General features: G+C 61.8%; 48 protein-coding genes and 1 tRNA gene. 23 read left to right on the forward strand and 26 right to left on the reverse strand.

The features are described from left to right. Window positions 1-62: 62 nt before the first annotated feature. On the forward strand, window positions 63-665 hold the full coding sequence (locus tag AB5Y59_RS17420) for a DUF924 family protein (RefSeq protein ID WP_368212438.1): 603 nt from the start codon (window positions 63-65) through the stop codon (window positions 663-665). A 54-nt stretch (window positions 666-719) separates the two neighbouring features. Here AB5Y59_RS17420 and AB5Y59_RS17425 read toward each other — a convergent pair whose 3' ends face one another. The 10 genes from AB5Y59_RS17425 to hinT form a co-directional block, all read right to left on the reverse strand. Further along, a complete protein-coding gene (locus AB5Y59_RS17425) occupies window positions 720-2,339 on the reverse strand; it encodes a methyl-accepting chemotaxis protein (RefSeq protein ID WP_263308551.1) in 1,620 nt (539 codons plus the stop codon). 250 nt (window positions 2,340-2,589) lie between these two features. Further along, window positions 2,590-3,504: a protein translocase subunit SecF gene (gene secF / locus AB5Y59_RS17430; protein WP_180344870.1), complete on the reverse strand. Its 915-nt coding sequence runs from the start codon at window positions 3,502-3,504 to the stop codon at window positions 2,590-2,592. Window positions 3,505-3,613: 109 nt separating this feature from the next. Beyond that, window positions 3,614-5,416: a protein translocase subunit SecD gene (gene secD / locus AB5Y59_RS17435; RefSeq protein WP_042863668.1), complete on the reverse strand. Its 1,803-nt coding sequence runs from the start codon at window positions 5,414-5,416 to the stop codon at window positions 3,614-3,616. Window positions 5,417-5,564: 148 nt separating this feature from the next. Then, complete coding sequence (locus AB5Y59_RS17440) at window positions 5,565-6,032, reverse strand: hypothetical protein (RefSeq protein WP_042883117.1); 468 nt, start codon at window positions 6,030-6,032, stop codon at window positions 5,565-5,567. Between the two features lie 106 nt (window positions 6,033-6,138). Next, window positions 6,139-6,999: a DUF6279 family lipoprotein gene (locus tag AB5Y59_RS17445; RefSeq protein ID WP_041215412.1), complete on the reverse strand. Its 861-nt coding sequence runs from the start codon at window positions 6,997-6,999 to the stop codon at window positions 6,139-6,141. 51 nt (window positions 7,000-7,050) lie between these two features. Further along, window positions 7,051-7,914, reverse strand: coding sequence for a phosphotransferase (locus AB5Y59_RS17450; protein WP_139739578.1), 864 nt, complete (start codon window positions 7,912-7,914; stop codon window positions 7,051-7,053). Then, on the reverse strand, window positions 7,904-8,500 hold the full coding sequence (gene lpoB, locus AB5Y59_RS17455; protein WP_010674346.1) for a penicillin-binding protein activator LpoB: 597 nt from the start codon (window positions 8,498-8,500) through the stop codon (window positions 7,904-7,906). The genes AB5Y59_RS17450 and lpoB overlap by 11 nt, the downstream gene beginning before the upstream one ends. After that, on the reverse strand, window positions 8,500-8,898 hold the full coding sequence (locus AB5Y59_RS17460; RefSeq protein ID WP_010674345.1) for a YcfL family protein: 399 nt from the start codon (window positions 8,896-8,898) through the stop codon (window positions 8,500-8,502). Before AB5Y59_RS17460 ends, lpoB begins: the two co-directional genes overlap by 1 nt. Window positions 8,899-8,966: 68 nt before the next feature. Continuing rightward, window positions 8,967-10,388 carry a COG3014 family protein gene (locus AB5Y59_RS17465; RefSeq protein WP_180344869.1) on the reverse strand — a complete coding sequence of 474 codons (1,422 nt, stop codon included), beginning with the start codon at window positions 10,386-10,388 and terminating at the stop codon, window positions 8,967-8,969. Further along, the gene (hinT, locus tag AB5Y59_RS17470; protein ID WP_010674343.1) at window positions 10,388-10,738 is read right to left on the reverse strand and encodes a purine nucleoside phosphoramidase; all 351 of its coding nucleotides are present in this window, start codon (window positions 10,736-10,738) and stop codon (window positions 10,388-10,390) included. Before hinT ends, AB5Y59_RS17465 begins: the two co-directional genes overlap by 1 nt. Window positions 10,739-10,994: 256 nt before the next feature. Between hinT and AB5Y59_RS17475 the strand changes: the two genes are divergently transcribed. After that, window positions 10,995-13,007 carry a methyl-accepting chemotaxis protein gene (locus AB5Y59_RS17475; RefSeq protein ID WP_041215416.1) on the forward strand — a complete coding sequence of 671 codons (2,013 nt, stop codon included), beginning with the start codon at window positions 10,995-10,997 and terminating at the stop codon, window positions 13,005-13,007. A 67-nt stretch (window positions 13,008-13,074) separates the two neighbouring features. Here the strand turns inward: AB5Y59_RS17475 and AB5Y59_RS17480 are convergent, their stop codons facing one another. Beyond that, the gene (locus AB5Y59_RS17480) at window positions 13,075-13,959 is read right to left on the reverse strand and encodes a 6-carboxytetrahydropterin synthase (protein ID WP_368212439.1); all 885 of its coding nucleotides are present in this window, start codon (window positions 13,957-13,959) and stop codon (window positions 13,075-13,077) included. Window positions 13,960-14,038: 79 nt separating this feature from the next. On the opposite strand from AB5Y59_RS17480, the gene AB5Y59_RS17485 reads away from it, so the two are divergent. Further along, entirely contained in the window at window positions 14,039-15,382 is a 1,344-nt protein-coding gene (locus AB5Y59_RS17485; protein ID WP_039038976.1) for a dihydroorotase, read from the forward strand. Here AB5Y59_RS17485 and AB5Y59_RS17490 read toward each other — a convergent pair. Then, complete coding sequence (locus AB5Y59_RS17490; RefSeq protein WP_041212845.1) at window positions 15,372-15,686, reverse strand: hypothetical protein; 315 nt, start codon at window positions 15,684-15,686, stop codon at window positions 15,372-15,374. The two genes, AB5Y59_RS17485 and AB5Y59_RS17490, sit on opposite strands and share 11 nt — an antisense overlap. Window positions 15,687-15,719: 33 nt before the next feature. Here AB5Y59_RS17490 and AB5Y59_RS17495 point away from each other — a divergent pair. The 3 genes from AB5Y59_RS17495 (at window position 15,720) to AB5Y59_RS17505 (ending at window position 17,858) form a co-directional block, all read left to right on the forward strand. Next, window positions 15,720-15,796: transfer RNA gene (locus AB5Y59_RS17495), tRNA-Pro, on the forward strand. Between the two features lie 120 nt (window positions 15,797-15,916). Then, on the forward strand, window positions 15,917-16,393 hold the full coding sequence (locus tag AB5Y59_RS17500) for a hypothetical protein (protein WP_041212844.1): 477 nt from the start codon (window positions 15,917-15,919) through the stop codon (window positions 16,391-16,393). A gap of 205 nt (window positions 16,394-16,598) precedes the next feature. Next, window positions 16,599-17,858, forward strand: coding sequence for a dicarboxylate/amino acid:cation symporter (locus AB5Y59_RS17505; protein WP_104455728.1), 1,260 nt, complete (start codon window positions 16,599-16,601; stop codon window positions 17,856-17,858). A 71-nt stretch (window positions 17,859-17,929) separates the two neighbouring features. On the opposite strand, the gene AB5Y59_RS17510 is transcribed toward AB5Y59_RS17505, so the two are convergent. Then, window positions 17,930-18,340, reverse strand: a complete 411-nt coding sequence (locus AB5Y59_RS17510; protein WP_319908995.1) for an isoprenylcysteine carboxylmethyltransferase family protein — start codon at window positions 18,338-18,340, stop codon at window positions 17,930-17,932. Window positions 18,341-18,519: 179 nt separating this feature from the next. On the opposite strand from AB5Y59_RS17510, the gene alr reads away from it, so the two are divergent. Beyond that, a complete protein-coding gene (alr, locus tag AB5Y59_RS17515; RefSeq protein ID WP_319908994.1) occupies window positions 18,520-19,746 on the forward strand; it encodes an alanine racemase in 1,227 nt (408 codons plus the stop codon). A gap of 54 nt (window positions 19,747-19,800) precedes the next feature. Here alr and AB5Y59_RS17520 read toward each other — a convergent pair whose 3' ends face one another. The 7 genes from AB5Y59_RS17520 to AB5Y59_RS17550 all read right to left on the reverse strand — a co-directional run bounded on the left by AB5Y59_RS17520 (window position 19,801) and on the right by AB5Y59_RS17550 (window position 27,760). Further along, entirely contained in the window at window positions 19,801-20,745 is a 945-nt protein-coding gene (locus AB5Y59_RS17520) for a TerC family protein (RefSeq protein WP_029314355.1), read from the reverse strand. 450 nt (window positions 20,746-21,195) lie between these two features. Beyond that, a complete protein-coding gene (gene oppF, locus AB5Y59_RS17525; protein ID WP_103259900.1) occupies window positions 21,196-22,191 on the reverse strand; it encodes a murein tripeptide/oligopeptide ABC transporter ATP binding protein OppF in 996 nt (331 codons plus the stop codon). Beyond that, the gene (locus tag AB5Y59_RS17530; RefSeq protein ID WP_048207411.1) at window positions 22,192-23,172 is read right to left on the reverse strand and encodes an ABC transporter ATP-binding protein; all 981 of its coding nucleotides are present in this window, start codon (window positions 23,170-23,172) and stop codon (window positions 22,192-22,194) included. 108 nt (window positions 23,173-23,280) lie between these two features. Further along, entirely contained in the window at window positions 23,281-24,192 is a 912-nt protein-coding gene (oppC, locus tag AB5Y59_RS17535; protein WP_010674331.1) for an oligopeptide ABC transporter permease OppC, read from the reverse strand. A gap of 14 nt (window positions 24,193-24,206) precedes the next feature. Beyond that, complete coding sequence (gene oppB / locus AB5Y59_RS17540; RefSeq protein ID WP_010674330.1) at window positions 24,207-25,127, reverse strand: oligopeptide ABC transporter permease OppB; 921 nt, start codon at window positions 25,125-25,127, stop codon at window positions 24,207-24,209. 97 nt (window positions 25,128-25,224) lie between these two features. After that, window positions 25,225-26,844 carry an ABC transporter substrate-binding protein gene (locus tag AB5Y59_RS17545; protein WP_041212840.1) on the reverse strand — a complete coding sequence of 540 codons (1,620 nt, stop codon included), beginning with the start codon at window positions 26,842-26,844 and terminating at the stop codon, window positions 25,225-25,227. 280 nt (window positions 26,845-27,124) lie between these two features. Then, window positions 27,125-27,760: a YchE family NAAT transporter gene (locus AB5Y59_RS17550; protein WP_010674328.1), complete on the reverse strand. Its 636-nt coding sequence runs from the start codon at window positions 27,758-27,760 to the stop codon at window positions 27,125-27,127. Window positions 27,761-28,592: 832 nt separating this feature from the next. On the opposite strand from AB5Y59_RS17550, the gene adhE reads away from it, so the two are divergent. The 5 genes from adhE (at window position 28,593) to AB5Y59_RS17575 (ending at window position 36,925) form a co-directional block, all read left to right on the forward strand. After that, a complete protein-coding gene (adhE, locus tag AB5Y59_RS17555; RefSeq protein ID WP_039038985.1) occupies window positions 28,593-31,268 on the forward strand; it encodes a bifunctional acetaldehyde-CoA/alcohol dehydrogenase in 2,676 nt (891 codons plus the stop codon). A gap of 110 nt (window positions 31,269-31,378) precedes the next feature. Continuing rightward, entirely contained in the window at window positions 31,379-32,614 is a 1,236-nt protein-coding gene (locus AB5Y59_RS17560) for an HD-GYP domain-containing protein (protein WP_139736549.1), read from the forward strand. Between the two features lie 352 nt (window positions 32,615-32,966). Beyond that, the gene (locus AB5Y59_RS17565) at window positions 32,967-34,658 is read left to right on the forward strand and encodes a sensor histidine kinase (protein ID WP_201968829.1); all 1,692 of its coding nucleotides are present in this window, start codon (window positions 32,967-32,969) and stop codon (window positions 34,656-34,658) included. Then, window positions 34,655-35,359 (forward strand): two-component system response regulator BtsR, encoded by a 705-nt coding sequence (btsR, locus tag AB5Y59_RS17570; RefSeq protein WP_010674324.1) that lies wholly within the window; start codon window positions 34,655-34,657, stop codon window positions 35,357-35,359. The genes AB5Y59_RS17565 and btsR overlap by 4 nt, the downstream gene beginning before the upstream one ends. A 144-nt stretch (window positions 35,360-35,503) precedes the next feature. Further along, on the forward strand, window positions 35,504-36,925 hold the full coding sequence (locus AB5Y59_RS17575; RefSeq protein ID WP_139736552.1) for a carbon starvation protein A: 1,422 nt from the start codon (window positions 35,504-35,506) through the stop codon (window positions 36,923-36,925). A 62-nt stretch (window positions 36,926-36,987) separates the two neighbouring features. On the opposite strand, the gene AB5Y59_RS17580 is transcribed toward AB5Y59_RS17575, so the two are convergent. Continuing rightward, complete coding sequence (locus tag AB5Y59_RS17580; RefSeq protein WP_368212440.1) at window positions 36,988-38,631, reverse strand: mechanosensitive ion channel family protein; 1,644 nt, start codon at window positions 38,629-38,631, stop codon at window positions 36,988-36,990. A gap of 216 nt (window positions 38,632-38,847) precedes the next feature. Between AB5Y59_RS17580 and AB5Y59_RS17585 the strand changes: the two genes are divergently transcribed. The 5 genes from AB5Y59_RS17585 (at window position 38,848) to AB5Y59_RS17605 (ending at window position 44,099) form a co-directional block, all read left to right on the forward strand. After that, window positions 38,848-39,180 (forward strand): DUF3302 domain-containing protein, encoded by a 333-nt coding sequence (locus AB5Y59_RS17585; RefSeq protein ID WP_039038991.1) that lies wholly within the window; start codon window positions 38,848-38,850, stop codon window positions 39,178-39,180. 10 nt (window positions 39,181-39,190) lie between these two features. Beyond that, window positions 39,191-40,228, forward strand: a complete 1,038-nt coding sequence (locus tag AB5Y59_RS17590) for an HlyD family secretion protein (protein WP_039038992.1) — start codon at window positions 39,191-39,193, stop codon at window positions 40,226-40,228. Window positions 40,229-40,348: 120 nt separating this feature from the next. After that, window positions 40,349-42,109, forward strand: a complete 1,761-nt coding sequence (locus tag AB5Y59_RS17595; RefSeq protein WP_368212441.1) for a DEAD/DEAH box helicase — start codon at window positions 40,349-40,351, stop codon at window positions 42,107-42,109. 87 nt (window positions 42,110-42,196) lie between these two features. Beyond that, window positions 42,197-43,630, forward strand: coding sequence for a D-alanyl-D-alanine carboxypeptidase/D-alanyl-D-alanine-endopeptidase (gene dacB, locus AB5Y59_RS17600; protein WP_201972217.1), 1,434 nt, complete (start codon window positions 42,197-42,199; stop codon window positions 43,628-43,630). Window positions 43,631-43,841: 211 nt separating this feature from the next. Further along, a complete protein-coding gene (locus AB5Y59_RS17605; protein WP_010674029.1) occupies window positions 43,842-44,099 on the forward strand; it encodes a GrxA family glutaredoxin in 258 nt (85 codons plus the stop codon). A gap of 59 nt (window positions 44,100-44,158) precedes the next feature. Here the strand turns inward: AB5Y59_RS17605 and AB5Y59_RS17610 are convergent, their stop codons facing one another. Next, on the reverse strand, window positions 44,159-44,368 hold the full coding sequence (locus AB5Y59_RS17610) for a DUF1653 domain-containing protein (protein WP_010674028.1): 210 nt from the start codon (window positions 44,366-44,368) through the stop codon (window positions 44,159-44,161). Between the two features lie 355 nt (window positions 44,369-44,723). Here AB5Y59_RS17610 and AB5Y59_RS17615 point away from each other — a divergent pair, with 355 nt between their 5' ends. Further along, window positions 44,724-45,938 (forward strand): pyridoxal phosphate-dependent aminotransferase, encoded by a 1,215-nt coding sequence (locus AB5Y59_RS17615; protein WP_005302243.1) that lies wholly within the window; start codon window positions 44,724-44,726, stop codon window positions 45,936-45,938. A 65-nt stretch (window positions 45,939-46,003) separates the two neighbouring features. Here the strand turns inward: AB5Y59_RS17615 and AB5Y59_RS17620 are convergent, their stop codons facing one another. Beyond that, entirely contained in the window at window positions 46,004-47,479 is a 1,476-nt protein-coding gene (locus AB5Y59_RS17620) for a YfcC family protein (RefSeq protein ID WP_010674027.1), read from the reverse strand. Window positions 47,480-47,641: 162 nt separating this feature from the next. Next, window positions 47,642-48,835, reverse strand: a complete 1,194-nt coding sequence (gene fabV / locus AB5Y59_RS17625; RefSeq protein WP_368212442.1) for an enoyl-ACP reductase FabV — start codon at window positions 48,833-48,835, stop codon at window positions 47,642-47,644. Between the two features lie 270 nt (window positions 48,836-49,105). Here fabV and AB5Y59_RS17630 point away from each other — a divergent pair, with 270 nt between their 5' ends. Together AB5Y59_RS17630 and AB5Y59_RS17635 are read left to right on the forward strand one after the other, a co-directional pair. Further along, entirely contained in the window at window positions 49,106-49,531 is a 426-nt protein-coding gene (locus tag AB5Y59_RS17630) for a DUF4124 domain-containing protein (RefSeq protein ID WP_201894808.1), read from the forward strand. Between the two features lie 468 nt (window positions 49,532-49,999). Continuing rightward, window positions 50,000-51,298: a methyl-accepting chemotaxis protein gene (locus AB5Y59_RS17635; protein WP_368212443.1), complete on the forward strand. Its 1,299-nt coding sequence runs from the start codon at window positions 50,000-50,002 to the stop codon at window positions 51,296-51,298. A 72-nt stretch (window positions 51,299-51,370) separates the two neighbouring features. Here the strand turns inward: AB5Y59_RS17635 and AB5Y59_RS17640 are convergent, their stop codons facing one another. Both AB5Y59_RS17640 and AB5Y59_RS17645 read right to left on the reverse strand, forming a co-directional pair. Further along, window positions 51,371-51,568 (reverse strand): hypothetical protein, encoded by a 198-nt coding sequence (locus tag AB5Y59_RS17640; RefSeq protein WP_039038678.1) that lies wholly within the window; start codon window positions 51,566-51,568, stop codon window positions 51,371-51,373. Between the two features lie 61 nt (window positions 51,569-51,629). Beyond that, window positions 51,630-52,526, reverse strand: a complete 897-nt coding sequence (locus AB5Y59_RS17645; protein ID WP_042017198.1) for a DMT family transporter — start codon at window positions 52,524-52,526, stop codon at window positions 51,630-51,632. A gap of 111 nt (window positions 52,527-52,637) precedes the next feature. On the opposite strand from AB5Y59_RS17645, the gene rsxA reads away from it, so the two are divergent. The 3 genes from rsxA to rsxC all read left to right on the forward strand — a co-directional run. Next, entirely contained in the window at window positions 52,638-53,219 is a 582-nt protein-coding gene (rsxA, locus tag AB5Y59_RS17650) for an electron transport complex subunit RsxA (RefSeq protein ID WP_039038677.1), read from the forward strand. Window positions 53,220-53,223: 4 nt separating this feature from the next. Beyond that, the gene (gene rsxB / locus AB5Y59_RS17655; protein ID WP_042017194.1) at window positions 53,224-53,790 is read left to right on the forward strand and encodes an electron transport complex subunit RsxB; all 567 of its coding nucleotides are present in this window, start codon (window positions 53,224-53,226) and stop codon (window positions 53,788-53,790) included. Between the two features lie 14 nt (window positions 53,791-53,804). Further along, window positions 53,805-55,693 (forward strand): electron transport complex subunit RsxC (rsxC, locus tag AB5Y59_RS17660; protein WP_368212444.1); only part of this gene is annotated, 1,889 nt, incomplete at its 3' end.

The raw sequence follows: 55,693 nt of genomic DNA on the forward strand, positions 1-55,693 counted from the left end.
GCCCCCCATGGCAGATCCCCTGCTCCGTTTTCACTTCACGGCCACCGGCCCAAGGAGTTCCCATGCAACCCTGGCAACCTCTGCTCGATTTCTGGTTTGGCGATGACGCAGACGACGCCCCCCGTGCCGCCCGTCAGGCCCCCCTCTGGTGGGGCAAGAGCAGCGAGACCGATGCCCTGCTGGCCTCACGCTTCGGCGAACTGGCGGCCCGTGCCGCAGCGGGCGAGCTCGCCCGTTGGGAGGACGATCCCGCAGGGCGCCTGGCCCTCATCCTGCTGCTGGACCAGCTGCCGCGAAACCTTCACCGCCACACCCCCGCCGCCTTCGCCCAGGACTACAAGGCCAGGGCGCTGTGCCTCAAGGGGCTCACCCTCGGGGCCGACAAGGGGCTCTCGCCGCTGGCCCGGGTCTTCTTCTATCTGCCCCTCGAGCACGCGGAGTCCAGAGAGCAGCAGGCCAGAAGCGTCGCCCTGTTCGAGGCCCTGGCCGACGAGCAGGCCACAGGCCCGGCCCGGGACACCTTCGAAGGCTTTGCCGACTTTGCTCGCCGCCACCAGGTGATCGTCGAGCGCTTTGGCCGCTTCCCCCACCGCAACGCCATCCTGGGCAGGGCGAGCACGGAGGAAGAGGCCGCCTTCCTGCAACAGCCCGGTTCGGGGTTCTGACATAAAAAAATCCCCGCCATGGGCATGGCGGGGAGAGAACAACCGATCCGCACCTCACTGGATGCGATAGCGGGAGATCTGCTGGTGGATATTCTCCGTGGTCACGTTCAGCTCCTCTGCGGCGGCGGACGTCTCCTCCGCCGTGCTGCTGGTCTGCTGCACCACCTGGGCTATCTGCTCGACCTGGAGGGCGATGGATTCCGCCGCCGAGGTCTGCTCGCGGATGGCCAGGGTGATCTCGCCGACCTGATCCATGACGCGATGGGAGGCCTGGCGGATCTGGGTGATGATGGCCCCGCTTTCCGTCGCCATGGCCACCCCTTGCGCCACCTTCTCCTCCACCAGGACCATTCTGGCCACCGTGGCCTCGGACCCTTGCTGGATAGCCTCCACCGTCCTTGAGATCTCCTGGGTCGACTGGGCCGTCCGCTCCGCCAGCTTGCGCACCTCGTCGGCGACCACCGCAAAGCCGCGTCCCTGCTCACCGGCCCGCGCCGCCTCGATGGCGGCGTTGAGCGCCAGCAGGTTGGTCTGCCCCGCCACATCGTTGATGACGTTCACCACCCCACCGATGCGGGAGATCCCCTCCCCCAGCGCCGTCACATCGCGGGAGGCCTGACGAATGGCGTCGGCGATGTCGTTGATGGCGAGCACAGTGCGCTCTATGGTGGCCCCGCCGTCACTGGCGAGCTTGCCGGATTCATTGGTGATGCGACTGGTCTCCTGGGTGCGCTGGGAGATGTCCGTGATGCTCACGCTCATCTCCTCCACCCCGGCGGCGATAAGGCTGGTGGCGTCATTGGCCTGACTCGCCGACTCCGCCATGTGCTGGGCCGCCTGGGAGAGGGACTCTGCCGTGCTCTTGATCTGCAGGCTGCCCACCGAAAACTCGGTGAAGGTCTGCTGCAAGGTGTCCAGCAGGCGGTTGACCGCCGTCAGCGTCTGGCCGATCTCGTCCTGCTGGCTCACATTGGCCCGCAGGGTGAAGTTCAGGTCGCGCTGGATCTCGGACAGGGTCGCCATGGCCAGACGGAGGGGATTGGCGACCTGCCTGAACAGCCAGAGAAAGAGCACCAACGTGAGGGCACCCGTGCCCACCGAGATGAACAACAGGGCCTGCATGCTGCTATCGGCATTCTGCTCGCCTCGCAGCTTGACGGCGTCACCTTGCTGGATGTTGAAGTGGACGTGCTTGTCGATGGCCTGGGAAAGCTGCTCAAACAAGGGGGCAAGCTCCTTGTCGATCGCCTCTCTGGCCTCCACATTCTTGTTCTCGCGGGACAGGCGCAGGACGTCTTCGGAGGCTTTGTCGTACTGGGCAACCAGGCGCCGATCATCGGCGACGAGCTGCCTGTCCTCCTCATTGGAGATCATCCCGCTTTCATACTGGCTCAGCAGGGCGTCCATCTTGGTGTGAAGGGATGCAATGCTCTGCTCTATCTGACTCATCTTGCCGTCGTCGGTGTTGAGCACGTGCGCCTGGATAAATGAATGCAGGGCGTAGAAGTCTGTCTGTATCTCCTTGATCGTGGAAATGCTGGGGACTGTGTTGTCTGTTACATAGCTGAGATCCGCATTGGCGGAGGAGAGTCTGCTGATGCTGAACCAGCTGAGACACCCCAGGGCCAGCATGACCAGCAGGGCAATGAGTTGAAGCCGACGAGCGATATTCATGAGTGCTTACTCCATCCATAGACTCCCTGCCAGTGTAGCCGAAGCGGGCCCCGAAAATAGCGCCTAAAACATGCATTTCATTACACTTTTCAACTTCTGCTCGGCCGCATCACACCCGCCGCCCCAGCCCGGCCTTCGGGACCGCCGCGCCCCCTCTGGCAGAATGGAAAAAGGAAGGCATTCGCCTTCCTTTTTTGCCCGGGGCGGCCGCACTGGCCGCCCATGTGCCCCGTGACGGGGCGTTCGGCGGTCACGCCGCCTCGGCCAGCTCCTCCTCTTTTTTCTGGTAGGCCTGGGGGGAGAGCCCCAGCAGCTCCTGCACGGTGGAGGCCACCGTGATGGAGGAGAGCGTCCCCACCAGGATGCCGGCGAACAGGGTGAAGGAGAAGCCGTAGAGGGCGTCGCCGCCGAACAGGAGCAGGGCCCCCACGGTAAAGAGGGTGGTGCCCGAGGTGATCATGGTGCGGCTGAAGGTGGCCTTGATGGCCACGTCCGAGCACTCGTGGATCCCCATGCGGGTACGCGACCCCAGCAAGTCCCGCAACCGGTCCGAAATGACGATGCTGTCGTTGAGGGAGTAGCCTATCACCGCCATCAGGCCCGCGATGACGTTGAGGTCGAACTCGATGTCAAAGAGCGCGAGCAGCCCGATGGCAACCAGACCGTCGTGCAGCACCGACACCAGGATGCCGATGGCCTGGCGCCACTCGAAGCGCACCGCCAGGTAGGCGGAGATGGCGAGCGAGGCCACCAGCACCGCCAGCATCCCCTGCTGGAACAGCTCCGCGCCCACCTGGGGCCCGACGATGGTGGTGCGCAAGAGCTCCACCGGCAGGGCGAGTTGCTGCCCCAGCATGGTCGCCAGATCCTCCGCCGCCCAGGGCAGCTCGTGGGGGGGCAGCTTGATGAGCCACTCGCCGGGCACACCGGCGCCGTGCAGCTCCACCACCCCCGCCAGGGGCGCCGTCAGCAGGGCGTTGAGCTCATGGGCCTCCTTCAGGGTCTGGATGCGAAACTCCAGCAGGATCCCGCCGGTGAAATCGAGCCCGAGGGCGAGCCCTTTTGTCGCAAGGACGGCCACGCAGGCCAGGGTCAGCAGCACGGAGGCCCACAGCCCGATATAGCGCCAGCGGGTCAGCCCCATGGCCAGGATCATTCTCAGCATTGTTCTTCCCTCGACGTCAGGTGGTTCAGGCTTCCCGGCAGGAAGTGGTCGGTGCGCAGGTCATGCAGACTCACGGGCGCGGCGTCATGGTGATGAAGTCGGTTCATGGTCAAACCCTCAGCAGCTTGGCGCGGCTGTTGCCCCACAGGGGGTTGATGATGGCGCGGGTGCCCCAGATGCCAGTCACCATGCTGGAGATGAGCCCCAGGATCAGGGTGATGGAGAAGCCTTGCAGCGGCCCGGAGCCGATGGCATAGAGCACCACGGCGCAGATGAGGGTGGTGATGTTGGCATCGAAGATGGTGCGAAACGCCGAGCGGTAACCAAAGTCGATGGCGTTGGCAAGGCTCCCCCCCTCCCGCAGCCGATCCTTGATCCGCTCAAAAATCAGCACATGGGTGTCCACCGCCATGCCGACGGTGAGCACCAGACCGGCGATCCCCGGCAGGGTCAGCACGGCCCCCGGCAATACCGCCAGCATGCCCACCTGCATCAGCAGGTTGGCGACCAGCGCCGTGATGGCGACCCAGCCGAACTTGCGATACCAGGCCATCATGAACAGCATCATGCCCGCCATGCCGAACGCCAGGGCGGTGAAGCCCGCCTCGATGTTCTGCAGACCCAGGGTCGGGCCTATGCTGCGCTCTTCCAGGATCTTCAGCGGCGCGGTGAGGGCCCCGGCCCGCAGCAGCATGGCGAGCTCCTGGGCCTCGGGCAGGCTGCCAATCCCGGTGATGCGGAACTGGTTGCCAAGGGCGGTCTGGATGGTGGCGACGTTGATCACCTCGCTTCGGGCGCGCAGCTTGCCTTCGGCGTTGGTCTTGTACTCGGTGAAGACGGTGGCCATGGGCTTGCCCACGTGCTGGCGGCTGAACTGGTTCATCTTGCTCCCCCCCAGGGTGTCGAGCACGATGTTGACCTGGGGCTGCCCCATCTCCCCCATGTTGGCGCGGGCATCGACGATGTGCTCGCCGCTCAGCACCGGCTGGCGGGCCAGCCCCACCGCCTGGCCGCTGCGATCCGCCATGAAGAAGCGGCTGTCGGCCTTGGCTTCATAGAAGGCCAGGGACGCGGTGGCGCCGATCACCTCTTTCGCCTGCTTGGGGTTGTGCACCCCCGGCAGCTCGATGCGGATGCCGTCCTGCCCCTGACGCACCACCGAGGCCTCGACGATGCCGAGCTCGTTGATCCGCTTTTTCAGGATCGACAGGTTCTGGGTCACGGCGTTGTTCACCAGCAGGGTGCGCTCGGCGTCGCTCAACACCAGGGTCAGTGCATTGCCGGAACGGCTCAGTGTCCACTGATCCTGGCGGGTACCGGCACTCTCCTTGATGATGGAGAGCCAAGCCTCCTGCCCCGTCACGTCGGGCAGGGTGACGGCCACGCTCCCCTGGGCGGTGCGCATCACGCTGGCGCCGCGCAGGTTGGCCTCGCGAAAACGGGTGCGCAGGGTATCCACCAGGTTCTTGGTCTGGTTGTCGATGACGAAATCCACGTCCACCCCGATCAGCAACTGGGAGCCACCGCGCAGGTCCAGCCCGAGCTTGATGGGGTCGGCGCCGAGCCGGCTGATCCAGGCCGGGGCGTTGGAGTAGAACTCCAGGGTCAGGGCGGCGCTGTCCAGCCCCTGCTGCTCCAGCAACTGCTTGGCCAGTTGCTGCTCCCCCTGGCTGGCGAACACCAGCGCCATCCGGCCACCCTGGGCGATCTGCTTGAGGGGGTCGATGTGGTTCTCGGCCAGCAGGGTGCGCTGCGCGTCGCTCAGGCGCGACTGGCCGTGCAGACCGAGGGAGGGCTGCTCACCGAAGAAGGTGGGCAGGGAATAGAACGCGAACGTGACCAGCATCAGCAGCAACAGGGCGTACTGCCACAGGCTCATGCGGTTCAACACGGTATGACTCTTTTTTCTCATGAAATCGGCCTCTGTCAGGCGATGGCAAGGGGCGACACCGGGGTCGCACCGTGCAAAAAAATGAAACAAGACAGCCTAGCCGTTCACTAAAAGTGAACAGCAACAGAGAGAAGATGAGGCAACAGGTGGCAAGCTGACCCCATCGGGGTCAGGCAAGGAAACTCTGGGCGAAGCGGTACTGCAGATGCCGGCGCTGCAGGCGGCGCCTGTGAATGCCGGCGAAGTGATCGCGAAAGCTCGTCCCCGGGTAGAAGAGGGCGGCATAGAACAGTAGGCCGCACAGCAGCAGCAGGATCGCCTGCTGGGACCAGCTCATCACCAGCTCGTAGACCACGCTGCCGGGCTGATGATCGCGGCTCAGGGAGTGCTCGAGGCGCAGCAGGTGATTCTGGTGGGAGCCGACGAACTTGACGATGCCATCGTCACTGCCGCTGACGCCGTGGGCCACCGGGCTTGCGTCGGCAGGTGCCGCCCCCTCCGCCAGCGAGTGGGCCTGCTGGGCCGAGGGCTGGAACGCGGGTACCTTGACCCCCTCCACCGAGAGGGTAGAGAACAACAGTGCGAGGGTGATGAGCAGGGTCATCGCCGCCAGTTTCACGTTGTCGGTCAGGTTCAAAAGTTAATTCCCACACAATAGAAAGGGCAAGCTACCACAGCCTGCCCCACAAGAACAAGGGCGGCAGGCCCGGGGCCCGCCGCCCTTGTGTTGTCTCACCGCGTCCTCAGCGGCTGCGGGTCATGCCCTCGAAGTCCTCGGCATAGTCCTTGAGCAGGGTGTAGAGGTGGGCCCGCTGGGAGAGATCCATAGAGTGGCTGAGATCGCTCAGCCACTGGATGGTGCGCTGGCGGGACTGGTCCGTGTAGCCGGTGAAGCGGCCATCCATCAGGCCGTCCCCCTGCTGGAGCAAGCGGGTCAGCTCCTGGCCGAAATCCGGACTCTGGCGCTGTTTCATCAGCCGATCAAGCTCCTTGGTCCAGGCCTCCTGAAAGTCGAGCCAGGGGGCCATCATCTCGTATTGCCACTCGGCCCACTGCGTGATGAGAGGCTCCTGGGCCGGCTTCACCTTGCCAATCCAGAACACCAGGCGCTCGTTCATCTTCTCCCGAAATCCCTTGATCATCTCGGCCTTCGACTGGGTGGCAAAATCGTGCTGACGCTCCTGCTGGCGCTTCACCCGATCGGCCATGAAGCGAGCCACCTGCTCGTCGGTCAGGGTCTTGGCGAGGCGCACCGTGCGGGGAATGGCGTTCTCCAGGGTGCGGGTCAGGCTCGCCTGGGTTCTGTCCAGATGCAGGGTCACCTGGGCCGGGCTCATGGGGCTGGCCACCGCCTTGGCCAGGGCATCGAGATCCCGGGCATAGATGGGCAGCTCATGCTGCCGGTGCCAGGCCATCAGCCCCTTCACCTCCTGGTCCAGCAGCTTCTTCTGGCTGCGGTCCAGGGAGAAGTAGTCGTCCAGTTGCCAGACGATGGCCGAGTCGAGCCAGTAGTAGATCACCCGGGTGGCGCAACCCGTCAGCAGCAGGCAGAGCAGCAGCAGGCTCCAGCTACGCGGTTGACGCCATGAGAATGTGGTCACCATGCATGCCTCCCATTCATTGAATACACGCGTCGCGCGGGCCGTTGCCGGGCATCACTCCAGGCGCTGGCGGTTGATGTCGATCAGGGCCTGATACTCGGGCCCGGGTTGCTGTTCGGCCATCAGCAGCGCCCACAGCAGGCCGATGTAATCGACCCAGGGCAGGAAGGCATCGGCCTGGAATCCCCGGGGCCCCAGCCCCGTCACTGCCCCGTCCATGGCTTCAAGATAGCAGCTCTCCAACTGGCACCGCTGCTCTTCGCTCCAGCCGTGGGTGCGCTGAATGCTGGCGGCCTCGAACCCCGGATGGCCGGCGGCGCCGTACTCCCAGTCGATGACCCAGGGCCGCGACCCCAACAAGTTAGCCGGATTGAGATCGTGATGGCAAGGGAGCCAGCAGTCGTCCGGCTCCCGGCTCGCGAGCAGGGCCCGCTCCAGGGCGGGCAGCCAGGGAGGGATATGGGTCAGACGCTGCCGATAACCGCCGCTGTGGGCCCGCACCGCCATCACCACGGTCGGCACCGGCAGGCGGTGCAGCCGCACCAGCACATCCGCCATCAGGCGGGGTTGCGCGGCGAGAGGCGGCGCCTGCTCGGCCCAGTTGGGTTCGTCGCACCACGCCAGCAGCATCAGGCCGGTGGCGGGATCGCCGTGATGACAGGGCAACGCCAGCCCCTGCCCCACCGCCCCCTGGTAGAGCTGCCACTCGGTGGCCCGGTCGATGCCAAGGCGCACCGGATCCGGATGACCGCGGCGCAGGAAGGCCTGCTCGCCAGTGGGGAGGCAGAGCCGGTAGTTGCCGTTGGTCAGGCCCTGGCCAAGCGGCTCAAGGCGCCCCTGATCCCAGGGCGCCGGCAGGCTGGCGAGGAGCGCCAGCTCCGCCAGATCCCCCTGCCCCCGCGGGTCCTCACCAGCCAAAGGTGGACTTCTTGGCCTGTTTGCGGATCTCTTTCTGATCGGCCCACAGCAGTTCGCCGTTCTCCACATCCATCAGGTTCATGGTCATCTGGTAGTAGACGTCCTTCACCTTGCCGTTGTCCTTGACGATGCTGGCGAGGTTGCCATAGACCATGTAGCGGGCACCGGTCTGCTTGCCGAGCCGCACCATGGTGGCGGGATCCACCATGCCGCTGCCCTGCTGGTATTCGAGCTGCTGCTTGACCGCCGCCACCTTGCTCATGTCCACGAAGCGGAACTTGCCCGAGCGCAGCAGCTTGGTGCGGATAGTGTCGGTGATGGCCTCGGTGTCGATGTGCTCCGAGGTCTTGTTGCGGATGGAGTCCATGAACATCACCGGGCGGCCCCCGGCGGTGATCTCGCTGGTGGCCGGGGACGCCAGCATGGAATCCGCCATCTTGTCGGCGATGGCCTGCAAGTCGGAGGAGCCGTAATCGACGGTCACCGTCTCGGTCTCGGTGGGATCGCCATAGCTGACGGTGGTGCTGGAGCAGCCGCCCAGCAGCAGGGCGCCGGTCAGGATCAGCAGGGCATGATTCATTTTCATCAGTAGGATTCCTCCATCACTTCGCGAACGTAAATCCGGTAACCCCGTGCAGCCGGGCTCGGCGCCAGGGCGGACAGGGTACGGGTCTGGTAGCCATGCAACTTGAGGGGGGTCCAGCCGCGGCCATCGCTGGCCACCTCCTGCCCCGCGTCGTCATACCAGTAGAAGAGATATTGCAGCGTGTTGTCACCACGCTGGGTGCTGGCCGCCGCCACGTTGACCTGCAACAGGCCGTTCTGCTGGCGCCGGCTGAGTTCGGTCAGGGTGACGTTGACGTTTTGATGCTGCTCGGCCACCGCCGCCGCACCGGCCGCGCCATAGAGCGCCACGCCGGAAGTATTGGTGGCACAGCCCGTCAGCAGCAGAACCAGGCCCAGGGCCAACCCTTGTGCTTTCATCTTGTTCTCCTTGCCGGTGGCCGTCGGCCTGACCGGTCATTCATCTGAGTTGCCATATCCGGTTCCCCCTAGAGGGGCATCACCCGGGTCGTGAGCCCGCTCCCCAGGCGCTGTACCCACACCAGGGTGGTGCGCCCGGCGTGGACGCTGAGTGGCAGGGTGCGCATGGCGCTGCCCGCCCCCAGGGTCAGGGTGACGTTCCCGGCCGGGACCATCCCCTGCCAGCTCGAGGCCTTGGCGGGCAGCGTCAGCCAGCTGCGGGTATCCGCCCGCTCCGAGAGGGTGTTGAAGATCCCCACCAGGATGTTGCCCACATTCCCTCCTTCCTTAGCGGCAGTGCGCCGCACCTGCTCCTTGGCCACCAGCCGCAGGGCCTGCCGGGTCAGCATGCCGGGCAGCCGCTCCTGCAGATCCTTGGCCGCCAGCGCCTCCAGCCTCACCAGCTCGCTGGTCTGCGCCACCCCCTTGCCCACCGACAGGGTGAGCGGGGCGCCGTCGCTGGCCCGATTGTCGTAATAGGGCACCGCCACGGTAAAGGTACGAAAATCGCCGCTGGAGGTGGAGATGGGCAGCGGCAGGAAGAGCTCCCGGCGCGCCGGGATCAGGCCATCTTCAAACAGCACCACCAGCTGGCCCTGATCCTTGGCCAAGGGCGGCGCCTTGCGGCCCATCCGTTGCTCGGTCTCCTTGAGCTCCTCGGGAGAGCCGCGAAGCCGGGCCAGGCGCAGCAGGGCATCCTGCAGGCTCTGGTTGTCCGGCGCTATCTGGTAGCCGCGCTGGTAATCGACCCAGGCGTCGTTGAGATCCCCGGCCGCCTCGTAGAGCACGCCGGAGAAATAGAAGGTGTAGGCGTTCTGGAAACCGTTTTCCACCTGGCCTATCAGGCGATCGAGCTCGGGGGCGCCGCGCGACATCAGCTGGCGCATCTCCCCGGCTTCGTCCTCCCGATCCACCTCCTGCGCGGCCTTGCGCACCTCGTCGGCCCGCCGTTTAAGGGCCTGCTCCTGCACCTGATTGGCACGGCGCACCTCTACCAGGGCGCCGTCGGCATCTCCGCGCTGTAAGTAGTTGAGCGCCAGATAGTGGTGCAGCATGGTGCGCTCGTAATCGGGCGCCTGGTAAGCCAGGGTCTGATCGTTGGTGAGCAGGCTGCCCGCCTGGGCCAGTCCCTGGCTCAGGCGGTACTCGGCCTGATTGTCTTCCCACGCAAGCCGGCTGTCGGCGGCGGCAAAGGCCTGCTTGCTGGGGCCGTCCTGACCCGCCAGCCAGGCGATGCGCCCCTTCTCCAGCTGGTCGAGCACGAAGGTGTCGTCCCCCGGGGTCGATTCGCGCACCTCGGGCAGGGCCTCGGCGGCATGGCCCAGCAGCAGCTGGTTGCGCAAGGGCACCATCTGATCCGAGTAGGAGACGAACATGTCTTTCCACTGGGAGGCACAGCCCCCCAGCAGCAGACCGGCCAACAGCAAGCCGGTCGACGTGACGAGGCGCATCACAGGCTCAGCAGGGGTCCCAGGGGCTCGCCACCGACCAGGTGCAGGTGGATGTGATAGACCTCCTGCCCGCCGTGGCGGTTGCAGTTCATGATGAGGCGGTAGCCGTCCTCGGCGATGCCCGCGTCGCTGGCGAGCTTGCGGGCCACGGTGAACATCCGGCCCAACGCCAGCTCGTGATCCGGCTCCACGTCATTGACGGTGGGGATGAGCACGTTGGGAATAATCAGGATATGGGTCTTGGCCTTGGGCTGGATGTCGCGAAACGCGGTCACCAGATCGTCTTGATAAAGGATGTCGGCGGGGATCTCCTTGCGGATGATTTTGCTGAAAATGGTTTCTTGCGCCATGGGTAACTCCTTTATAGGAAAAAGAAAATTCAATACAAAGCTCAAGCGGCTCCCAAACAGGCCGCCGCAACGCGCCAAGTGTGACACAAGCCGACATTTGGCACAGCCGTTGTCCCAATCGCTTCAGTTATTGTGAAGAATACCGATAGCGAGGAGACGTCCCGCGAACCACAACGGCATCCCCCTCGGGGCATGCAGGGTATCAAAGGGACGGGGTACTCAGGCAAGGGACTTTTGCACAGACAGCGGGACAATAATGAAACAAACAATGTCAGACCTCTCGATCTTACAGAGAGTCTATCTGGGCTTTGCCATCCTGGTCGCCGTCATGGTCGCCAGTGCGGTACTAACCTTTCGCGGCCAGAGCGAACTCAGCGGCGCCCTGGATCAGGTGACCCAGGAGTCCATGCCGCTGGTACTCGCCAGCAGCCAGACCCAGATAAGCCTGCTCAGCGCCAACAAATGGCTCACCGACGTGCTGACCGAGCAGGATCTCAAGCAACTGCCGGCGGAAGTGGCCGAGTTGCAACAGGCCAAGGGCCAGGTCGACAAGATGGTCGCCAGCCTCAAACAGCAGGTGGCGGTTCATCCCCAGTTGCAGGCGGACATGACTGCCCTCGTCAAGCTGGTGGATGACTACCTGCAACTGACCCAGACCCTGCCCGGCGAACACGAGGCCCTGCTCACCCGGCTGCACAAGGTCAATCAGGCCAAGGGCCAGTTCCAGGTCAGCCTGCCCCAGTTCAAGAAGAACCTGGGGGACATGATGGTCACCATCGACGACAGCTTCATCAAGATGCTCTCCGAGACCCTGACCACCAAGCTATCCGCCATCGAGCTCTCCACCATGGATGCCCTCAACCAGAGCATCCCCGCCCCCATCGAGGCGGCGCTCAAGCGCAACAAGATGCAGATCGAGGGCTTCAACAGCACCATCAAGGATCTCCAGGGGGAGCTCAAGGACTTCGACAACAACATGGGCCACTACGTCCATGGCTTCGTGCGCGACACCACGGGCAATGACGGCGTGCTCTCCCAATACCTGGCCCTGATGAAGCAGCAGCAGGCCATGCGCGAGCAGAGCAAGCAGGCTAGCCAGCTCATCCTCAGCATCCAGAACAAGCTGGAGGGGATCACCGCCCAGAGCCAGCAGCTGATGAACGCCAGCATCCAGGCCTCCGATCGGGTGCAGACCCAGAGTACCCTGACCCAGGGGATCAGCATCGCCATCGCCATCTTCGTCGCCATCCTGGTGGCCTTCACCCTGGGCAAGGCCATCCGCCGCCCCCTGAAAGAGCTGCTGCGGGTGCTGACCGAGGTGACCCAGGGTGACATGACCCAGCGCGTCGGCTTCAAGAGCCAGAACGAATTCGGCCAGCTCGCCAGCCAGATCAACCTGCTGATCCACCAGATGGGGGATGTGCTCAAGCAGCTCTCCCAGGCTTCGACCCAGCTCAACAGCGCCGCCCACGACAACCGCCACACCACCGAATCGGTGCGGGCGGATCTGGAGAAACAGCGTCAGGAGACCGCCTCGGTCGCCGCCGCCATGACCCAGATGGAGGCCTCGGTGCGGGAGGTGGCCCAGGCCGCCAACCAGACCCTGGAGCGGGTGCAGGATGTGGAGAAAGCCTCCGAGATGGGGCGCAAAGTGATGGCAGGCAACATCACCACCACCCACCAGCTCGCGGGCAAGCTGCAGCAGACCGGCAAGGTGATTGGCGACGTGAGCGCCATGAGCGGCCAGATTGGCAACATCCTCGACGTCATCCGCGGCATCGCCGAGCAGACCAACCTGCTGGCCCTCAACGCCGCCATCGAGGCGGCCCGCGCCGGCGAGCAGGGACGCGGGTTTGCGGTAGTGGCCGACGAGGTGCGCAACCTGGCTGGCCGCACCGCCCAGTCCACCAGCGAAATCCAGACCATGATCGAGAACCTGCAGCAAGGCGTCGCCCGGGCAGTCAACGTGATGCAGGAGTGCTCCCGCGAGATGGACAGTTGCGTGGATCAGAGCTCCCAGGCCAACAACGCCATGGAAGAGGTACAGGGCATCGTGGTGCTCATCAGCGACATGTCCAGCCAGATAGCCTCCGCCGCCGAGCAGCAGCAGGCCACCAGCGCCGACATCGCCACCAACCTCAACCGCATCTCCGACATCTCGGATCTCAACTATCAGGGCATAGAGCGGGTCGCCGAGACCAGCCAGCAGCTCGACTCCCTTGCCGAGCAGCAGGAGGGGCTGGTCCAGCGCTTCCGCCTCAGTGCCTGATGGCCACGACCCGATACGACAAGGCCCCGCATTGGCGGGGCCTTTTCATGGCAGCGAAGAACCTGGCTCAGGCGTAGGCGATGGCGCCCTTGCCGACCCCTTCATAGGCGACAATCTTGACGAACTTGTCCCCTACCTGCTTCTTCACCTCGCGGGCGATGTAGTGGGCCAGCAGCTCGATGGTAGTGTCGGTGTCGATCATCTCCACCTCCACCGCCGGCATGGCGAGCTGGAACAGCCCCTGGGGCGCCACGTACTTGAAGCCGATGTAGTGAGCGTCCCCTTCTTTCAGTGACGCCTCGGCCCGCTCGCTCAGGGCGAGTTCGCCAAGGACCACTCTGTCCTCTTCGGTGCCCAGGTAGATGTCGGCCCAGCGCTCGGCCCAGTTGAACTCCAGCTCCTCGTCACGCTCTCCATCCACCAGGATCTCGACGGGAGAGCGGTGGCCGTGGGCGATGCGCTGGCAGTTGCCGTCGTGCTTCTTGAGGCCGTGGCTGTAGTGGTAGAAGGCGCCCTCGATGCGCTCCTGGCGCAACGTCAGGGAGAGATCCTTGATGTTGCCCGGCAGACGCTTGGCCAGTACCCCCAGCAGATAGCGGGTCACCGACTCTTTATCCACCTGGGGGGCGGGAATGAAGGCAAAGCCCTGGGCCGGGCAGCGCAGGTGGATGGCGCGACCCGGACGCAGCAGATCCACGGTGCTCTCGTCGTTGTCCAGCGCGTTGACATGGACCAGGGGACATTCCGTCGGCACCAGCAGCTTGTGATCCACCTCTTCATCGATGATCGACTTGATGAGCTTCTTCACCCGACCGAAGTCCAGCAACATGCTCATCTCGTTGAGCTCGCCACTCATCTCGATGTCCACCAGCCAGCTCTCGCCCACCATGCCGCGGCGCTCGCATAAATAGCTGGAATCGATCACAGTCAAATCTCTAACAAATAACTTCATTACTCAGGCCTTGCTACAGAGAAAGTGCAGTTTGCGATATTATGACCCCGGATTATCGGCAAAGGAACTGGAACCCCCCATGAACAAATTGCTTATCAAGAATGCCACCCTGGTCAACGAAGGCCGCATCTATGCCTCCGACGTCCTGATCGAGGGTGAGCGGATCGCCCGCGTCGCCCCGGACATCAGTGCCCCCGATGCCGTGGTGATCGATGCAACGGGCCGTCATCTCATCCCCGGGATGATCGATGATCAGGTCCACTTCCGGGAGCCCGGCCTGACCCACAAGGGAACCATCGCCAGTGAATCCCGGGCCGCCGTGGCCGGTGGCACCACCAGCTTCATGGAAATGCCCAACGTCAATCCCCAGACCACCACCATCGACGCCCTCGAAGCCAAATACCAGATCGCCGCCAACTCCGCCGCCGCCAACTACAGCTTCTACCTGGGTGCCACCAACGACAACCTGGAAGAGATCAAGAAACTCGATCCCAAGCAGTCCTGCGGCATCAAGATCTTCATGGGGGCCTCCACCGGCAACATGCTGGTGGACAACCAGGAGACCCTGGCAGCCATCTTCCGCGAGAGCCCGGTAATGATCGTCACCCACTGCGAGGACACCCCGTCCATCAAGGTGCTGGAAGACGAAGCTCGCGCCAAGTGGGGCGAAGACGTGCCCATGCGCGAGCACGGCCGCATCCGCAGCGCGGACGCCTGCTACAAATCCTCCAGCATGGCGGTCTCCCTGGCCAAGCAGTACGGCGCCAAGCTGCACGTGCTGCACCTGACCACGGCGAAAGAGCTCTCGCTCTTTACCGCCACCCCGGATCTGAAGGATCTCAAGGACAAGAACATCACCGCCGAAGTGTGCGTACACCACCTCTTCTTCAACGAGGCGGACTACGACACCCTGGGCAGCCAGATCAAGTGCAACCCGGCGGTGAAGAGCGCTGCCGACCAGCACGCCCTGCTGGATGCGGTACGCAACGACGTGCTCGACATCATCGCCACCGACCACGCCCCGCACACCTGGGAAGAGAAGCAGAACAGCTACTTCAAGGCGCCGTCCGGCGTGCCCCTGGTGCAGCACTCCCTGCAGGCGCTGCTGGAGCTCTACCACAACGGGGTCTTCAGCCTGGAAACCATCGTCAAGAAGACCTCCCACGCGGTGGCCGAGCGCTTCCAGGTGCAGGATCGCGGCTACATCCGGGAAGGCTACTTCGCCGACCTGGTGCTGCTGGATCTCGGCAAGCCCTACGTGGTCACCGACAGCAACCTGCTCTACCTGTGCGGCTGGTCCCCGTTCAACGGCTACCGCTTCCAGAGCACCATCGAGATGACCCTGGTGAACGGACAAATAGCCTGGCAGAACGGCCAAGTCACCGACAAGGTATTGGGCAAGCGACTCACCTTCAACCGCTGATCTGGATGATGACCGCTTCCAGCGCGCCCTGCTTGAGATGACCCTGGTCAACGGGCAAATAGCCTGGCAGAACGGCCAAGTCACCGACAAGGTATTGGGCAAGCGTCTCACCTTCAACCGCTGATCTCGGCTTGAGAGCATCACGCCAAACGGCCACCTCCGGGTGGCCGTTTTTCCTGCAAGACAGCGGTGAGGTGCCGACAAAATGCACCACTGGTCGCACTTTGATCCGAAGTTGCTCGCAAAGCAGGCAAACGATCTCGAACCTGAATTTCCCCTGTTGACAGGGTCGGGGCATCTCCATAAACTCCCTCCCCGTCAGCCGAGCTGACTCCGTCGGTGTGTAGCGCAGCCAGGTAGCGCATCTGCATGGGGTGTAGAGGGTCGGAGGTTCGAATCCTCTCACACCGACCAAATTCCCCGAGAAAGGCCTTGTCAGACGACAAGGCCTTTTCTTTTATGGTCTTCCACCGCGATTGTCTCTCCGATCCCTTTGTGCTGTAGTAAAACCCCCTTTGCCAAGCGGCCCGCATCATGTTGCCTTCCCTTCGTACTTTCTGCACCCTTGCCCTCAGCGCCCTGCTGGTCGGCCAGCTCGCGGGCTGCGCCACCGCCTATGACAGTGAAAAATCGTTCTGGAATGGCCAGACCGGTTTTTCACAGACCCAGCTTGGCCCGGCCCGCTGGCAACTGGAGTTTGTGGGAAACGATCTGGTGGACAGGGAAACGGCGCGCAAATACGTGCTCAAGCGGGCCGGTGAGGTGGCACTGGCAAAGGGATACCCCTGGATTCGGGTCGAGACGCTGACCCTGTCGCGGGATGCCGTCAGGGTCACCCCGACCCGCCCCCAATTCGGGTTCGACGAGTACGAGCCAGACACCTTCATGGACGACATGCAGGTGGAACATCGCACCTCGGCCCTGCTCGTCTTCACCCTGGAGGCCAGCCCCCGGGACGCACAGAGCATGGAAGCCGTTTATCTCGCAAAAATTAAAATAAACAGCGATTAATACAAATAAATCACAAGATGCATATCAAATGCAGCTAACAACAGCGCAAAACTCCGAAACAAGTCACTGGATTTCCCCTTCGCGATTAGGCATGCTCCAGCACACCGGCTGTCTGGATTCCACCGCCCGGATCACAAAAAAAAGGACTGAGGCGGCCCCTCGCCGCCTGCACAGGCATTGCACCTATCGAAACCGGAACTCCCCCATGAAAATGAACAAGTTGACCGTTGCCATCCTCATTGCGATGTTGCTTGGCATCGTGACCGGGCAGGGTTATCGCCTGCTCGCGCCCGCACAGGCCGCAGGCTTTGCCGATGACATCACCCTGCTGACCGACATCTTCCTGCGCCTCATCAAGATGATCATCGCCCCCCTGGTGTTCACCACGCTCGTGGTCGGTATCGCCAAGATGGGCGACACCCGCACCGTGGGCCGCATCGGCGTCAAGACCCTGGGCTGGTTCATGCTCGCCTCCCTGATGTCCCTGACCCTGGGGCTGGTCATGGTCCACCTGATGCAACCTGGGGTGGGGCTCTCCCTCTCCCTGCCCGATGACGGCGCCAGCTCCGGCGTGGCTGCCACTGCCATCTCCCTCAAGGATTTCGTGACCCACGCCATCCCGAAAAGCGTGGTCGAGGCGATGGCCACCAACGAGATCCTGCAGATCGTGGTCTTCTCCCTCTTCTTCGGGCTGGCCGCCGCCGCCCTGGGGGACGACGCCAAGCCCGTGGTCAAACTGATGGCCAGCGGCGCCGAGATCATGCTCAAGGTGACCGGCTACGTGATGAACTTCGCCCCGTTCGCGGTGTTTGGCGCCATCGCCGCCATGGTCGCCAAGGAGGGGCTCGGCATCCTCGCCACCTATGGCACCTTCATGGCCCAGTTCTATCTGGCGCTCGGCTGCCTCTGGCTGCTGCTCATCGCCATGGGCAGCCTCTTCATCCGCCGCCGCATCCTGACCCTGCTCGCCCTCATCCGCGAGCCCATCCTGCTGGCCTTCTCCACCGCCAGCTCCGAGGCCGCCTACCCCAAGACCCTGGACAGGCTGGAGAAATTTGGCTGTGACAAGCGCATCGCCAGCTTCGTGCTCCCCATGGGCTACTCCTTCAACCTGGACGGCTCCATGATGTACTGCACCTTCGCGGTGATGTTCATCGCCCAGGCCTATGGCATCGAGCTCTCCACGGCCCAGCAGATCACCATGCTGCTGCTGCTGATGGTTACTTCCAAGGGAATGGCCGGGGTGCCCCGCGCCTCCCTGGTGGTGATTGCCGCCACCCTCAACCAGTTCCACATCCCGGAAGCGGGCATCCTGCTGCTGCTCGGTATCGACCACTTCCTCGACATGGGGCGCTCCGCCACCAACGTGCTGGGCAACGCCATCGCCGCGAGCGTGGTGGCCAAGAGCGAGGACAGCCTGGGGGAGACCGCCCCCCTCGGCGAGGTGGACACCGCCAAGGCGTGATCCCCTGACCCCCATGGCAACGGCCCGCCTATGCGGGCCGTTGCCATATGCCTGATGGGGCACACCGCGCCTCAGCACCAGCACCTGACCTGCCGGCAATAGTCGTCATAGGCATCGCCGAATTGTCGCCGCAGCGCCTGCTCCTCCGCCAGGATCTGGAAGCGGGTAAGCCAGCCCCAGAGCAGCAGCGGCCCGAGCCACACTGCCATGCCTCCCAGATAGCACGCCAGCGCCAGGGTCCAGCAGAGCAGCCCCAGGTACATGGGATTGCGGCTGATGCGATAGACGCCCCGGGTCACCAGTACCCGGCTGCTCTCCAGCCGCTGGGGGTGCACAGTGGTGCGCTGCTGCCAGAAATGCAGAAGCGCACCGCCCCCCAGCAGGGCTCCCGCCAGCCACAGCGTGGCGACCAGCACCAGCCACATGGCGAGCACGATAACGACGAACAGCAGCAACGGTGGAATCCGCAACGTCAGCTTCATATTTTCTTCCTGCAACACGTGCCACGATTGACGCCGTTGAGATACACTCCCAGAGTCGGCATCTGGATAAAAAGTGAAATATATCATTAGCATAGCAACATGCTATGACCAGCCATGCCGCAGCTCGCCTCAGCGATGAGCCCAGCCTCAACTCAAGACAATAAGAAAGGACTTGCCCCATGCACAAGAAAACACTGCTCGCGACCCTGATCTTTGGCCTGCTGGCCGGCCAGGCGGTCGCCGCCCCCTATCTGCCGCTCGCCGACGACCACCGCAACGGTCAGGAACAGACCGCCGCCAACGCCTGGCTGGAAGTGGATCTCGGCGCCTTCGAGCACAACATCCAGACCCTGAAGAATCGCCTCGGTGACAAGGGCCCGCAGATCTGCGCCATCATGAAGGCGGACGCCTACGGTCACGGCATCGACCTGCTGGTCCCTTCCGTGGTCAAGGCAGGCATCCCCTGCATCGGCATCGCCAGCAACGAAGAAGCACGTGTTGCTCGCGAGAAGGGCTTCGAAGGTCGCCTGATGCGGGTGCGTGCCGCCACCCCGGATGAAGTGGAGCAGGCCCTGCCCTACAAGCTGGAGGAGCTCATCGGCAGCCTGGAGAGCGCCAAGGGGATCGCCGGCATCGCCCAGCGCCATCACACCAACATCCCGGTGCACATCGGCCTGAACTCCGCCGGCATGAGCCGCAACGGCATCGATCTGCGCCAGGACGATGCCAAGGCCGATGCCCTGACCATGCTCAAGCTCAAGGGGATCACCCCGGTCGGCATCATGACCCACTTCCCGGTGGAGGAGAAAGAGGACGTCAAGCTGGGGCTGGCCCAGTTCAAGCTGGACTACCAGTGGCTTATCGACGCCGGCAAGCTGGATCGCAGCAAGCTCACCATCCACGCCGCCAACTCCTTCGCCACCCTGGAAGTGCCGGAAGCCTACTTTGACATGGTGCGCCCGGGCGGCATCATCTATGGCGACACCATTCCCTCCTACACCGAGTACAAGAAGGTGATGGCGTTCAAGACCCAGGTCGCCTCCGTCAACCACTACCCGGCGGGCAACACCGTCGGCTATGACCGCACCTTCACCCTCAAGCGCGACTCCCTGCTGGCCAACCTGCCGATGGGCTACTCCGACGGCTACCGCCGCGCCATGAGCAACAAGGCCTATGTGCTGATCCATGGCCAGAAGGCCCCCGTCGTGGGCAAGACCTCCATGAACACCACCATGGTGGACGTCACCGACATCAAGGGGATCAAACCCGGTGACGAGGTTGTCCTGTTCGGACGCCAGGGTGATGCCGAGGTGAAACAATCCGATCTGGAGGAGTACAACGGTGCCCTCTTGGCGGACATGTACACCGTCTGGGGCTACACCAACCCCAAGAAGATCAAGCGCTAAGCAAATTGCTGACATGAAAAAGGGCTCCCGAGGGAGCCCTTTTTACTGCGCCGTTCATGCCGCCTTTTTGCGGGTCATCAGCAGACTCAGCCCCATGGAGGCCAGCAGGATCAGCGCCACCACGCCAAGGGCGATGCCGGTCGGTATCTTGAAGATATCGAGCAGCAACATCTTGACCCCGATGAACATCAGGATCAGCGCCAGGCCGTATTTGAGCAGGGCGAAGCGATCGGCCACCCCGGCCAGCAGGAAGTACATGGCGCGCAGCCCCATGATGGCGAAGATGTTGGAGGTGAGCACGATGAAGGGATCCGTGGTCACCGCGAAGATGGCCGGGATACTGTCCACCGCGAAGATGAGGTCGCTCACCTCCACCAGCACCAGGATGAGCAGCAGCGGGGTCGCGTAGCGCACACCGTCACGCCAGACGAAGAACTTCTCCCCCTCCAGCGTCTCGGTCACCTTGAAGCGACGACGCATCCAGCCGAGCAGGGCATTGTTCTCGAGATCCGGCTCCTTGTCGGCCGCCCACAGCATCTTGGCACCGGTCAGCAGCAGGAAGGCCCCGAACAGGTAGAGGATCCAGTGGAACTGCTCGATGAGCCAGCTGCCCGCGAACACCATGCCGGCGCGCATCACGATGGCCCCCAGCACCCCGTAGAGCAGGACCCGGCGCTGCAGCTCCGCCGGGATGGCGAAGTAGCCGAACAGCATCAACCAGACGAAGACGTTGTCCACCGCCAGTGCCTTTTCGATGAGGTAGCCGGTGAGAAACTCCAGCCCCTTCTGGTTCGCGATCTCGCGCCCGGCACTGTGATCCAGCCAGAGCCAGATGGCCAGGTTGAACAGGAGCGCCACGCTGACCCAGATGAGAGACCAGATGCCCGCCTCTTTCAGGGACACCTTGTGCGCCTTGCCGCCACCGACAAAGCGGATATCAATCCACAACAGGACCAGCACTATGCTGAAGAAACCGGTCCACATCCACCATTCACCCATTTTCACGTCTCCCAAAACGACAAAACCCACGGCCGGGAGGCAGTGGGTTCGCGTTTGGAGCAGATACACCTTGCCTCTCGGCAAGGTCTCACTTACAGCCGATTGACATCGACTGCCCGGCTGCCGGGTGCACTGCAGGATATGGGTGCACCGTAATGACGACAAACCGGCGAGAAGTTACTCCCCTTGTGCGGCGGATAGTAGCAGCGACAACCGCTGGCGCCAAGAGGCATCTTATCCCCCATGCAATAAAAAGGGCGCCAGCACGCGCCCTTCTCGATACGGTTCTCCTTAAAACCTGTTTACGAGCTGTCGCGAGAGGTCGTCAGCAAGGTAAAGAGCAGCGCAGGAACCGGAATGTATATGAATACATGAGCACTCTTTGTTACAAACAAGCGAGCAGCGCATGAGCCTTGATCACGGCCTCGCAGCAAGATCGTTAACAGGTTCTCAGAGCGGATCCACCTTGAGACAGGAAACCGCGTGGTCGAAGTTGCCCTCGAGCTGGGGCCGGGTCTTGGCGCACTCCGGACCTGCCACCGGGCAGCGGGTACGGAACACGCAACCGGAGGGCGGATTCATGGGGGATGGCAGGTCCCCTTCCAGGATCTGGATGGTCTTGCTGCGCTCCACGTCCGGATCCGGGATGGGCACTGCCGACATCAGCGCCTTGGTATAGGGGTGCAAGGGGTTCGCGAAGATCTCCTTGCCGGTGCCGAGTTCCACCGCGTTGCCCAGGTACATCACCAGCACCCGATCCGAGATGTGCTTCACCACGGAGAGGTCGTGGGCGATGAAGATGAGGGAGAGCCCCATCTCCTTTTGCAGGGATTTCAGCAGGTTCACCACCTGAGCCTGGATGGAGACATCCAGCGCCGAGACCGGCTCGTCACAGATGATCATCTTGGGCTCGAGGATGAGCGCCCGGGCGATGCCGATGCGCTGGCACTGACCACCGGAGAACTCGTGGGGGTAGCGGTTCACCAGGTTGGGCAACAAACCCACCTTGGTCATCATGGTGCGCACCTTCTCCTTCACCTCCTCCTTGCCCAGAGCCGGGTAGAAGGTGATGAGGGGCTCGGCGATGATGTCCCCTATGGTCATGCGCGGGTTGAGCGACGCCAGCGGGTCCTGGAAGATCATCTGGATCTCCTTGCGCTTCTCCCGCAGCGCCCCCTGTTCGAGCTTGGTCAGATCCTGCCCGAGCCACACCACCTTGCCGTCGGTGGCCGGCACCAGGCCGATGAGGGCACGGGCGAAGGTGGACTTGCCGCAACCGGACTCCCCCACCACGCCCAGGGTTTCCCCTTCGTAGAGGCGCAGGGTGACCCCGTCCACCGCCTTCAGGGCGGAGGGCTTGGCCCAGGGCCAGGCCTTGTCACTCTTGATTTGGAAGTGAACCTTGAGGTCGGACACTTCCAGCAGCAGTTTCTTGTCAGTACCCATTTAGTTCACTCCCTTGATGATGGCATCCGACACCCAGTGGCAGGCCCGCTCCCGCCCGTCATTGAACGGGGTGAGGATGGGGGACTGCTGGCCGCAAATCTCGTGTACCCGGTGGCAGCGCTCCTGGAAGGGGCAACCGGTGGGCAGACGCAGCAGGTTGGGCGGATTGCCCGGGATGGTGGGCAGCACTTCCCCTTCGGTGTCGAGACGGGGAATGGCGCGCAGCAGACCCTCGGTGTAGGGGTGGCTCGGCCGATAGAAGATGTCGTTCACCTTGCCGTATTCCATGGTCCGGCCTGCGTACATCACCAGCACCTTGTCGCAGATGCCGGCCACGACGCCAAGATCGTGGGTGATCATGATGATGGCGGTGTTGAACTCGCGCTTGAGCTCGTTCATCAGGGTCATGATCTGGGCCTGTACCGTCACGTCCAGCGCCGTGGTCGGCTCGTCGGCGATGAGCAGCTGCGGCCGGCACAGGAGCGCCATGGCGATCATCACCCGCTGGCGCATGCCGCCGGAGAACTCGTGGGGGTACATGTTCATCCGCTTGCGCGACTCGGGGATCTTCACCGCATCCAGCATGCGCACCGACTCCTCGAAGGCGGCAGCCTTGGTCATCCCCTTGTGCAGCATCAGCACTTCCATCAGCTGATCCTTGACCTTCATGTAGGGGTTCAGCGACGTCATGGGGTCCTGGAAGATCATGGCGATCTTCTCGGAGCGGATCTTGTTGAGCTTGTGCTCCGGCAGGTTCAGGATCTCGTCCCCCTGAAATTTGGCCGAGCCGGTGATGACACCGTTCTTCGCGAGCAGCCCCATGATGGCAAAGGCAGTCTGGGACTTGCCTGAGCCTGACTCCCCGACGATCCCCAGGGTTTCGCCAGCAGAAAGAGAAAAGTTGAGGTCGTTGACGGCCACCACATTGCCGTCCGGGGTCTTGAACTCGACCCGCAGATCTTTCACATCCAGTAATTTCATCTCAGTACTCCTTATCGCGCTGTCGTGATGGGGGCCTGCCCGTGGTGAACGCGGTGCGTTCCCTGAACGGGTCTGATGGCCCCTTGGCGTCTTGCCGGTCCCTGGGTATCAGCGATCCTTGGGATCCAGGGCATCACGCAGACCATCCCCGAGGAAGTTGAAGCAGAACAGGGTCACCACCATGAAACCGGCGGGGAACAGGAGTTGCCAGATGGCCACTTCCATCGACTTGGAGCCTTCATCCAGCAGGGCGCCCCAGCTGGTCATGGGCTCTTGCACGCCCAGACCCAGGAAGCTCAGGAAGGATTCGAACATGATCATCCCCGGCACCAGCAGGGTGGCGTAAACCGCCACTATCCCGAGCACGTTGGGCACGATATGACGGGTGATGATCTTCCACTTGGAGACGCCGCAGACGTGGGCCGCCTCGATGAACTCCTTGCTCTTGAGACTCAGGGTCTGGCCGCGCACGATCCGCGCCATGTCGAGCCAGCTCACCGCCCCGATGGCGAGGAAGATGAGGGCCAGATTGCGACCGAAGAAGGTCACCAGCATGATCACGAAGAACATGAAGGGGAAGGCGTTGAGGATCTCCAGCACCCGCATCATCAGGCTGTCGACGCGACCGCCGATGAAGCCGGACGCGGCGCCGTAGAGGGTGCCGATGATGACGGCGACCAGGGCCCCCATGATGCCGACCATCAGGGAGATGCGTCCGCCGAGCAGGGTACGCACGAACAGGTCGCGCCCCAGGCTGTCTGTGCCGAACCAGTGGCCGGTCTCCATGTCCGGGGCACTCTGCATGGCCCCCCAGTCCGGGTCATCGAACGTGTACTGGGACAGATGCGGCCCCACGATCACCGCCAGACCGATGATGGTCAGGATGATGAGGCTGGTCAGGGCCGCCTTGTTGCGCAGGAAACGGCGACGGGCATCCTTCCACAGGGAGCGTCCTTCCACCACTTCCACTTTCTGGGCGAACGCCTCGACGGCTTCGCGCTTTTCAGTTGTGACTACCATGATGTACTCCCGGCTTAGTAACGGATCTTGGGATCGATGACGGCATAGAGAATATCGACCACGGCGTTAAAGGTGATGGTGAGGGCGCCGACCAGAATGGTCAGACCGAGCACCATGGAGTAATCACGGTTGAGGGCACCGTTGACGAACAACTGGCCAATCCCCGGCAGGCCGAAGATGGTCTCGATGACCACAGAGCCGGTGATGATGCCCACGAAGGCCGGTCCCAGGTAGGAGACCACCGGCAGCATGGCCGGGCGCAGCGCGTGTTTCAGGATGATGTGGCGCAGCGGCAGCCCCTTGGCACGGGCGGTACGGATGAAGTTGGAGTTCATGGTCTCGATCATGCTGCCCCGCATGATGCGGGAGATGGCAGAGATGTAGTACATCATCATGCCAAACACCGGCAGCACCATGAACTGGGCCCCGCCCCCCTGCCAGCCCCCCGCCGGGAACCAGCCGAGGTAGATGCTGAAGAAGAGCACCAGCAAGGGCGCCAATACGAAGCCGGGTATCACCACCCCGGCCATGGCCGACGACATCAGCAGATAGTCGATGAGGGTGTTCTGTTTCAAGGCCGCAATGGTGCCGAAGGTGACCCCCAGGGTCACCGCCAGCAGGAAGGCGACCGAGCCTATCTTGGCGGAGACAGGCAGGGCCTGGCTCACCAGATCATTGACGGTGAAGTCCTTGTATTTGAAGGAGGGCCCCAGATCCCCCTGGACCAGGTTGCCGAGGTAAGTGAGGTATTGCATGCCGATGGGCTTGTCGAGGCCATATTTGGCTTCGATGTTGGCAAGCACTTCCGGCGGCAGGGCGCGTTCGCTGGTGAAGGGGTTGCCCGGGGCGAAGCGCATCATGAAGAAGGAGACGGTGATCAAGACCAGCAGAGTCGGGATCGCTTCCAGTAGACGTTTAAGGATGAATTTCAACATAGACATTTCCTGTCCTGTACTGCTTCCAAAGGGTCGCGGTTGTAATAAAGGCCCGCCGTCTGGCGGGCCCTGCTTGTTATGCGACTTGTTTCTTTACTCAGTGAGCAACGATGTACATGTCTTTGCTGTAGATGTTGTCCAGCGGGTTGGCCGGGTAGCCGCCCACGTAGGGCTTGACCATGCGGGAGGTCACGTACTGATAGATGGGGGCGATCGGCATGTCCTTGGCCAGGATCTCTTCGGCCTGGACATAGAGCTTGTTGCGCGCCTCGGCATCCACCTGGTTGCGGGACTCGCTCATCAGCTTGTCGAACGTCGGGTTGGAGTATTTGCCGTCGTTGTTGCCGTGAGTGGTCTGCATCAGATCCAGCATGGAGGAGGCTTCGTTGTAGTCCGCAATCCAGCCGGCGCGGCCCACGTCGAAGTTACCCTGCTTCTTGGTCTCCAGGTAGGTCTTCCACTCCTGGTTCACCAGGCTCACCTGCACGCCGAGCTTCTTCCACATGGAGGCGACGGCCACGGCCACCTTTTTGTGGTTGTCGTCGGTGTTGTAGAGCAGCTCGAACTTGAGCGGCTTGCCCGGGCCGTAACCGGCTTCGGTCAGCAGCTCTTTCGCCTTGGCATCGCGCTCTGCCTGGGTCAGCTTGGACCAGGCCGGCGCCACCGGCTTGAAGCCATCTACAAAGTCAGGCACGAGCGTGTAGCCCGGGGTTTCACCCTTGCCCATCACCTTGTCGGCGATCACGTTGCGATCGATGGCATAGGAGAGGGCGGTACGCACCCGCACGTCGTCAAACGGCTTGTGCTTGAAGTTGTACTGGTAGTAGTAGGTGCCCACATAGCCGCTGACCTTTACTTCGTCCGGCAGCTCTTTCTTCATCTGCTTGAAGCGTTCGATGGGCATGTTGTAGGTCAGATCCACTTCGCCAGCCAGATAGCGGTTCAGCTCGGCGTTGGTGGACTGGATGGGCAGGTAGGTCACCTTGTTGATGACGGTCTTGCCGTTGTTCCAGTAGTTGGGGTTGCGCTCGACGTCGACGCGCTCGTTGACCACCCAGTCCTTCAGCACGTAGGCGCCGTTGGATACCATGTTGCCGGGCTGGGTCCACTTGTCACCGAACTTCTCGATCACCTTCTTCGGGACCGGATAGGTGGTGGTGTGGGAGAGCATGCTGACGAAGTAAGGCACCGCCTTCTCCAGCTGCACCTCGAAGGTGTGATCGTCCACCGCCTTCACGCCCAGGGTGTCGGCCGGCTTCTTGCCCGCGATGATGTCGGAGGCATTGATGATGGTCGGGATCTCCATGTACCAGGAGTAGGGAGAGGCCGTCTTGGGATCCACTGCGCGCTGGAAGGCAAAGACGAAGTCATGCGCGGTGACGGGATCCCCGTTGGACCACTTGGCATCCTTGCGCAGGTGGAACACGTAGTGTTTGTTATCCTTGGTTTCCCAGGACTCGGCGACACCGGGCAGGGTTTCGCCCTTGGGGCCGGAGGAGACGAGACCTTCGAACAGGTCACGCAATACGTTGGATTCGGGGGTACCTTCCACTTTCTGGGGATCCAGGGTGGCGGGTTCGGAACCATTGCCTTTCACCAGGGTTTGCTCGGGAGCAAGCTTGGTACCGGCGGGGACATCGGCGGCGTGAGCCAGGGTGGCGCCACCGAAAAGTGCAGTCAATAAAAGGGTATTAATAATTGTTTTTCTATGAGTCATTTCCATACTCCAACAAGAACATTCCATGCATTTGTTATCCACGAGACAAACACCTCGCTGCCCGCATAATTCCCTGACAATTCTGATAATGCAATAGATATCATCAGGAACAGGCCGCTTTCATGGTCAAAAAAACAACTTAAAACCATTTATTCAGCATTTAAATATCCCGTAGCGGTCGTTTTTCGTACAAGGCCGCTCGATTCTAGGAAATGACCAACAAAAAAGAAACAATAAAAAGCCGGTCACAAGGACCGGCTCCGACAAAAACGGACCTGGCTCACACCAGACCGGGGAAGACTCCCTTGATGCCCGCCACGATGATCTCGATGCCAAGGGACATCATGATGAGACCCATGATACGGGTCACCACGTTGATACCGGTGTTGCCCATCAGCTTGAACAGCAGGGGAGCGGCGCGGAAGATGAGCCAGGAGCAGCAGGCAAACGCCACCACCACCACGAACATGCCGGCCATCTGGGGCAGGGTCTTCTGGCTGGCATAGACGATGGAAGAGGAGATGGCACCGGGTCCGGCCATCAGCGGCAGTGCCAGGGGCACCACGGCAATGGATTCACGCGCAGCCAGTTCACCCTTCTCCTGCTTGTTGTGCTTCACCTCCCCCAGCTTGCCCTGCAGCATGGACCATGCGATCAGGGTAATCAGCGAGCCACCGGCAATGCGAAACGACGCCAGGGAGATGCCGAAACTGTCGAGGATGAGCTGTCCCATGCACATGGAGACCATCAGGATGATCATCACGGCAATGTGGGCGGTGGTGTTGGTCTTGCGTCGCTCCTCCGGCGACATGTGGCCCGTCAGGCTCACAAAGACCGGCAACAGACCCAGCGGGTTGATGATCGCGAACAGGCCGACGAAAAATTTCAGGTATAAAGAGAAGTCTATTGCTGCCATAGGCGCCATCCAGAACCAATACGAGCCACAAGGGGCCAGCCCCCAAACTGCGCGTAAATTTACACCATGGCTTTTCCCTTCTCCAATCAAATAATCTCACCCTTACCGGGGCTTTTTAGTTAGTTCCGCTAATGTATCGACAAAATTCAACATATCGGGTTGTTAAGGGAGAGAGGCCACCATTAACATCGCCTGGTGCCATCGCAGCGCGTTATATCAACCCTCAGCCAAGAAACGATATTTTCGGTAAATGGCACCCTTGCTTCTTACCACGCCTGCTTGCCGCCCCCACCCGCTCCTGTGACCCCGATTTTGGCCTTTCTCACCCTGGTGCGGCGCCAGTGGGGCCGGCTGTGAAGAGGTGACGCGCTCCCTGCCACCGCCAGATGTGCTGTTTCGCCAGGGCGACTGGATGAAAACAACAACCCCTTTCTCAACATAAATGAAACGTCAGGGGAGTGGACGTTCTGCCACCATCACGGCGATACCGCCTCCCCCCATCCCGGTCAAGGCGAGAATTCATCGGATCCCCTTCCCTGAGCAGATATTCCAAGGGCGCATGACAGCAGCTCATGATGCCAAGAAAGGATGACACACTCCCGTAACATAGTGGTGCGACAAGGAGTGAAACAAAATTTCTTTTGTTCTTTTGTTACATATGATCCAGATCAATCTTTTCTGACACATCCCGACCCTATAATCGAGTCAGAAAACAGTTTACTAAGGCATGTAAATACCCCGTTATGGTGATTCTCGCCTTGACAAGGTGGCTATAATTGCCGGGCATTGCCAAGGTCTTACTAAACAGTTTTCAAATCATCAGGAGATAAACATGGCAGTAACCAATTTGGCTGAACTGGATGCACTGGTTGCCCGCGTCAAAGAAGCACAGCGTCAATTCGCCAGCTTCTCGCAAGAGCAGGTAGACAAGGTCTTCCGCGCCGCCGCTCTGGCCGCCAGCAACGCCCGTATCCCCCTGGCCCAGATGGCCGTGGCTGAATCCGGCATGGGTATCATCGAAGACAAGGTTATCAAGAACCACTTCGCCTCCGAATACATCTACAACGCCTACAAAGATGAGAAGACCTGCGGCATCCTCAGTGAAGATGACGAGATGGGCACCATCACCATCGCCGAGCCGGTAGGCATCATCTGCGGTATCGTACCGACCACCAACCCGACTTCCACCGCGATCTTCAAGGCACTCATCTCCCTGAAGACCCGCAACGCCATCATCTTCTCCCCGCACCCCCGCGCCAAGAACTCCACCAATACCGCTGCCAAGCTGGTACTGGATGCTGCCGTGGCTGCCGGTGCGCCGAAAGACATCATCGGCTGGATTGATCAACCCTCCGTCGAACTCTCCAACGCCCTGATGCGTCACGACGACATCAACCTGATCCTGGCCACCGGTGGCCCGGGCATGGTGAAGGCCGCCTACTCCTCCGGCAAACCCGCCATCGGCGTGGGTGCGGGCAACGTGCCCATCGTCATCGACGAAACCGCCGACGTGAAGCGTGCCGTCGCCTCCATCCTGATGTCCAAGACATTCGACAACGGCGTGGTCTGTGCCTCCGAGCAGGCTGTTATCGTAGTCGACTCCATCTACAACCAGGTCAAGGAGCGTTTCGCGACCCACGCCGGCTACATCCTCTCCAAGGACGAAGCGGACAAGGTGCGTAAAGTGCTGCTGATCAACGGCGCCCTGAACGCCGACATCGTGGGCCAGCCTGCTACCAAGATCGCCGCCATGGCCGGTGTGACCGTGCCTGCCACCACCAAGATCCTCATCGGTGAAGGTCTGGAACTCTGCGCGGAAGACGAGTTCGCTCACGAGAAACTCTCCCCGACGCTGGGTATGTTCCGTGCCAAGAACTTCGAAGAAGCCGTCGAAATGGCCTGCGACATGGTCAACATCGGTGGTATCGGCCACACCTCCGGTCTCTATACCGACCAGGATCGCAATGCCGACCGCATTAAGTACTTCGGCGACAAGATGAAGACCGCCCGTATCCTCATCAACACCCCCTCCACCCAAGGTGGTATCGGTGACCTGTACAACTTCGCGCTGGCCCCGTCCCTGACCCTGGGTTGCGGCTCCTGGAGTGGTAACTCCATCTCCGAGAACGTCGGTCCCAAGCACTTGATCAACAAGAAGACAGTCGCAAAACGGGCAGAAAATATGCTGTGGCACAAACTTCCGAAATCCATCTACTTCCGTCGTGGTTCCCTGCCGATCGCCCTGGGCGACCTGGAAGGCAAGAAGCGCGCCATGGTGGTGACCGACCGCTTCCTGTTCAACAACGGCTATGCCGATGAAGTGGTTCGCCTGCTCAAGAAGCTGAACATGGAAGTGGAGATCTTCTACGAAGTGGAAGCCGACCCCACCCTGTCCGTGGTCCGCAAGGGCGCCGAGATGGCCAACTCCTTCAAGCCGGACGTGATCGTCGCCCTGGGTGGTGGTTCACCCATGGATGCCGCCAAGATCATGTGGGTCATGTACGAGCACCCGGATACCGCGTTCGAAGACCTGGCCATGCGCTTCATGGACATCCGCAAGCGTATCTACAAGTTCCCGAAAATGGGCGTGAAGGCCGAACTGGTCTGTATCACCACCACGTCCGGTACCGGTTCTGAAGTGACCCCGTTTGCGGTCGTGACCGATGACGCCACCGGCATGAAGTACCCGCTGGCCGACTACGAGCTGACCCCGAACATGGCCATCGTGGATGCCAACCTGGTGATGGGCATGCCCAAGTCCCTGTGTGCCTTCGGTGGTATCGACGCCGTGACCCACGCCATGGAAGCCTATGTCTCCGTGCTGGCCAACGAATACTCCGACGGTCAGGCGCTGCAAGCCCTGAAACTGCTGAAGGACTACCTGCCGTCCAGCTACATCAACGGCGCCAACGACCCGGTTGCTCGCGAGAAAGTACACAACGCTGCTACCATCGCCGGTATCGCGTTCGCCAACGCCTTCCTGGGTGTGTGCCACTCCATGGCTCACAAACTGGGTGCCGAGTTCCACATTCCGCACGGCCTGGCCAACGCCCTGCTGATCAGCAACGTCATCCGCTACAACGCGAACGACAACCCGACCAAGCAGACCGCGTTCTCCCAGTACGACCGTCCGCAGGCTCGCCGTCGCTACGCCGAAGTGGCTGACCACCTGGGCCTGACCGCTGCCGGTGACCGTACCGCCGCCAAGATCGAGAAGCTGCTGACCTGGCTGGACGAGCTGAAGGCCACCCTGGGGATCCCGGCCTCCATCCGCGAAGCCGGCGTGAACGAAGCGGACTTCCTGGCCAAGGTAGACCAGCTGGCCCTGGAAGCCTTCGATGACCAGTGCACCGGCGCCAACCCGCGCTACCCGCTGATCACCGAGCTGAAAGCCATCCTGATGGACACCTACTACGGCCGTCCCTTCATCGAGGAAGCCCCTGCTGCCGCCCCGGTTGCAGCCAAGGTCGACACCAAGGTGGACAACAAGAAAAAATCCAAGGCCTGATAAACGCCACGGATGACAAGAGCCCGCGCACATGCGCGGGCTTTTTTGTTTGTCTATCTGTTTAATTTTGCTAGCTTGTTGATAGGCAAATTCGACAGAAGAGCTAGTCCATGGCGCTGATACAGGCCTCCATCGAGCAGTTGAGAGTCGGCCACTACATCCATCTTCCCACGGGATGGACGAGCCACCCTTTCATGTTCAACGCCTTCAAAATCAAGGACCAGCAGCAGCTCGACATCATCCGCCACCTCGACCTGACCCTGCTGATGGTGGATCCCGACAAGAGCGATCTGCCGGTCGAGCCCCTGCTGCGGGCCGAACCCGTTCCCTCTCTTGAGATGAGCGACACCGGGGATACCGCCCCCTCTTCTGAGGGCCCCACCTTCGACGAAAAGGCGTTCAGGCGCTCCCTTCGCATCGCGGACAAGGCGTTCGGTCAATCCCTGTCAGATCTTCGCGACGCCCTTGGCGCCCTCAACCTCAAACCGGACGAAGGCCTGGCCAATACTGCGCAGATAGTGCGCAGCACCGCCGCCCGTCTGGCAGAACACCAGGGGCCGCTCGGTCTGCACCTTATCCGCAGCCAGAACACGGATACCCTGCTGCAACACAGCCTGAGCGTGGCCTTCATCGCCATGCTGATGGCACGGGAGCTTGGCATGAATCCCGTCGAGATCGAGGAGACCGGTCTGGCGGGCCTGATCCACGACATCGGCGAGCTCAGGATCCCGAGCCAGATCATCCAGAAGCGGGGGGAGCTCAGCAAGGCGGAGCAGAATTTCCTCAACATGCACCCCCAGTACGGACTGGAGATGCTCAACCAGTTGCAGGCTTTCGAACCCAGGATCCGTGAGGTCGCCTACCTGCATCACGAACGCCTCGATGGCAGCGGCTTTCCCCTCGGGATCAAGGGCGACAAGATCCCCCCCCTCGCCCGACTCATCGGGCTGGTGGATCACTATGACGAGCTGCTTCATCCGCGCAGCGGCCTGAACCCGCCGGGACCCAGCCAGGTGATCGGCCAGCTCTACAAGCTCTCCCAGAAGAAGTTCGAGCAAACCCAGGTCAGGTTGCTGATAAAGGTGCTGGGGGTCTATCCGCCGGGTTCCCTGGTGCGCCTGGATGACGATGCCCTGGCCCTCGTGCTCTCCACCGAGCCCAGCATGCCCCTCAGACCCAAGGTGCTGCCCTACCTCAAGGGACAGCGGCCGGAAGGGGTGACCATGATCGATCTGCGGGAAGATGCGCGAAGCATCGTCGCCACCCTCAGACAGGAAGAGCTGGACGACGCGCAACGCGCCTTTTTCGGTCTGGGTCGGCGGGTCTGTTACTATTTCGCCTTCTGAGTTATCCCCAGAAGCTGGGGATAACTCATTGGACAAACCTGAATAATTGCTCAGGTCCCCTCGAAATCGTCCACCATTGGAGCTGGATAAAAAACGCCCAGCCGATGGCCGGGCGGAGCATGCCACCTCCGTGTGGCGTATCCGGTGGATACCTTCATGCTCGCATCAGCAATATCAAGCGGGCACCGATTACACAAATATCAATTTAACGTGCTGATTTTATATGGTTTTATTTTTCCATTCTGGCAAACTGCCGCAGCGTTCAGCCCGCATCCCGCATCAAGACGGGCTCAGGCTCATCCTGCGTTATGACAACGCCCGGCTCCGGCGTGGTGTTTGAGGAAGCTTTTTTATGCAACTAGTCCTCTCTCTGCTCCAGCAGATGAGCGTCAGCCTGGTCATCGCCTACCTTTTTTCCAAAAGCCCCCTGCTGCGTCCCCTGGCCAACTACTCCGTCAGGCTGCCCCACAAGGTGCTCATCTATGTCATCTTCTCCTGCTTTTGCATCCTGGGAACCTATGTGGGCCTCGACATCGATGACGCCATCGCCAATACCCGCGCCGTTGGCGCCGTGCTGGGCGGGCTGCTGGGCGGCCCCCTGGTGGGATGCCTGGTGGGGCTGACCGGCGGCCTGCACCGCTATACTCTGGGGGGGTTCACCGATCTCGCCTGCGCCATCTCCACCACCTGCGAAGGCTTGCTGGGGGGGCTGGTGCACTGGCGGCTGATGCGGGCAGGCAGGGTCAATGACCTCTTTGCGCCCAGGGTCGCCTTCTTTACCACCTTCGTGGCCGAGATCATGCAGATGGTGATCATCCTGCTGGTCGCCACCCCCTTCGACAAGTCCCTGCTGCTGGTGCGCACCATCGCAACCCCCATGATCCTCGCCAACTCCTGCGGGGCGGCGCTCTTCATCAGCATGATCCGCGACCAGCAGCGGATGTACGAAAAGTTCTCCCGGGTCTTCTCCGCCAAGGCGCTCACCATCGCCAACCGTACCGTCGGCATCATGAGCCAGGGGTTCACTCCGGAGGCCAGCGGCAAGATAGCCCATATCGTTCAGGAAGAGACCGGCGTCGGCGCCGTCGCCATCACGGACACCGACAAAATCCTCGCCTTCATCGGCACAGGGGAAGATCACCACAAGCCGGGCACCCCCATCACCTCGGCGATCACCCTGCAAGCCATCGCCCAGAACAAGGTGCTGTTCGCCGATGGCAACAGCCAGCCCTATCGTTGCAGCATCTCCCCCCAGTGCCAGCTCGGCTCCGTGCTGGTGATCCCCCTGCAGGGTGACGAGGGGGTGATCGGCACCATCAAACTCTATGAGCCCAAGAAGCGGCTCTTCCTCAAGATCAATCACACCCTGGGAGAAGGGATCGCCAACCTGTTGTCCCAGCAGCTGCTGGCTGGCCGCCTGGAGCAGCAGCAGCGCCTGCTGGTGCAATCCGAGCTCAAACTGGTGCAGGCACAGATAAACCCCCACTTCCTGTTCAACACCCTCAACACCATCAGCGCCATTACCCGCCGCGATCCGGGACGGGCACGGGAGCTGCTGCTGCACCTTTCCCGTTTCTTTCGCAACAACCTCAAGCGCCAGAGCGGCCTGACCACGTTGCGGGAAGAGCAGGAGCACTGCCTCTCCTACCTGGAGATAGAGCAGGCCCGCTTTGGCGAGCGGCTCACCGTCATCAACGAGATCCCGCCCCACCTTGCCGAGGTGCAACTGCCGAGCTTCACCCTGCAGCCCCTCATCGAGAATGCCATCAAGCACGGCATCTGCTCCCTACTGGGAGAGGGGCGACTTCGCCTCTTCGCGAGGGAGACCCCCGAGGCGATCACCCTTTGCGTCGAAGACAACGCCGGGGCCTGGCAACCATCCGGCCAGGGGGATGGTCTGGGGATGAGCCTGGTGGACAAGCGCCTCAAGAGTGCCTTTGGCGAGCGCTATGGCATTGCCGTCCAGTGGGAGCCAGAGCAATGGACCCGGGTCTCCCTGACGCTCCCACGACAACCCCGCACCACCGCCAAGGAGATGACATGATCCGCACCCTGATCGTCGATGACGAGCCCTATGCCCGCGAGGAGCTGGCAGAGCTGCTGGCCAGCGATCCCGACATCGAGATCCTGGGCATGGCGGGCAACGCCATCGAGGCGCTCGGCCTCATCCAGCAACTCAAGCCGGATGTGGTGTTTCTCGATATCCAGATGCCCAAACTCAGCGGCATGGAGCTGGTGGCCATGCTCGATCCCCTGCCCCGCATCGTCTTTGTCACCGCGTTCGACGACTACGCCATCCAGGCCTTTGAGGAGAACGCCTTCGATTACCTGCTCAAGCCGGTGGAGCCGGCGCGCCTCGCCAAGACCCTGGCGCGGCTCAGGCAGGACATCACCCCGCAACCGGTCGGGACCCTGGCCCCGACCATCCACCATATCCCCGGATACCTGCACAACCGGGTGCGGCTGCTCCCAACCTCCCAGGTGGAGTACGCCTTCTCCGATCTCGGCGGCGTCCATGTCGCTTGCCAGGGTGAGCTGTTTCACACCCAGCTCACCCTCAAGTCCCTCGAGGAGAAGACCCCGCTGCTGCGCTGTCACCGCCAGTATCTGGTGGCCCCGGCCGCCATCTTCGAAATCCGTTTGCTGGAGAATCAGCTAGCGGAGATCGTGACCCCGAGCGGGGCCCGGGTACCGGTCAGCCGCCGCTACCTCAAGGAGCTAAAAGACGAGCTGGGACTGGAATAAAGCGGGGCGCGATGTGCGCCGGATCACAGCGTGCAACCGCTCGGGTCGCCATGTCGCCGCTCACCCTCTTTCACCTGCCGTTAACAGAAGTCCCCCCCTACACTGGCTGCGCACACCAAAAAATAACAAAGCAGGAGCGTAGCAATGATCTGGTTCTTCCTCTGTGTCGGCTTGTTGATAGCCGGCTACTTCGTATACGGCAAATTCATCGAACGGATATTCGGGCCCAAACCCGAGTTGAAGACCCCCGCCATCACCATGGCGGACGGGGTGGACTATGTCCCCATGTCGGACAAGAAGGTCTACCTGGTTCAACTGCTCAACATCGCCGGCGTCGGCCCCATCTTCGGCCCCATCCTGGGTGCCCTCTATGGTCCGATCGCCATGCTCTGGATCGTCTTTGGCTGCATCTTCGCCGGTGCGGTCCACGACTATTTCTCCGGCATGCTGTCGGTACGCGCCAGGGGCGCCTCGGTGCCGACCGTGGTCGGTGAGCACCTGGGCACCGCCGCCAAGCACTTCATGAACCTCTTTGCCGTGGTGCTCCTGATGCTGGTGGGCGTGGTCTTCGTCCTGAGCCCGGCGGGCCTGCTCGCCAACCTCACCTCCACCGATCTGGTCTACTGGATTGCGGCCATCTTCGCCTACTACATCCTCGCGACCATCGTCCCCATCGACAAGATCATCGGTCGCTTCTACCCCATCTTCGGTGCGCTGCTGGTCTTCATGTCCGTCGGCCTCATCATCGGCCTCATCGTCTCCGGTAAGGGCTTCTACAACACCGGGATGGACTTCTCCAACCTGCACCCGACGGATCTGCCGCTCTGGCCGCTGCTGTTCATCACCATCGCCTGTGGTGCCGTCTCCGGTTTCCACGCCACCCAGTCCCCGCTGATGGCGCGCTGCATGCAGAACGAGAGCTCCGGTCGCTTCATCTTCTACGGGGCCATGATAGGGGAAGGCATCATCGCCCTCATCTGGTGCACCCTGGGTCTCTCCTTCTACGACAGCACAGAAGCGCTCAACGCCACCCTGGCCAGCGGCGGCCCCTCTGCCGTGGTGCACGAAGTCTCCACCAGCCTGCTCGGTACCGTGGGCGGCATCCTGGCCATCCTCGGCGTGGTGATCCTGCCCATCACCTCCGGTGACACCGCGTTTCGCAGCGCCCGCCTCATCGTGGCGGACTTCCTTAACCTGACCCAGAAGCCCATGGCCAAGCGTCTGCTCATCGCCATCCCCATGTTCATCCTTGGCTTCATCATCTCCAAAGCCGAGTTTGGGGTGATCTGGCGCTACTTCGGCTGGGCCAACCAGACCACCGCCGTCATCATGCTGTGGGCTGCGGCCGCCTACCTCATCAAGGAAGGCAAGCTGCACTGGGTATGCACCATTCCCGCCATCTTCATGACCGCAGTGGTCATCACCTACCTGGCCAACGCCCCCATCGGTTTCGGCCTCGAGATGAATGTTTCCACCATCATCGGTCTGGTGAGCACCGCCCTCATCACCCTCGCCTTCCTGGTGAAATTCAGGCCCTCCCAACTGAGAGAGGCCAAGGAGAGCTGAGGCGTCAGCTTCTCTTCATGACAAGAGGCCCGGCATTGCTGCCGGGCCTCTGCTTTTTGTGGTCACTCCCTGACGGGGGGCTCGGCGGAATCGGGCGCCCGGGCCGGCGCCTGATACCACTGATCCCTGGCCACCAGCACAGCCTGCTCCGGCTGGGCAATGAAGTTGGGGGACATGATCTGCACCCCGAACTCGTTGAAGACATCCTGAATATGGCCATGGAGCTCCGTCTTGACCACCGCAGGGAGTTCGCTTGCCTTCATCCTCACCTGCAACTCGTACTCCACATACCAATCCTGCAGATTCAACTGCCGCACCAGGGGAGCTTCATCCTGATTGAGCCGGGTGCAGCGCCGCGCGGCCAGCTCCAGCATGGCATGTACCTGACGCCAGGGGGTGTCATAACCGATGGTCACCTTGGTCAACAGGGCCACCCCCTTCTCGCCCGCCAGCCGTGTCAGGTTCACCACCTTGCCCCCCACCACCACTGCATTGGGCAGTGTGACCTCGTGATCCTGGCGCGTCACCAGCTTGGTCGAGAGGGCATTGAGCTCGCTCACCATCCCCTCCACCTCGCCGATCTGCACCAGATCCCCTGGCCGCAGTGCGCGGGAGTAAATGAGCACCAGTCCGCTCATGGCATGGTTCATGATACCGGCCGATCCCAGTGTCACCATCAGACCGAAGAAGACGCTGATCCCCTTGAAGGCATCGGAATCCGCACCCGGCAGATAGGGGTAGGCCACGGTCAGGGCAAACAGCCAGATCACCACTGACAGCAGTCGCCGGGTGGCGCCTATGGTCTCGGCGTGCAAACCCTGCACCCGAAACTGGCCACGCTCGATGCGGTCGAAGAGGATGGCCAGCATCTTGATGAAGAAACGGGTGATGACCACGATAAGCAGCACGGTTACCAGACCGGGCATGGCGGCAATCATGCCTTCCAGCATGTCGCCACACAGGGTAAACAGGGATTCCCCAAGCTGATAGCTCCAGGCCCGGGTCTGGGGGAACAGGCCGAGCACATAGGTCAGCCAGCCATAGGTGAGCATGAAGATGAGCAGCAGCGTGATGAGGCCGAGCAAGCGGACCTCGACATTCCCGGTGACCTGGCGCCAGGAGTGGGGGACCAGCCCCTTCTGCAGCAACAGGCGGTTGGCCAGCCACTTTCTGACTCGCCGATGCCCCCGCTGCAACAGCCAGATGAGGCCGAAGAAGATCAGGCTGACCACCACCGCCAAGCCGACGGCTCTGAGCAAATAGGGGGTCGAGTGCAGCTCGAGATACTTGATGCGCACGCCGTCGAGCCGATGCAGGACGCGTTCGGCCGCCTGATCCAGGGTCAGCTCGTCGAATTCATCAAGGTCCCCTTCCAGCAACACCAGAATGCGCTTGCCATTGACCAGAAACTCCCGGCTCTCCTGGCCGTGCCGGCTGCCTTTCGTCACGGTCACAGGCGTCATGAGGTCGCTTGGCTCCATCCGCTGAACTCGCTCATGGGCCAGCCGTACCCTGGCCGCCCCATCCAGGTTGCCATATTTAGCCGTCAGCATGACGATGGGTTCATGAAGCAGGACCAGGGTCTGTGCCAATTCCTGCTCATTGGGTTCCATTCTGGGTTCGGCGGTCCAGCCGAGGCGGGACCACAACAGGCAGATCAGCAACAGGCCAAGCCGCCATCCTTTGCCACTGCACCATTCGTTCATCAGGTTCACCTCTCACCTTGCCCGGGCATCCATTGCTGTTTGATTTTATCTAACCAAATCAATTTTGTGTGTTAAATGAGCAACCGATGAACCATGCCTGTACCGCCACACCAACTCTCCGATTGCAGACTTGCACCGACGGCATATGCTGTCATTATTGCCGAAGCCTCTACTCGACAATCGAAGCATTGTTAGCGACTCAGACGGGAGAAATCGATGGTACTTGACTACATTGCCCTGGGGATCCTGGTGTTTGTCGTCTTGGTCATGTTCTATGGCATTATCGTCATTCACGATATTCCATATGAAATTGCCAAGCACCGTAATCACCCCCACCAGGACGCCATTCACGTGGCAGGCTGGGTCAGCCTGTTCACCCTGCACGTGCTCTGGCCCTTCCTCTGGATCTGGGCCACGATTTATCGCCCCGATCGCGGCTGGGGCTTCTCGCAACGCCTACAACATGACGAAACAGAGATCAGCGCACTCAAAGAGGAGCTGGCAGCACTGCAGGCTCGCATGACCACGCTCGAACAGACCGACAAATAGGTAACGCCCCATGGACCTGCTACTTATTCTCACCTATACAGCCCTCTGCATAGGTATTTTCAAGATCTTCAAGATCCCGCTCAACAAGTGGACCGTGCCGACCGCCGTGCTGGGTGGCGTCATCATCATCGGCACACTCATCATGCTGATGAACTACAACCACCCCTATTCCGAGCTGGCTCGCAACTATTATGTCTCCACCCCGGTCGTGCCCCTGGTCAAGGGACGAGTCACCGACGTCCCGGTCAAGCCCAACCAGCCGGTCAAGAAAGGGGATGTGCTGTTTCGCATCGACGCTGAGCCCTTCCAGGAGAAGGTCGCCAGCCTGACGGCGCGCCTCGCCTCCAACACCGATTTTCTGAAGGCTCTGGACGCCCGCCTGCGCTCCGCCAGCCTGGACAGGGATCGCGCCCAGGAGCTGATGCGACGGGGCATCGGCAAACAGCGCGACCTCGACGTCACCCAGGCCAACGTGGATGACATCGTCGCCCAGATTGATCAGCAGAAAGCGACCCTCAATGACCTGAGTGCCCAGCTCAACATCGCCAAGTACGATCTGGAGCAGACCGTGGTCTACGCCCCGAGTGACGGTCATGTCGTGCAACTGGCATTGCGCCCGGGCATGATTGCCGCCCCCTTCATGTTCCGCCCCGTGATGACCTTCATTCATGAAGATGCCAATGCCTATGTCGGCTGGTTCTGGCAGAACAGCATGCAGCGGCTCAAGGCGGGTGACGAGGCCGAAGTCGTGCTCGACGGCATTCCGGGTCGCATCTTCAAGGCCAAGGTGCAGTCCGTTATCCCGGCCATGGCACCGGGCAATATCCAGGCACAGGCGGGTCTTATCGATCAGACCTCGGCACAGGTACCGGGTCGCCTGCCCATCGTGCTCGAGATCACCGATCCCGAGTGGGCAAACTACCAGGTGATCGCGGGCTCCAGCGGTCAGGCCGCCATCTATACCGAGCACTTCCACCACGTGGCCATCATGCGCAAGATCCTGATGCGCATGGGTAGCTGGCTCAACTACCTGTTCCCCTTCCACTGAGGTCCCTGACCTGCACGGGCCGGCATCCTGCCGGCCCGCTTCCTGTCAGCACGCCCCCCTCACTGCATTTTCCCCGCAAGATCCCTATAATGGCGCCACCTTGCACCACAGCCGTTCCCCATGTTCGTTCTCAGACCCTATCAAACCGACGCGGTCAACGCCGTCATCAGCCACTTTCGCAAACACCCGGATCCCGCCGTGGTGGTGCTGCCCACCGGGGCCGGCAAGAGCCTGGTGATCGCCGAACTGGCCCGCAAGGCCCGTGGCCGGGTGCTGGTGCTGGCTCACGTCAAGGAGCTGGTGGAGCAGAACCACGCCAAGTACGAGGCGTGGGGGCTCAAGGCCGACATCTTCGCCGCGGGGCTCGCACGCAAGGAGGCGAGCGCCCAGGTGGTGTTTGGCTCGGTGCAGTCGGTGGCGCGCAATCTGGATGCCTTCGACGGGGCGTTTTCGCTGCTCATCATCGACGAGTGCCACCGGGTCTCGCTCGATGACGACAGCCAATACCATCAGGTGATCGAGCATCTCAAGGCCGCCAATCCAGTCCTCAAGATCCTCGGACTCACCGCCACCCCCTATCGGCTGGGGCTGGGCTGGATCTACCGGCGCCACTACCACGGCATGGTCAAGAGCCACGGCGAGCGGCTCTTTGGTGACTGCGTATTCGAACTGCCCCTGCGCTTCATGGTGAAAAACGGCTACCTGACCCCGCCGCGCCTGGTGGACGCCCCCATCGTCCACTACGACTTCAGCAAGCTGGTGCCGCGGGAGAACGGCCTGTTCAGCGAGGCGCAGCTCAACCGCGAGATCAAGCGCCAGGAGCGGGTCACCCCCCATATCCTGAGCCAGGTGCTGGAGTATGCGGCCGACCGGCAGGGGGTGATGATCTTCGCCGCCACCGTCGAGCATGCCCGGGAAATTCATGGCCTGCTCGGTGCCAGAGGCCAGCAGGCCGCCCTCGTCACCGGCGAGACACCGGGACCGGAGCGCGACGCTCTAATCAGTGCCTTCAAGGCGCGCGAGCTCAAGTTTCTGGTCAACGTGGCGGTGCTCACCACCGGTTTTGATGCCCCCCACGTCGACCTTATCGTGATGCTGCGTCCCACCGAATCGGTGTCGCTCTATCAGCAGATTGTGGGACGGGGCCTGCGCCTCTCACCCGGCAAGAGCGATTGCCTGGTGCTCGACTACGCAGGCAACAACTTCAACCTGTTTGCCCCCGAAGTGGGGGAGCCCAGGCCCCACGCCGGCACCGAGCCGGTTCAGGTGCCCTGCCCCGCCTGCGGCTTTGCCAACACCTTCTGGGGCAAGACCGACGAGGATGGCAAGGTGATCGAGCACTATGGCCGCCGCTGTCAGGGACTGTTTGAAGATGACGAGGGCAACCGCGAGGAGTGCGACTACCGCTTTCGCGCCAAGATCTGCCCCGGTTGCGGCGCTGAAAACGACATCGCCGCCCGTCGCTGCCAACGCTGTGACCAGCTGCTGGTGGACCCTGACGACAAGCTCAAGGAAGCCCTCAATCTCAAGGACTGCATGGTGATCCGCTGCGCCGGTTTGACCCTGAGTGCCGGGCGCGGCAATCAGGGGGAGCGGCTGGAGGTGACCTACCACGACGAGGATGGCCTGACCCTGACAGAGTACTTCCCCTTTCACTCCCGGGGTGCACAGCGCTTGTTTCAACAACGCTTTGTGCGTCATCATTGGCCCGCCCCGGGCCTGGAGCCCGAATTCACGACCCTGGCGAGCGTGATGCTCGCGGCAAACCAGTTCCGTCACCCGGATTTCGTCATCGCCCGCAAGTCGGGACGCTTCTGGCAGGTGAAGGAAAAAATATTCGATTACGAGGGGCGTTACCGGACTGCCAACGCCCCGGCCTGACCCCATGGCAGGCGATACCCGGCAGTCACCCGGTTTGATTATCGGGGCGGTTTCTGATGCCGCCCTTTCGTTCAGTTAGAGGATCCTATGCAGCGGCTGTTGATTGGTTTTTGTGCTCTCTTTTCTCTGGCGGTCCACGCCGCCCCGCTGACCCCGCCTAAGGGGGGCCAGTACGCCGTCATCGTACAGGGCAACAACGGGGTGGAATTTGCCCGTCACGCCGATGACATGATAGCCCCCGCCTCCACCATGAAGGTGCTCACCGCGCTCGCTGCACGCCTCGAACTCGGTGCCGACTTCCGCTTCGCCACCGACATCCAGGCCCAGCCCGGCGCCAAACAGGGCACCACCATCAACGGCGACATCTGGATCAACTTCGTCGGCGACCCGACCCTGTCGCGCATGGATCTGGTTGCCCTGTTCAAACAGTTGGGCGTCACCCGCATTCAGGGCAACGTCTATGTCAACACCGGTGCCTACAACGGCTATGAGCGTGGCAACGGCTGGTCCTGGGGGGATCAGACCCTCTGCTTCGCCGCTCCCGTCTCCTCGGTCATCATCGACAAGAACTGCGCCTACGGCACCATCACCGCCACCCAGATTGGCAAGCCTGCGGTGGGCAACGTGGCCACCGGCGTGCCCATCGGCATCGGCGCCGACAACGTGGAGGTGATGAGCTATGGCGACATGGCGCGTCAGTTCTGCGCTCTGGAAGTAGACATGGCCAAGGGCAACTTCTACGAGCTCAAGGGCTGCATCACCCCGAACAAGGAGCCACAAGGGCTGCGCTTTGCCATCCATGACGTGGAGGCCTGGGGCTGGGACAACATCCGCTGGGCCATGAACCGCGCCGGGATCAGCCACGACGGCCTGCTGCGGGTCACCCATCAGTCCCCTGTCGGTGCCCAGACCCTGGCGACCCACTACTCTGTCTCCCTGCCGGTGATGCTCGCCAAGATGTTGAAAAAGTCCGACAACCTCTACGCCGATACCTTCCTCAAAACCGTGGGGCGTCACTACTACAACAAGCCGGGCAGCTATCGCAGCGGCACCATGGCGGTGCGCGCCATCCTGACCAAGCACGGCATTGACCTTGGCAACGCCACCCTGGCCGACGGATCCGGCCTCTCCGCCCACAATCTCATCAGCGCGCGCCAGATGTTGTCGGTGCTTAACTTCATCCAGAAGAACGATGCCGAGCTCGACTTCATCAAGCTGCTGCCAAGCTCCCAGGTGGACGGCACCCTGGCCTGGCGACGCAGCGTCACCGCCCCCATGATGAAGAACAAGGTACACGCCAAGACCGGTACCATCACAGGTACCTCGAACCTCGCCGGCTTCATCGACACCGCCGGTGGCCAGCGCAAGGCCTTCGTGATGTTCCAGCGCGGTCTCTCCCAGGATCCGGCAACCCACGAGCGCTACCGCGCCAGCAAGGCGCCCTGGCCCTGGACCGTCTTCGAAAAAGGCGTGCTGGAGAGCATCTACCAGCAACAACCCATCCAGATCGTCGAGCAGTGATAGACGGGCTGCCTTGCCGGCAAGGCAGCTCCACTCCCCGGCCTTGGGGCGAAACAGGGACGCTGGCGCCGTCATCAGCAGTGGGTGCAATCGGAGATGGCGAACGTAAGCATCGCTATTTTCAGCTTTGACTGACAGGGCGCCACGGCTATGCTGTGCCCAGCCTCATCTCAATGGCCTTCTTCAACGGCTTGTTTAATGGAGAGAAAAGATGTTTGTAGAGATTTTTGGTCGTCCCGGTTGCCCCTATTGCGTGCGTGCCAAGCAGATTGCCGAGCAACTGACCGAGGAGCGCGATGACTTCGAGTTCCGCTACGTGGATATCAACGTGGCCGGGCTGACCAAGGACGATCTCGCCGCCAAGGCGGGCAAGCCGGTCACCACTGTGCCGCAGATCTTCCTGGATGAGCAGCACATCGGCGGCTGCACCGATTTTGAGGCCTATGCCAGAGCCAATCTGGGTCTGTAAGCCCCGACAACATGAAAAAAGGCGCCTCTGGCGCCTTTTTTCATGTCGCCAAACCTGCCTCAGGCCACCGGCGTGAAGCGGCTCACCACCTGTCCCTGATGTTCAATCCACTCCATGAACATGGCGACGGGGCGGGCATAGACCTGACCATCCTGTTCGGATTGATAGATCACCAGCTGCTCCTGGGTTTCGGTGTGCAAGGCCAGGGCCAGAACCTGGTAATAGCCCCCCTTGAAATGGCGGTAGCGACCGGTGGCGGGTGCCTGCATGAGTGAACCTCGAGAGCGGAAAGATGAGCCCCCGTGCCTGCATGCTCCCCTGGCAGACCGACGGGTCGGGGCCTTTTTTACCCCAGCCAATCGTGCCAGATGGGGGAGATATTTCAATACACTCATGTTGCTTTATGAATCTGCTCCTCATCTTTCACTGATCTACCAAAGAGAGGCAAACGATCATGCTGAATTTAACATTTCAACAACCCTGTTTCAGGGGTAAATATCAGGGATTTATTCCATAAATTAGATTGTTCTAGCATTCAATTCTGTGAAGAATAGGGGCAGAGAAATTTGATACTAAAAACAGCTTTCTGCCAACGCGCCCCACGGGGAAGGAATCACGCTCACCATGTTCACTATCGACAAGTCGCACAAGCTCGACGATGTCTGCTATGACATCCGCGGCCCGGTGCACAAAGAAGCTCGCCGTCTCGAAGACGAAGGTCACCGCATCATCAAGCTCAACATCGGCAATCCGGCCCCGTTTGGCTTCGAAGCACCGGAGGAGATCATCAAGGATGTGATCCTCAACATGCCCCAGAGCCAGGGCTACTGCGACTCCAAGGGGCTGTTCTCGGCCCGCAAGGCGGTGATGCAGTACTACCAGCAAAAAGGGATGCGCAAGGTCGACATCGACGACATCTACATCGGCAACGGCGCCAGCGAGCTCATCGTGATGGCGATGCAGGCGCTGCTCAACAACGGCGACGAGATGCTGGTGCCCTCCCCCGACTACCCGCTCTGGACCGCGGCCGTCACCCTCTCCGGCGGCCATGCGGTGCACTACCGCTGTGACGAAGGGGCTGACTGGTATCCGGATCTCGACGACATCCGCGCCCGCATCACCCCGCGCACCCGCGGCTTGGTGCTGATCAACCCCAACAACCCGACCGGCGCCGTCTACGGCAGCGAATTTTTGCTTGAAGTGATCGAGATCGCCCGTCAGCACAACCTCATCATCTTCGCCGACGAAATTTACGACAAGATCCTCTACGACGACATCTCCCACACCAGCGTCTGCACCCTGTGCGACGATGTGATGGTGGTGACCTTCAACGGCCTCTCCAAGGCCTACCGCGCCTGCGGCTTCCGTCAGGGCTGGATGGTCATCACCGGTCCCAAGGGTCGTGCCAAGGGCTACATCGAGGGGCTGGAGATGCTGGCCTCCATGCGGCTGTGTGCCAACGTGCCCATGCAGCACGCCATCCAGACCGCCCTTGGGGGCTACCAGAGCATCAACGAGCTGATCCTGCCGGGGGGCCGCCTGCGTCGCCAGCGGGACAAAGCCTGGGAGCTTTTGAACGAGATCCCCGGGGTCTCCTGCGTCAAACCCAAGGGGGCGCTCTACATGTTCCCCCGCCTCGACCCCAAGGTGTATGACATTCGCGATGACCAGAAGATGGTGTTCGACCTGCTGCAGCAGGAGAAGCTCCTGCTGGTGCAAGGCACCGGCTTCAACTGGCCGGCACCGGATCACTTCCGCCTGGTGTTCCTGCCCCGGGAAGAGGAGCTGGAAGAGGCCATCGGCCGTCTCGCCCGCTTCCTCAAGGGCTACAAGCAGTAAGCAAGGCTCATGAAAAAGGCTCCCGCGGGAGCCTTTTTGTTGTCTGTCGTTTTCTATTCGTGCCATCAGCCGTGCAGCAGGGCCCCGGCCACCAGCACCGCCATGGTGATGAGGGCCACCCCGATGATGAAGGGCAGCACCCAGCGCACGAAGCGATCGTAGGGGATCCTGGCCAGCGCCAGCCCCGCCACCAGATGGGCTGCTGTGGGGGCAAACAGGTTGATCCAGCCGGAGGCGGACTGGTAGGCCGTGATCACCAGATCCCGGGAGATGCCGGAGAAGTCAGCCAGCGGCCCCATCAACGGCATGGAGACGGTCGCGAGCCCCGAGGTGGAGGGGATGAAGAAGCTCAGGATGATGTGCACCAGATAGGCCATCAGGATGAAGACCGACGACGACAGTCCGCTCACCAGCCCCTCGGCCCAATGCAGTATGGTGTCGATGATGACGCCGTGCTCCATCACCACATAGATGCCGCGCGCCACCGCCACCACCAGCGCCACCCCGATGAGATCCCGCGCCCCGTTCAGGAAGGTCGCCACGTAGTTGGACTCCGGCATCCGGTTGATGAGGGCAATCAGGATGGAGGCGCTGAAGAAGAGGGTGGAGAGCTCGTCGAACCACCAGCCCAGGGTGGGCAACAGATCAATGCCCAGATCCGACCAGGGCACCACCGCATAGATCATCAGCAGGAAGGTGCCGAAGAAGACCAGCATGGTGAGCTTCTGCTTGCCGCTGAAGGCGAGGTTGCCGCTCTTCATCTGGGAGAACTCGTCGTCATAAACGATATCGGCCAGCACGGAGCGGGACTTGTCCTGCTGCACCTGCCTGGCGTAGCGCATCACGAACCAGGAGGCGAAGATCACCAGCAGCAGCCACTGGATGACCCGTAGCCCTATCCCCTCACCGATGGGGATACCCGCGAAACCGGAGGCGATGCCGGTGGCAAACGGATTGACGGTGGAGGCGAGCACCCCGACCCCGGAACCGAGCAGGATGATCCCGGCCGCCACCATGCGATCGAAGCCCGCCGCCATCATCACCGGCACGATGAGTGCCCAGAAGGCCACCGTCTCCTCCGCCATGCCGAAGGTGGAGCCACCCAGGGCGAACAGGGCGATCAGCACCGGGATGAGCAGCCGCTCGCGCCCGGCGAAGGTACGCACTATGGCCCCGACCCCGGCATCCAGCGCCCCGCTCTGCATGGTCACCGCCAGAAAGCCGCCGATGATGAGCACGAACAGTGCCACGTCCGCCGCCTTGTGAAAGCCCTGGATGGGCGCCTTGAGCACATCGAATACCCCCTGGGGTTGGGAAGGGAGCTCGGTGTAACTGCCGGGTACCGGCAACAGTCGCTCGTCACCGCTGTAGTCGGCCACGGCCGCTGCCGCCACCGGCTGCTGGGTCTTGGCCGTCACATAGTTGTATTTGCCCGCCGGCAGCACCCAGGTGAGGGCCGCCATCAGGGCGATGATGATGAAAAGCAGGGTATAAACCGTGGGGAGCTGGCGCTTCTTGGGCGCCTCATGGGATGTGGTCATGACTTTCGTACCTCGGCGGTGCCGTCTGTGATCCGGACAGCGCAAGCCTAGCGGGTTTGTTCGGGGAAAAAGGTGATCGCGGATAATAAACCTGAGGCAACAGGTTGAGTCTGCTGCAAAAAAACAGGGCCCCGCAGGGCCCTGTCTGTGCTGGTGACCGACTTACAGCTCGACCACGTCGAATTGCACGTCCGGATTCACGTCCGCATCGTAGTCCACCTCGTCCAGACCGAAACCGAACAGGCGCAGGAACTCCTGCTTGTAGCCGGTGTAGTCGGTCAGTTCACTGAGGTTCTCGGTGGTGATGGAGGGCCAGAGATCACGGCAGGTCTGCTGCACGTCTTCACGCAGTTCCCAGTCATCCATGCGGATGCGGGCCTGCTCGTCCAGCGCCATGTCGGCGCCGTACAGGCGGGTGCGCATCATGCGGTCCACCTGCTCCATGCAACCCTCGTGGATGCCCTTCTCCTTCATGATCTTGAAGGCCATGGAGATGTAGAGCGGCATCACGGGAATGGCAGAGGAGGCCTGGGTCACCACGGATTTGAGCACGGCCACGTGGGCGGTCCCCCCCTTGGCGGCCAGATCGCCACGGATGGCGGTGGCGGCGCGGTCCAGATCTTCCTTGGCGCGCCCCAGGGTACCATGCCAGTAGATGGGCCAGGTCAGGTCGGTACCGATGTAGGAGTAGGCCACGGACTTGGCGCCGTCAGCAAGCACACCCGCATCGCGCAGAGCCGCCATCCACAGTTCCCAGTCCTGGCCGCCCATGACGGTGATGGTGCTCTGGATCTCTTCCTCATTCGCCGGCTCGACGGTGGCCGTGATGATCTGATCCTTGTTGGTGTCGATGGCGGTGGAGGTGTAGACCTCGCCGATGGGTTTGAGGGCGGAGCGCACCACTTCGCCGGTGTCCGGCAGCTTGCGAACCGGAGAGGCCAGGGAGTAGACCACCAGATCAATCTGACCCAGATCCTGCTTGATGAGCTCGATCACCTTGGAACGGCACTCGTGGGAGAAGGCATCGCCATTGATGCTCTTGGCGTAGAGGCCGGCCTCTTTGGCGGCCTTGTCGAAGGCGGCGGAGTTGTACCAGCCGGCGGAGCCCGTCTTGGTCTCGGAGCTCGGCTTTTCGAAGAAGACACCGATGGTGGCAGCTCCGCTGCCGAAGGCTGCGGCAATGCGAGAGGCCAGACCATAGCCGGTGGAAGCGCCGATCACCAGCACCTTCTTGGGGCCATTCTCGATGGCGCCCTTGGCTTGGGTGTAAGCGATCTGGCGACGAACATTGGCTTCACAACCGACCGGGTGGGTGGTGGTGCAGATAAAGCCGCGAACCTTGGGTTTGATGATCATGTGTTGTCTCTTATCCGTTTGATGGATGAAATCGGGGCATAAGATACCTCATTGCGGCCCGTTATGGTGCTCTGATGTGTTGAACTGCGGGGAAACAGGCAGGGATCCGTCGCTTTATGCCGCCATAGCACACCCATTGCGCAGGAGATCTCCCCGCCATGGACCAGAGAGAGGCAACGTGAGGACCGGAATGTCACACCCGGAACGAGGCCGTTGTCTGACCTTGCGCCATGTACTAGTGTGCAAGGAAGAGGATTCAAGGAGGAGTCTATGTCACGCATGCTGGTCATCTCTCTCGCCTGCCTGGGACTTGCCAACGTCCCCGTTGTCCAGGCGGCTGTCTATCAATGCGCCCGCGACGGGCAGATCACCTTCAGCGACATCCCCTGCAGCAGCGACGCCAAACCCATGGCACTCAATGTCTATACCCCCTCCCCCGAGGCGGTGGAGCAGGCGGCCAACCAGACCCGGGAGATAGAGCAGAGCCTGGCGAACGGCCAGAAACAACGCCAGGCCGAGGCGCTGCGCACCGAGATCGAGGCCAAAAAGCAGAAGATGAACAACGAGATGACCCAGATCACGGAGAACAAGGCAAGATCCCGCAATGTCTCGGCAGAGATGCAGTCGGTCACTACCCGATATCAGAAAGAGATTGAGTCCCTGAACCAGAAACTCTCTACCTTGCAGGCAAAATAAACACTCCCTGTTTCGGGACAAAAAATATACCGAAGCGGCAATGTCGTCACGGGTTCACACATGCCGCATATCCAAAAGCTCACACCCTTGGCCGTTTATTTCTCACACCAGAGAGTCAGATAGCGGCTATTTCCAGATCCCCGCCTCCACCTATTTCACTGTGCCCATATAAGACTCATTGAATCCCCATGTAGGCCACATGGCGCGCCACTGGGTTCATATGAAGGCGATATATAGAATAGTCAGTGCCAAAAGAGGCGCCTTCATGCCAATATTCCCTGGGGCCAGGGCGGCCCAGGAGATAAATAACCCTTGTACGAGACCCCACAATTAAAAAGCCATTTATCAACATTGAAAAATAAAAAGTTAATTTGAGTTCGATGACGACTCATCAGGACGCAATGCTATTGTTAATTTACTCAGATTCGGTCGTTATCCCATTCAAGGGTCTCATGGAGGAGCACTGTCATGTTCTGGAATCAAAAAGCAAGCAAGGAAGCCAGTGAGCAAGCGGCAAGGGTGGTGGAGCTGGGGGCATTTGAACAGGCTATCCAGTTGCAGGTCCCCTTCGTCCAGTTCACCCCGGCGGGAGTGGTCACCTTCGCCAACGAGCTGTTTCTCAAGATCGTGGGATTTGAGCGTGACGAGGTGATTGGCAAGCATCACAGCACCCTCTGCTTCCCCGACGACGTCAATACCCGGGATTACGAGACCTTGTGGCAGGATCTGCGCCACGGCGTCTCCCGCAGCGGCCGCTTCATTCGCCAGTCGAAATCCGGCAAGGCCGTGTGGCTGGAGGCGACCTATTTCCCCATCGTGATCGACGGCAAGGTGGTGCGGATCGCCAAGGTCGCCTCCGACGTGACCCAGCAGCAATCCACCCTGGAGCGCACCCAGGCCCTGCTGGCAGCCCTGGACAAGTCCCTGGCGGTCATCGATTTCCAACCCGATGGCACCGTCATCACCGCCAACCAGAATTTCCTCAACTGCTTTGGCTACCGGCTGGAAGAGGTGGTCGGCAAGCATCATCGCCTCTTCTGTGACACCGATTTCTACCAGAACAACCCCCATTTCTGGCAGGATCTCGGCTCAGGTGACATCAAGTCAGGGCTTTTCATGCGTCTGGGTCACCGGGGGGAGAAAATCTGGCTGGAGGCCACCTACAACCCCATCTTCAACCACGAGGGCAAGGTGGTCAAAATCATCAAGCTGGCGAGCGACATCACCGAGCGGGTGGAGAAATCCATCTCCACCCGGGAAGCGGCCCAGAAGGCATGTGCCATCGCCAGCGAAACCGTCGCGAGCGCCGCCAGGGGACGGGAGGTCATCGACAGGGTGCTCGACACCTCCTCTCACATCAACACCTCGGTCAATGCGGTCAGCAAGCAGATAGAGCAGCTCAACCAGCAATCCAGGAGCATCGAATCCATCATCTCCACCATCAGCGGCATCGCGGATCAGACCAACCTCCTGGCCCTCAACGCCGCCATCGAGGCGGCCCGCGCCGGGGAACAGGGACGGGGATTCGCGGTCGTGGCCGACGAGGTGAGGCAACTGGCTGCGCGCACTTCCAGCTCCACCAGCGAGATCGTCACCGTCATCAAGCACAACTCGGAGATCACCTCCCAGATCACCCAGACCGTCTCCGTCGTCTCCGACAAGGCGGTGGCAGGTCAGGAGCAGGCCACCATCATCGCCGATGTCATCAAGGAGATCATCGAGGACGCCAACTCGGTGTCGGACACCGTCAAGAGCCTCTCCATCTGAGCAACAGCTGCCAATGACAACGGGGGGCCCAGGCCCCCCGTTGTCATTGCTGTCCGCCCACCCGACACCCGCTCAGCCATCCCCCAGGAGATAGTGTCTGGCTTCCTCGTCCGCCAGCGCGAGGGCGATGTCCCATAGCGCGGCGATGCAGAGCCCCTCCTCCCCCACAGCCTCCTCTTCCAGCGCCTCCAGGGCTCTGGCATCGGCCAGGGTAAAGGGGGGATGGCTCAACAGGCTTTTGGCAGCGGCCAGCAAGTGCATGTCGCTCATCGGTCGGCTCCTTCTTCGACAGCGTGTTTCCCTGCCCAGACTGTAGCCCAATGGCGGCGACTCATCCCCCGGTGGCGACTGCCTGCGCACGCTTCCTGCCGGACGGCAGCTGGCCCACCCCGATGCCGACCAGCACGGCGGCGCAGGCCACCCATTGCAGGGCCGTGAGCGTCTCTCCCAGCAGCAGATAGGCGAGCAGCAGGGTAAAGACCGGTATGAGGTTCACATAGGCCGCCGCCAGGGTCACCTTCACCTGGGTCACCGACCAGTTGTAGAGCAGGTAGGCACCCAGGGTCACGAAGGCACCGAGGAAGAGGATGACCCCCATGTCCTGCCAGGCCCAGCTCGCGGGCCAGGGCGCACTGAAGGCAAAGGGCGCGAAGAAGAGCGTGCCGACGAAGGCCTGCAACGCCGTCAGTGTCATCACGCCGTAGCGGCTGGAGAGCTTCTTGAATACCACAGAATAGGTGGCGGCGCAGAGCATGGCGCCCATCTCCAGGCTGTTGCCGAGCAGGGCGTTGGGAGCGAACTCGTCGGCGCCCTCCCCCAACCCCAGCAGGGCGATGCCAACGATGGCGATGGCAAAGCCCAGCAGTTGGCGGCGACTCACCCGCTCTCCAAGCAGTACGAAGGCCACCAGGGCCACCATCAGGGGAAGCAGGGCACAGACCATGCCGGCCTGGCCGGCACTGGTGTAACGCAGGGCGTTGACTTCCAGAAGGAAGTAGAGGCAGGGCTCAAGCGCCCCCATCAGGGCCAACCAGCGCCAATCCCCCTTCTGGTAAGTGACGCGACCAAGCTGGCGGTAGCAGAGCAGCCAGCAACAGGACGCCACCCCCATCCGCATGAAGAGCACCTGACCGAAGGACCAGATTTCCAGCACATGTTTGAGGGCGATGAAGGAGCTGGACCAGAGCAGCATGGCCAGGGTCAGCGTCAGGACGGGTAAAAGGCGCACAATGCCTCCATGAATTGGGCATTCGAATAATAACCATACGGCCTTGCGGTTGTCTAAAGGCACCTAACATCAGATAATACGGCCGCCTTCATACCGGATAACCCATCTTCAATGACTGAGTACCTGCTTTTACTGGTCGGCACCGTGCTGATCAACAACTTCGTGCTGGTGAAGTTCCTCGGCCTTTGCCCCTTCATGGGTGTCTCCGGCAAGCTGGAAACCGCCATCGGCATGGGTCTGGCCACCACCTTCGTCATGACGCTGGCCAGCGCCTGCTCCTATCTGATGGAGCACTACATCCTGATCCCGCTGGAGATCGCCTACCTGCGCACCCTGGGCTTCATTCTGGTGATCGCCGTGGTGGTCCAGTTCACCGAGATGGTGATCCGCAAAAGCAGCCCGACCCTCTATCGCCTGCTCGGCATCTTCCTGCCGCTCATCACCACCAACTGTGCCGTGCTCGGCGTGGCGCTGCTCAGCATCAACGAGCGCCACAACTTCATCCAGAGCATCATCTACGGCTTCGGGGCCGCCGTCGGCTTCTCTCTGGTGCTGATCCTGTTTGCCGCCATGCGTGAGCGGCTGGTGGCCGCCGACGTGCCAGCACCGTTTCGTGGCGTCTCCATCGCCATGGTCACCGCTGGCCTGATGTCGCTGGCCTTCATGGGCTTTACCGGCCTCATCAAGATATAACGCTATGATTCACATACTCTTTGCCATTCTGGTGCTGGCCCTGCTTGCCCTGGCCTTCGGCATTATTCTCGGCTTTGCCGCCGTCAAGTTTCATGTGCAGGCCGATCCCATCGTCGATCAGCTTGATGCCCTGTTGCCCCAGACCCAGTGCGGCCAGTGCGGTTACCCGGGCTGCAAACCCTACGCCGAAGCCCTGGCCAATGGCGACAAGATCAACAAGTGCGTGCCCGGTGGCGACGCCACCATGCGCAAGATTGCCGACCTGATGGGGGTCGAGCCCCAGTCTCTGGACGGCGGTGAAGACGCGGCAATCCCCGTCAAGAAGGTGGCCTTCATTCACGAAGACATGTGCATCGGTTGCACCAAGTGCATCCAGGCCTGTCCGGTCGACGCCATCCTGGGTGCCACCAAGGCGATGCACACCGTCATCGCGGCCGAGTGCACCGGGTGCGACCTCTGCGTCGACCCCTGCCCGACCGACTGTATCGAAATGATCCCGGTGCCGACCACGGTCGACAACTGGAAATGGGATCTGGCCAAGGTCGCCATTCCGGTCAAGATAGTGGAATAAACAGCGGAGTAACCATGCAGCATCTGCTCGAACGCATCAAAGCCGGCACTCTGTGGGATTTTCACGGCGGCATCCATCCCCCCGAGAACAAGCACCAGTCCAGCCTGACCCCCGTCGTTGACGCGGGCCTTCCCCCCCAGCTCATCATTCCGGTGCGCCAGCACGCGGGTCCGGCCGGCGAACTGCTGGTGCGGGTGGGGGACAAGGTCAAGAAGGGGCAACCCCTCACCCGTTTTGACAAGGGACGCATCGTGCCGGTGCACGCTTCCACCTCGGGCACCATCACCGCCATTGAGCAGCACACGGTGGCCCACCCCTCCGGTCTTGACGATCTCTGCATCCTCCTCACCCCGGATGGAGACGATGCCTGGGGCGAGCGCACACCCCAGCCTGACTACTGGAACCTGGAGCGGGGGGCGTTGCTCGAGCGCATCCAGCAGGCCGGCATCGCCGGGCTCGGCGGCGCTGTCTTCCCGACCCACAGCAAGCTCGACGGCCGTGGCCAGCTCACCGAGATCCTCATCGTCAACGGGCTGGAGTGCGAACCCTACATCACCACGGATGACAGGTTGATGCAGGAGTACGCCGACGAGATCATGGACGGCATCCGGGTACTCAAGCACCTGCTCAAGCCCAAGCTCACCCTGATCGGAGTGGAAGACAACAAACCGGCGGCCATCGAGGCCCTGACCCGCCATGCCAGCGACGCCGACGTACTGGTCAAGTCGGTACCGACCAAGTACCCCTCCGGCGGCGCCAAACAGACCATAGAGCTGCTCACCGGACGCCAGGTGCCCAAAGGAGGCCGGGCGGTGGACATGGGCATCATGGTGCTCAACGTCGCCACCGTCTTTGCCATCAAGCGCGCCATCATCGATGGGGAGCCGCTCATCGAGCGCATCGTCACCCTCACCGGCGACGCCTTCAAGAAACCCGGCAATGCCTGGGTGCGTCTGGGCACGCCGGTACGCTGGCTGCTCCAGCGTTTCGAGCTGCAACCGGAGGCGGATCAGCGGGTCATCATGGGGGGCCCCATGATGGGCTTCACCCTGCCCCACGCCATGGTCCCCGTGGTCAAGGCCACCAACTGCCTGCTCTCCCCCACCCGCGCCGAGCTGCCGCCCCCCGGCCCGGAACAGGCCTGCATCCGTTGCAGTGCCTGCGCCGATGCCTGCCCCGCCACCCTGCTGCCCCAGGAGCTTTACTGGTACAGCCGGGTCAAGGAGTACGACAAGGCCGAGAAGCTCAACCTCTTTGACTGTATCGAGTGCGGCGCCTGTGCCTGGGTCTGCCCGAGCGAAATCCCCCTGGTGCAGTACTACAAGATCGCCAAGGATGACATCCGCGAGGCCCGTGCCGAGGCCGAGAAGGCCGAACGTGCCAAGCAGCGCTTCGAGGCCAAGCAGGCTCGCTTCGAGCGTGAGAAGGCGGCTCGCGAAGCCCGCCACGCCGAAGCCGCAGCCCAGCGTCGCCAGGCCATGACGACGGCCGGGGGCGAAGATCCGGTCGCCGCCGCCCTGGCCCGCATCAAGGCCAAACAGGAGACGGCCCAGGTGGCCGTGAGTGAACCCGCACCGGACAACGAGGCCATGATTGCCGCCCGTGAGGCGCGCAAGCAGGAGGCCATCGCCCGTCGTGCCGCCAAGGCCGCCAATGGCGAGGGCAATGGGCTGGCTGACACCCCGGCACCAGGGGAGCAACATCCCAAGGCAGAGCTGGATCCCAAGAAGGCAGCCATCGCCGCCGCCCTGGCACGGGCCAAGGCCAAGAAAGCCGCCCAGGCGCAAGGTGACGGGCCGGTGGTCGCAGGTGAGACATCTGTGAACACAACCGATAACGCCGTTGAGGCCCCGGCTGCCGCATCCGGGCCCGCCGCCGAGGTGGACCCCAAGAAGGCGGCCAT

The sequence above is a fragment of the Aeromonas sp. s10 genome (assembly GCF_040907975.1).
Taxonomy (GTDB): domain Bacteria; phylum Pseudomonadota; class Gammaproteobacteria; order Enterobacterales; family Aeromonadaceae; genus Aeromonas; species Aeromonas caviae.

Coding starts and splice junctions, on each gene's coding strand:
- oppF (WP_103259900.1), bottom strand. CDS start 22,191: ATGGGTACTGACAAGAAACTGCTGCTGGAAGTGTCCGACCTCAAGGTT.
- AB5Y59_RS17500 (WP_041212844.1), top strand. CDS start 15,917: ATGTTGCCTTCCCTTCGTACTTTCTGCACCCTTGCCCTCAGCGCCCTG.
- dacB (WP_201972217.1), top strand. CDS start 42,197: ATGCAGCGGCTGTTGATTGGTTTTTGTGCTCTCTTTTCTCTGGCGGTC.
- AB5Y59_RS17580 (WP_368212440.1), bottom strand. CDS start 38,631: ATGAACGAATGGTGCAGTGGCAAAGGATGGCGGCTTGGCCTGTTGCTG.
- AB5Y59_RS17585 (WP_039038991.1), top strand. CDS start 38,848: ATGGTACTTGACTACATTGCCCTGGGGATCCTGGTGTTTGTCGTCTTG.
- AB5Y59_RS17520 (WP_029314355.1), bottom strand. CDS start 20,745: ATGGGTGAATGGTGGATGTGGACCGGTTTCTTCAGCATAGTGCTGGTC.
- alr (WP_319908994.1), top strand. CDS start 18,520: ATGCACAAGAAAACACTGCTCGCGACCCTGATCTTTGGCCTGCTGGCC.
- AB5Y59_RS17610 (WP_010674028.1), bottom strand. CDS start 44,368: ATGCAGGCACCCGCCACCGGTCGCTACCGCCATTTCAAGGGGGGCTAT.
- oppB (WP_010674330.1), bottom strand. CDS start 25,127: ATGTTGAAATTCATCCTTAAACGTCTACTGGAAGCGATCCCGACTCTG.
- adhE (WP_039038985.1), top strand. CDS start 28,593: ATGGCAGTAACCAATTTGGCTGAACTGGATGCACTGGTTGCCCGCGTC.
- AB5Y59_RS17480 (WP_368212439.1), bottom strand. CDS start 13,959: ATGAAGTTATTTGTTAGAGATTTGACTGTGATCGATTCCAGCTATTTA.
- AB5Y59_RS17640 (WP_039038678.1), bottom strand. CDS start 51,568: ATGAGCGACATGCACTTGCTGGCCGCTGCCAAAAGCCTGTTGAGCCAT.
- AB5Y59_RS17560 (WP_139736549.1), top strand. CDS start 31,379: ATGGCGCTGATACAGGCCTCCATCGAGCAGTTGAGAGTCGGCCACTAC.
- secF (WP_180344870.1), bottom strand. CDS start 3,504: ATGCTGAGAATGATCCTGGCCATGGGGCTGACCCGCTGGCGCTATATC.
- AB5Y59_RS17545 (WP_041212840.1), bottom strand. CDS start 26,844: ATGACTCATAGAAAAACAATTATTAATACCCTTTTATTGACTGCACTT.
- oppC (WP_010674331.1), bottom strand. CDS start 24,192: ATGGTAGTCACAACTGAAAAGCGCGAAGCCGTCGAGGCGTTCGCCCAG.
- AB5Y59_RS17635 (WP_368212443.1), top strand. CDS start 50,000: ATGTTCTGGAATCAAAAAGCAAGCAAGGAAGCCAGTGAGCAAGCGGCA.
- AB5Y59_RS17425 (WP_263308551.1), bottom strand. CDS start 2,339: ATGAATATCGCTCGTCGGCTTCAACTCATTGCCCTGCTGGTCATGCTG.
- btsR (WP_010674324.1), top strand. CDS start 34,655: ATGATCCGCACCCTGATCGTCGATGACGAGCCCTATGCCCGCGAGGAG.
- hinT (WP_010674343.1), bottom strand. CDS start 10,738: ATGGCGCAAGAAACCATTTTCAGCAAAATCATCCGCAAGGAGATCCCC.
- AB5Y59_RS17590 (WP_039038992.1), top strand. CDS start 39,191: ATGGACCTGCTACTTATTCTCACCTATACAGCCCTCTGCATAGGTATT.
- AB5Y59_RS17595 (WP_368212441.1), top strand. CDS start 40,349: ATGTTCGTTCTCAGACCCTATCAAACCGACGCGGTCAACGCCGTCATC.
- AB5Y59_RS17605 (WP_010674029.1), top strand. CDS start 43,842: ATGTTTGTAGAGATTTTTGGTCGTCCCGGTTGCCCCTATTGCGTGCGT.
- AB5Y59_RS17550 (WP_010674328.1), bottom strand. CDS start 27,760: ATGGCAGCAATAGACTTCTCTTTATACCTGAAATTTTTCGTCGGCCTG.
- AB5Y59_RS17460 (WP_010674345.1), bottom strand. CDS start 8,898: ATGAAAGCACAAGGGTTGGCCCTGGGCCTGGTTCTGCTGCTGACGGGC.
- AB5Y59_RS17620 (WP_010674027.1), bottom strand. CDS start 47,479: ATGACCACATCCCATGAGGCGCCCAAGAAGCGCCAGCTCCCCACGGTT.
- AB5Y59_RS17485 (WP_039038976.1), top strand. CDS start 14,039: ATGAACAAATTGCTTATCAAGAATGCCACCCTGGTCAACGAAGGCCGC.
- AB5Y59_RS17420 (WP_368212438.1), top strand. CDS start 63: ATGCAACCCTGGCAACCTCTGCTCGATTTCTGGTTTGGCGATGACGCA.
- AB5Y59_RS17565 (WP_201968829.1), top strand. CDS start 32,967: ATGCAACTAGTCCTCTCTCTGCTCCAGCAGATGAGCGTCAGCCTGGTC.
- AB5Y59_RS17510 (WP_319908995.1), bottom strand. CDS start 18,340: ATGAAGCTGACGTTGCGGATTCCACCGTTGCTGCTGTTCGTCGTTATC.
- lpoB (WP_010674346.1), bottom strand. CDS start 8,500: ATGAAAATGAATCATGCCCTGCTGATCCTGACCGGCGCCCTGCTGCTG.
- rsxA (WP_039038677.1), top strand. CDS start 52,638: ATGACTGAGTACCTGCTTTTACTGGTCGGCACCGTGCTGATCAACAAC.
- secD (WP_042863668.1), bottom strand. CDS start 5,416: ATGAGAAAAAAGAGTCATACCGTGTTGAACCGCATGAGCCTGTGGCAG.
- AB5Y59_RS17505 (WP_104455728.1), top strand. CDS start 16,599: ATGAAAATGAACAAGTTGACCGTTGCCATCCTCATTGCGATGTTGCTT.
- AB5Y59_RS17575 (WP_139736552.1), top strand. CDS start 35,504: ATGATCTGGTTCTTCCTCTGTGTCGGCTTGTTGATAGCCGGCTACTTC.
- AB5Y59_RS17465 (WP_180344869.1), bottom strand. CDS start 10,388: ATGCGCCTCGTCACGTCGACCGGCTTGCTGTTGGCCGGTCTGCTGCTG.
- AB5Y59_RS17490 (WP_041212845.1), bottom strand. CDS start 15,686: ATGGAGATGCCCCGACCCTGTCAACAGGGGAAATTCAGGTTCGAGATC.
- AB5Y59_RS17475 (WP_041215416.1), top strand. CDS start 10,995: ATGAAACAAACAATGTCAGACCTCTCGATCTTACAGAGAGTCTATCTG.
- AB5Y59_RS17445 (WP_041215412.1), bottom strand. CDS start 6,999: ATGGTGACCACATTCTCATGGCGTCAACCGCGTAGCTGGAGCCTGCTG.
- rsxB (WP_042017194.1), top strand. CDS start 53,224: ATGATTCACATACTCTTTGCCATTCTGGTGCTGGCCCTGCTTGCCCTG.
- AB5Y59_RS17615 (WP_005302243.1), top strand. CDS start 44,724: ATGTTCACTATCGACAAGTCGCACAAGCTCGACGATGTCTGCTATGAC.
- AB5Y59_RS17630 (WP_201894808.1), top strand. CDS start 49,106: ATGTCACGCATGCTGGTCATCTCTCTCGCCTGCCTGGGACTTGCCAAC.
- AB5Y59_RS17530 (WP_048207411.1), bottom strand. CDS start 23,172: ATGAAATTACTGGATGTGAAAGATCTGCGGGTCGAGTTCAAGACCCCG.
- fabV (WP_368212442.1), bottom strand. CDS start 48,835: ATGATCATCAAACCCAAGGTTCGCGGCTTTATCTGCACCACCACCCAC.